The 55,988-nt window shown below is 56.9% G+C and carries 52 protein-coding genes and 4 tRNA genes (1 of these 56 running past the window's edge); 27 read left to right on the top strand and 29 right to left on the bottom strand.

Going from position 1 to position 55,988, the window contains the following annotated elements; all coding sequences use genetic code 11:
• Positions 1-888, top strand: partial view of an NAD(P)H-dependent glycerol-3-phosphate dehydrogenase gene (locus QEP11_RS11860; protein WP_284336849.1) — the 3' portion only. Its footprint begins 129 nt before the window's first position; only the last 888 of its 1,017 coding nucleotides appear in the window; its start codon lies beyond the left edge, outside the window; the stop codon is at positions 886-888.
• A gap of 107 nt (positions 889-995) precedes the next feature.
• Here the strand turns inward: QEP11_RS11860 and lysA are convergent, their stop codons facing one another.
• Complete coding sequence (gene lysA, locus QEP11_RS11855) at positions 996-2,255, bottom strand: diaminopimelate decarboxylase (protein WP_284336848.1); 1,260 nt, start codon at positions 2,253-2,255, stop codon at positions 996-998.
• A gap of 140 nt (positions 2,256-2,395) precedes the next feature.
• Between lysA and QEP11_RS11850 the strand changes: the two genes are divergently transcribed.
• Positions 2,396-3,319, top strand: a complete 924-nt coding sequence (locus QEP11_RS11850; protein ID WP_284336847.1) for a LysR family transcriptional regulator — start codon at positions 2,396-2,398, stop codon at positions 3,317-3,319.
• On the top strand, positions 3,309-3,686 hold the full coding sequence (locus QEP11_RS11845) for a hypothetical protein (RefSeq protein ID WP_284336846.1): 378 nt from the start codon (positions 3,309-3,311) through the stop codon (positions 3,684-3,686). The genes QEP11_RS11850 and QEP11_RS11845 overlap by 11 nt, the downstream gene beginning before the upstream one ends.
• A gap of 105 nt (positions 3,687-3,791) precedes the next feature.
• Here QEP11_RS11845 and QEP11_RS11840 read toward each other — a convergent pair whose 3' ends face one another.
• Positions 3,792-4,445, bottom strand: coding sequence for a tRNA-uridine aminocarboxypropyltransferase (locus tag QEP11_RS11840; protein WP_284336845.1), 654 nt, complete (start codon positions 4,443-4,445; stop codon positions 3,792-3,794).
• Between the two features lie 135 nt (positions 4,446-4,580).
• Positions 4,581-6,050, bottom strand: a complete 1,470-nt coding sequence (locus tag QEP11_RS11835; RefSeq protein ID WP_284336844.1) for a sensor domain-containing diguanylate cyclase — start codon at positions 6,048-6,050, stop codon at positions 4,581-4,583.
• Positions 6,051-6,319: 269 nt separating this feature from the next.
• On the opposite strand from QEP11_RS11835, the gene QEP11_RS11830 reads away from it, so the two are divergent.
• Positions 6,320-8,119 (top strand): chorismate-binding protein, encoded by a 1,800-nt coding sequence (locus QEP11_RS11830; RefSeq protein ID WP_284336843.1) that lies wholly within the window; start codon positions 6,320-6,322, stop codon positions 8,117-8,119.
• Here the strand turns inward: QEP11_RS11830 and QEP11_RS11825 are convergent.
• Positions 8,116-8,334: a hypothetical protein gene (locus tag QEP11_RS11825; RefSeq protein ID WP_284336842.1), complete on the bottom strand. Its 219-nt coding sequence runs from the start codon at positions 8,332-8,334 to the stop codon at positions 8,116-8,118. The genes QEP11_RS11830 and QEP11_RS11825 overlap by 4 nt on opposite strands.
• Between QEP11_RS11825 and QEP11_RS11820 the strand changes: the two genes are divergently transcribed.
• Positions 8,333-8,773, top strand: coding sequence for a CBS domain-containing protein (locus QEP11_RS11820; RefSeq protein WP_284336841.1), 441 nt, complete (start codon positions 8,333-8,335; stop codon positions 8,771-8,773). The genes QEP11_RS11825 and QEP11_RS11820 overlap by 2 nt on opposite strands.
• A gap of 85 nt (positions 8,774-8,858) precedes the next feature.
• On the opposite strand, the gene QEP11_RS11815 is transcribed toward QEP11_RS11820, so the two are convergent.
• From QEP11_RS11815 to QEP11_RS11785, 7 genes are all read right to left on the bottom strand, one after another.
• Positions 8,859-9,218, bottom strand: a complete 360-nt coding sequence (locus QEP11_RS11815) for a 5-carboxymethyl-2-hydroxymuconate Delta-isomerase (RefSeq protein ID WP_284336840.1) — start codon at positions 9,216-9,218, stop codon at positions 8,859-8,861.
• A gap of 35 nt (positions 9,219-9,253) precedes the next feature.
• Positions 9,254-10,477 carry an 8-amino-7-oxononanoate synthase gene (bioF, locus tag QEP11_RS11810; RefSeq protein WP_284336839.1) on the bottom strand — a complete coding sequence of 408 codons (1,224 nt, stop codon included), beginning with the start codon at positions 10,475-10,477 and terminating at the stop codon, positions 9,254-9,256.
• Entirely contained in the window at positions 10,465-11,148 is a 684-nt protein-coding gene (bioD, locus tag QEP11_RS11805) for a dethiobiotin synthase (RefSeq protein ID WP_284336838.1), read from the bottom strand. The genes bioF and bioD overlap by 13 nt, the downstream gene beginning before the upstream one ends.
• A gap of 18 nt (positions 11,149-11,166) precedes the next feature.
• Positions 11,167-12,507, bottom strand: coding sequence for an adenosylmethionine--8-amino-7-oxononanoate transaminase (gene bioA / locus QEP11_RS11800; RefSeq protein WP_284336837.1), 1,341 nt, complete (start codon positions 12,505-12,507; stop codon positions 11,167-11,169).
• 131 nt (positions 12,508-12,638) lie between these two features.
• Positions 12,639-13,685 carry a biotin synthase BioB gene (bioB, locus tag QEP11_RS11795; RefSeq protein WP_284336836.1) on the bottom strand — a complete coding sequence of 349 codons (1,047 nt, stop codon included), beginning with the start codon at positions 13,683-13,685 and terminating at the stop codon, positions 12,639-12,641.
• A gap of 532 nt (positions 13,686-14,217) precedes the next feature.
• Positions 14,218-15,069, bottom strand: a complete 852-nt coding sequence (locus QEP11_RS11790; RefSeq protein ID WP_284337029.1) for a segregation and condensation protein A — start codon at positions 15,067-15,069, stop codon at positions 14,218-14,220.
• Positions 15,070-15,212: 143 nt separating this feature from the next.
• Complete coding sequence (locus tag QEP11_RS11785) at positions 15,213-15,416, bottom strand: DUF3460 family protein (RefSeq protein WP_284336835.1); 204 nt, start codon at positions 15,414-15,416, stop codon at positions 15,213-15,215.
• Between the two features lie 46 nt (positions 15,417-15,462).
• Between QEP11_RS11785 and bamE the strand changes: the two genes are divergently transcribed.
• From bamE to QEP11_RS11770, 3 genes are all read left to right on the top strand, one after another.
• Positions 15,463-15,966 carry an outer membrane protein assembly factor BamE domain-containing protein gene (gene bamE / locus QEP11_RS11780; protein ID WP_284336834.1) on the top strand — a complete coding sequence of 168 codons (504 nt, stop codon included), beginning with the start codon at positions 15,463-15,465 and terminating at the stop codon, positions 15,964-15,966.
• 209 nt (positions 15,967-16,175) lie between these two features.
• The gene (locus tag QEP11_RS11775) at positions 16,176-16,850 is read left to right on the top strand and encodes a YitT family protein (RefSeq protein WP_284336833.1); all 675 of its coding nucleotides are present in this window, start codon (positions 16,176-16,178) and stop codon (positions 16,848-16,850) included.
• A 436-nt stretch (positions 16,851-17,286) separates the two neighbouring features.
• The gene (locus QEP11_RS11770) at positions 17,287-19,533 is read left to right on the top strand and encodes a beta-glucosidase (RefSeq protein WP_284336832.1); all 2,247 of its coding nucleotides are present in this window, start codon (positions 17,287-17,289) and stop codon (positions 19,531-19,533) included.
• Between the two features lie 122 nt (positions 19,534-19,655).
• Here the strand turns inward: QEP11_RS11770 and soxZ are convergent, their stop codons facing one another.
• From soxZ to QEP11_RS11720, 10 genes are all read right to left on the bottom strand, one after another.
• Positions 19,656-19,985, bottom strand: a complete 330-nt coding sequence (gene soxZ, locus QEP11_RS11765; protein WP_284337028.1) for a thiosulfate oxidation carrier complex protein SoxZ — start codon at positions 19,983-19,985, stop codon at positions 19,656-19,658.
• An 18-nt stretch (positions 19,986-20,003) separates the two neighbouring features.
• Positions 20,004-20,507 carry a thiosulfate oxidation carrier protein SoxY gene (locus tag QEP11_RS11760; RefSeq protein WP_284336831.1) on the bottom strand — a complete coding sequence of 168 codons (504 nt, stop codon included), beginning with the start codon at positions 20,505-20,507 and terminating at the stop codon, positions 20,004-20,006.
• A gap of 6 nt (positions 20,508-20,513) precedes the next feature.
• The gene (locus QEP11_RS11755; protein WP_284336830.1) at positions 20,514-21,857 is read right to left on the bottom strand and encodes an FAD-dependent oxidoreductase; all 1,344 of its coding nucleotides are present in this window, start codon (positions 21,855-21,857) and stop codon (positions 20,514-20,516) included.
• Positions 21,858-22,263: 406 nt separating this feature from the next.
• Positions 22,264-23,307 (bottom strand): YeeE/YedE family protein, encoded by a 1,044-nt coding sequence (locus QEP11_RS11750; protein ID WP_284336829.1) that lies wholly within the window; start codon positions 23,305-23,307, stop codon positions 22,264-22,266.
• A 211-nt stretch (positions 23,308-23,518) separates the two neighbouring features.
• Complete coding sequence (locus tag QEP11_RS11745; RefSeq protein WP_284336828.1) at positions 23,519-24,796, bottom strand: NAD(P)/FAD-dependent oxidoreductase; 1,278 nt, start codon at positions 24,794-24,796, stop codon at positions 23,519-23,521.
• Positions 24,793-25,146, bottom strand: a complete 354-nt coding sequence (locus tag QEP11_RS11740; RefSeq protein ID WP_284336827.1) for a c-type cytochrome — start codon at positions 25,144-25,146, stop codon at positions 24,793-24,795. The genes QEP11_RS11745 and QEP11_RS11740 overlap by 4 nt, the downstream gene beginning before the upstream one ends.
• A 364-nt stretch (positions 25,147-25,510) precedes the next feature.
• The gene (locus tag QEP11_RS11735) at positions 25,511-25,819 is read right to left on the bottom strand and encodes a hypothetical protein (protein ID WP_284336826.1); all 309 of its coding nucleotides are present in this window, start codon (positions 25,817-25,819) and stop codon (positions 25,511-25,513) included.
• Positions 25,819-27,888 (bottom strand): methionine--tRNA ligase, encoded by a 2,070-nt coding sequence (metG, locus tag QEP11_RS11730; protein WP_284336825.1) that lies wholly within the window; start codon positions 27,886-27,888, stop codon positions 25,819-25,821. The genes QEP11_RS11735 and metG overlap by 1 nt, the downstream gene beginning before the upstream one ends.
• A 105-nt stretch (positions 27,889-27,993) precedes the next feature.
• On the bottom strand, positions 27,994-29,769 hold the full coding sequence (locus QEP11_RS11725; protein WP_284336824.1) for a bifunctional diguanylate cyclase/phosphodiesterase: 1,776 nt from the start codon (positions 29,767-29,769) through the stop codon (positions 27,994-27,996).
• 218 nt (positions 29,770-29,987) lie between these two features.
• Positions 29,988-30,572 (bottom strand): restriction endonuclease, encoded by a 585-nt coding sequence (locus QEP11_RS11720; protein WP_284336823.1) that lies wholly within the window; start codon positions 30,570-30,572, stop codon positions 29,988-29,990.
• Positions 30,573-30,707: 135 nt separating this feature from the next.
• On the opposite strand from QEP11_RS11720, the gene apbC reads away from it, so the two are divergent.
• Both apbC and QEP11_RS11710 read left to right on the top strand, forming a co-directional pair.
• Positions 30,708-31,802, top strand: a complete 1,095-nt coding sequence (gene apbC / locus QEP11_RS11715; RefSeq protein ID WP_284336822.1) for an iron-sulfur cluster carrier protein ApbC — start codon at positions 30,708-30,710, stop codon at positions 31,800-31,802.
• 215 nt (positions 31,803-32,017) lie between these two features.
• Complete coding sequence (locus QEP11_RS11710; protein WP_284337027.1) at positions 32,018-34,522, top strand: penicillin-binding protein 1A; 2,505 nt, start codon at positions 32,018-32,020, stop codon at positions 34,520-34,522.
• An 85-nt stretch (positions 34,523-34,607) separates the two neighbouring features.
• Here the strand turns inward: QEP11_RS11710 and QEP11_RS11705 are convergent, their stop codons facing one another.
• Positions 34,608-36,266: an L-lactate permease gene (locus QEP11_RS11705; protein ID WP_284336821.1), complete on the bottom strand. Its 1,659-nt coding sequence runs from the start codon at positions 36,264-36,266 to the stop codon at positions 34,608-34,610.
• A 202-nt stretch (positions 36,267-36,468) separates the two neighbouring features.
• Between QEP11_RS11705 and QEP11_RS11700 the strand changes: the two genes are divergently transcribed.
• The 7 genes from QEP11_RS11700 to QEP11_RS11670 all read left to right on the top strand — a co-directional run bounded on the left by QEP11_RS11700 (position 36,469) and on the right by QEP11_RS11670 (position 42,933).
• Positions 36,469-38,988, top strand: coding sequence for an ABC transporter permease (locus QEP11_RS11700; RefSeq protein ID WP_284336820.1), 2,520 nt, complete (start codon positions 36,469-36,471; stop codon positions 38,986-38,988).
• Positions 38,989-39,171: 183 nt separating this feature from the next.
• Positions 39,172-39,555, top strand: a complete 384-nt coding sequence (locus tag QEP11_RS11695) for a TraR/DksA family transcriptional regulator (RefSeq protein WP_284336819.1) — start codon at positions 39,172-39,174, stop codon at positions 39,553-39,555.
• A gap of 93 nt (positions 39,556-39,648) precedes the next feature.
• On the top strand, positions 39,649-40,053 hold the full coding sequence (locus tag QEP11_RS11690) for a group II truncated hemoglobin (RefSeq protein ID WP_284336818.1): 405 nt from the start codon (positions 39,649-39,651) through the stop codon (positions 40,051-40,053).
• Positions 40,054-40,112: 59 nt separating this feature from the next.
• A complete protein-coding gene (locus QEP11_RS11685) occupies positions 40,113-40,706 on the top strand; it encodes a LemA family protein (RefSeq protein WP_284336817.1) in 594 nt (197 codons plus the stop codon).
• 23 nt (positions 40,707-40,729) lie between these two features.
• A complete protein-coding gene (locus QEP11_RS11680) occupies positions 40,730-41,719 on the top strand; it encodes a M48 family metalloprotease (protein WP_284336816.1) in 990 nt (329 codons plus the stop codon).
• Between the two features lie 52 nt (positions 41,720-41,771).
• Entirely contained in the window at positions 41,772-42,470 is a 699-nt protein-coding gene (locus QEP11_RS11675; RefSeq protein ID WP_284336815.1) for a Crp/Fnr family transcriptional regulator, read from the top strand.
• A 139-nt stretch (positions 42,471-42,609) separates the two neighbouring features.
• The gene (locus tag QEP11_RS11670; RefSeq protein ID WP_284336814.1) at positions 42,610-42,933 is read left to right on the top strand and encodes a DUF4148 domain-containing protein; all 324 of its coding nucleotides are present in this window, start codon (positions 42,610-42,612) and stop codon (positions 42,931-42,933) included.
• Positions 42,934-43,194: 261 nt separating this feature from the next.
• On the opposite strand, the gene QEP11_RS11665 is transcribed toward QEP11_RS11670, so the two are convergent.
• Together QEP11_RS11665 and radC are read right to left on the bottom strand one after the other, a co-directional pair.
• Positions 43,195-43,857, bottom strand: a complete 663-nt coding sequence (locus tag QEP11_RS11665) for a Smr/MutS family protein (RefSeq protein WP_284336813.1) — start codon at positions 43,855-43,857, stop codon at positions 43,195-43,197.
• Positions 43,854-44,528, bottom strand: a complete 675-nt coding sequence (radC, locus tag QEP11_RS11660; protein WP_284336812.1) for a RadC family protein — start codon at positions 44,526-44,528, stop codon at positions 43,854-43,856. The genes QEP11_RS11665 and radC overlap by 4 nt, the downstream gene beginning before the upstream one ends.
• A 90-nt stretch (positions 44,529-44,618) precedes the next feature.
• Between radC and QEP11_RS11655 the strand changes: the two genes are divergently transcribed.
• Together QEP11_RS11655 and ispH are read left to right on the top strand one after the other, a co-directional pair.
• Complete coding sequence (locus QEP11_RS11655; protein WP_284336811.1) at positions 44,619-45,095, top strand: FKBP-type peptidyl-prolyl cis-trans isomerase; 477 nt, start codon at positions 44,619-44,621, stop codon at positions 45,093-45,095.
• Position 45,096: 1 nt separating this feature from the next.
• Positions 45,097-46,089: a 4-hydroxy-3-methylbut-2-enyl diphosphate reductase gene (gene ispH, locus QEP11_RS11650; protein ID WP_284337026.1), complete on the top strand. Its 993-nt coding sequence runs from the start codon at positions 45,097-45,099 to the stop codon at positions 46,087-46,089.
• A gap of 84 nt (positions 46,090-46,173) precedes the next feature.
• Here the strand turns inward: ispH and QEP11_RS11645 are convergent, their stop codons facing one another.
• Complete coding sequence (locus QEP11_RS11645) at positions 46,174-46,836, bottom strand: CBS domain-containing protein (RefSeq protein ID WP_284336810.1); 663 nt, start codon at positions 46,834-46,836, stop codon at positions 46,174-46,176.
• 145 nt (positions 46,837-46,981) lie between these two features.
• On the opposite strand from QEP11_RS11645, the gene serS reads away from it, so the two are divergent.
• The 6 genes from serS to greB all read left to right on the top strand — a co-directional run bounded on the left by serS (position 46,982) and on the right by greB (position 49,604).
• On the top strand, positions 46,982-48,298 hold the full coding sequence (gene serS / locus QEP11_RS11640; RefSeq protein ID WP_284336809.1) for a serine--tRNA ligase: 1,317 nt from the start codon (positions 46,982-46,984) through the stop codon (positions 48,296-48,298).
• 61 nt (positions 48,299-48,359) lie between these two features.
• A tRNA-Ser gene (locus QEP11_RS11635) sits at positions 48,360-48,450 on the top strand.
• Positions 48,451-48,452: 2 nt separating this feature from the next.
• Positions 48,453-48,529 (top strand) — tRNA-Arg (locus tag QEP11_RS11630).
• Between the two features lie 129 nt (positions 48,530-48,658).
• Positions 48,659-48,735, top strand: a tRNA-Arg gene (locus QEP11_RS11625).
• A 136-nt stretch (positions 48,736-48,871) separates the two neighbouring features.
• Positions 48,872-48,948, top strand: a tRNA-Arg gene (locus QEP11_RS11620).
• Between the two features lie 92 nt (positions 48,949-49,040).
• Positions 49,041-49,604: a transcription elongation factor GreB gene (gene greB, locus QEP11_RS11615; RefSeq protein ID WP_284336808.1), complete on the top strand. Its 564-nt coding sequence runs from the start codon at positions 49,041-49,043 to the stop codon at positions 49,602-49,604.
• Between the two features lie 137 nt (positions 49,605-49,741).
• Here greB and QEP11_RS11610 read toward each other — a convergent pair whose 3' ends face one another.
• The 4 genes from QEP11_RS11610 to QEP11_RS11595 form a co-directional block, all read right to left on the bottom strand.
• Entirely contained in the window at positions 49,742-52,006 is a 2,265-nt protein-coding gene (locus tag QEP11_RS11610; RefSeq protein ID WP_413788720.1) for a RelA/SpoT family protein, read from the bottom strand.
• A gap of 111 nt (positions 52,007-52,117) precedes the next feature.
• Positions 52,118-52,321, bottom strand: a complete 204-nt coding sequence (rpoZ, locus tag QEP11_RS11605) for a DNA-directed RNA polymerase subunit omega (protein ID WP_219162602.1) — start codon at positions 52,319-52,321, stop codon at positions 52,118-52,120.
• A gap of 19 nt (positions 52,322-52,340) precedes the next feature.
• Complete coding sequence (gmk, locus tag QEP11_RS11600) at positions 52,341-52,961, bottom strand: guanylate kinase (RefSeq protein WP_284336807.1); 621 nt, start codon at positions 52,959-52,961, stop codon at positions 52,341-52,343.
• Between the two features lie 71 nt (positions 52,962-53,032).
• Positions 53,033-53,926 carry a YicC/YloC family endoribonuclease gene (locus QEP11_RS11595; RefSeq protein WP_284337024.1) on the bottom strand — a complete coding sequence of 298 codons (894 nt, stop codon included), beginning with the start codon at positions 53,924-53,926 and terminating at the stop codon, positions 53,033-53,035.
• A 90-nt stretch (positions 53,927-54,016) separates the two neighbouring features.
• Between QEP11_RS11595 and QEP11_RS11590 the strand changes: the two genes are divergently transcribed.
• Entirely contained in the window at positions 54,017-55,030 is a 1,014-nt protein-coding gene (locus QEP11_RS11590; RefSeq protein ID WP_284336806.1) for a serine/threonine protein kinase, read from the top strand.
• Positions 55,027-55,947: a PP2C family protein-serine/threonine phosphatase gene (locus QEP11_RS11585; RefSeq protein ID WP_284336805.1), complete on the top strand. Its 921-nt coding sequence runs from the start codon at positions 55,027-55,029 to the stop codon at positions 55,945-55,947. Before QEP11_RS11590 ends, QEP11_RS11585 begins: the two co-directional genes overlap by 4 nt.
• The last annotated feature ends 41 nt before the right edge of the window (positions 55,948-55,988 follow it).

Genomic DNA, 55,988 nt, shown 5'->3' with positions numbered 1-55,988 from the left:
TTGCGCAGCAATGTGCGTTACCTGCCAGGAATGGATTTCCCTAGCTCTTTGCAAGTCAGCGCGGCACCGTTGGTGCAAGCGGTACAGGGAATGGATCTGATCATCATTGCGACGCCAATGTCGGCGTTGCGCAGCACCCTGCAAGCGGTGGTTGATGCGCGAGTGCAGGTGCCCGTAGCCTGGCTGTGCAAGGGATTCGAAGCAGTCCCAACTGGTCAGGCTGGTGTTGGCCTGATGCCACATGAGGTGTGCGCGCAAGTGGCACCACAACTGGCCAGCGGTGCTTTGAGCGGGCCCAGTTTTGCGCAGGAAGTGGCCAAAGGTCAGCCAACCTTGCTCGTGGCAGCCAGCCAATATGCCGCTGTACGCCAGGCTTTGCTGCAAGCCTTTCACAATGGAACACTACGCTTGTATGCCAACGAAGACATTGTGGGTGTGGAGGTAGGGGGGGCTGTCAAAAACGTGATGGCGATTGCAGCCGGCTTGTGCGACGGCCTGGATCTGGGGCTCAATGCGCGTGCGGCCCTGCTGACGCGGGGGCTGGCGGAAATGACGCGTCTGGGTGTGGCGCTGGGCGCCAAGGCCGAGACATTCATGGGGTTGAGCGGTCTCGGTGACTTGATGCTTACGGCAACAGGCGATCTCTCACGCAACCGCAAAGTCGGTTTGCTGCTGGCGCAAGGCATGACACTGGCCCAGGCCGTGACTTCATTGGGGCATGTGGCCGAAGGGGTGTACAGCGCTCGCACCGTTGTACAGCGTGCACGTGCAGTTGGCGTGGAAATGCCGATTGCTGCCACAGTGGTGGATTTGCTGGATGGTCACATTACGCCGCAAGCGGCTGTGCAACGACTGATGGCGCGTGATCCCAAGCAAGAGGGCGTCTGAGTTTGGGAGCTTGCAGTCTCTAGTGTCAGTGCCTTCAATGGTGATGCGAAAAGGGAGCCCAAGGCTCCCTTTTGTTTGATGCATGAGGCGGATGCAAGCTCGCAAAATTACAGGCTCAGCTCCAGCTCAAGCAACTCCTCCACCGTCTGGCGACGGCGGATCAACTGTACCTTGTCGCCATCAACCAGCACTTCTGCGGCCAGTGGGCGGGTGTTGTAGTTGCTGGACATGGAGGAGCCGTAGGCACCCGTATCGTGAATGACCAGCAGGTCGCCCACCTGGGCATCTCCCAATGAGCGGGGTAATACAACGCCACCATCGCCTTGGGTGAAAACGTCGCCAGACTCACACAGCGGGCCAGCAACCACGCTGTCGCGCGCGCCATCGCCATGGTTGGGCAGTGCACCCACGCCACGGCGCTCAATGTGCATGCCGTGGTAGCTTCCGTACATGCTTGGGCGCATCAGTTCGTTGAAGCCAGTGTCCACCAAAATGAAGTGGTTGTTGCCAGCACCCTTGGTGGCCCGGACCGTACCCAGCAGCACGCCGGATTCAGCGACCAGGAAACGACCGGGCTCCAGCTCCAGTCCCAGCTTGTGGCCGACAATCGCCTCGGCTTGCTTGCGTGCTTCGTTCCACAGTCCAAAGTAGTGTTCTGTGTCGATGCGTGCATCACTATCGCGGTAAGGAATTGACAGACCACCACCAGCCGAAATGGCCAGCAGGTCATGGCCGTGGTCCTTGGCACGCTTGACCAAGGCCACCATGGCGCCGCACACCTCTTGCAAGTGGGCGTAATCGACGCCCGATCCAATGTGCATGTGAAGGCCCGCCAGATGCAGGCCATGCTGAGAGATAGCGTCCAGTGCAGCATTCAGGTCGGTATGCCAGATACCGTGCTTGCTGTGCTCGCCGCCGGTGTTGGTCTTGTTGCTGTGGCCGTGACCAAAGCCGGGGTTGATGCGCAGCCAGACGCTGTGGCCGGGCGATGCATGACCCAGCTGGTGCAGCATATCAATGGAACCTGCGTTCACAGGCACCTTGTACTCCACCACGGTGGCCAGTGTGGCTTCGTCCATGACATCTGCAGTAAAGACGATGTCGGAGGGTTCGCCTCCCGCCACATAACCGGCAGCCACTGCACGCAGTATCTCTCCACGGGAGACGGCATCCACTTTCACGCCTTGTTCGCGCATCAGTTTCAGGATGTGGATGTTGGAGCAGGCCTTTTGCGCAAAGCGAACGGTGTCAAACGCTTTGAGTTGTGCAATGCGCTCGCGAATAACCTGGGCGTTGTACACCCACAGTGGGGTGCCGTAGGTGTCGGCCAGGGACCACAGCTGTTTCGAAGAGAAAGTGCAAGACATAGCGTTTTTATGCATCACGACCAGGCGTTGGTATGCCGACCGTGTGAAAGGTTGATGACTGGAACTATCGTCCGAGATTTTTTTTATGCAGTCCAATGCTTGTTTGTGAGTAAGTTATTCATTTTGGATATGCTAAAGGCATGTCTGCATACAGCTTTGCGCCCAACCCCGACCGAATCACCCATAGGCACATTGAAGTGTTTCGCGCACTGATGCGCACCGGCAGTGCGACCGGGGCTGCGCAGATGCTGTTCACCTCACAGCCTACCGTGAGTCGAGAACTGGCACGTCTGGAGCAGCTGTTGGGCTATGCCTTGTTTGAGCGCAGCCAGAATCGCTTGCGTCCGAATGCGCGTGCCTTGCGCTTATGGGATGAGGTAGAGCGCAGCTGGGCGGGTCTGGATCGGGTGGTGGAGCATGCCATGGCTTTGGGGCAGTCACACCGGGCCAGCATCAGTGTGCTGTGCATGCCGGCATTGAGCCATGCCTTGCTGCCAGGGGCACTGGAACGTTTACAGCGCAGCCATGGCGAGGTAGCGGTGAGCGTGGCCACGCAAGATGGGCCGCTGCTGCATGAGTGGATGTCCGCCCAGCGTTTTGACTTGGGGCTGACGGAGTCAACAGAAGCGCCACCAGGTACGCGTATCTTGCATCTGGCTGCCTTGGATGAGGTGGCAGTGCTGCCCGCTTCGCATCCGTTGGCAGCCAAAGCGGTGCTTCAGCCTGAGGATTTTGAGGGGCAGGCGTTTATCAGCCTGGCGCCCGATGATGCCTATCGTGTGCAAATTGACGCTGTGTTCTCCAAAGCGAAGGTGCAGCGCAAAATGTTGCTGGAGACCATGAGTGCAGTGGCTGTGTGTGCCATGGTGCAGCATGGTCTGGGTGTGGCGATTGTCAACCCTATGACGGCTCATGCATGCGCCGGCGCTGACATGGTGGTCAGACCTTTGGGCTTTTCGATTCCGTTTCATGTGCATATGCTGCTGCCTATGCACCGTCCCGCAGTACCGGAAGTGGATTGGCTGGTGCAAGCTCTTGAACAGGAGGCGCAGCATGTACTTTGAGTTTTCCGATTCTGAAGTGGCCCAATGCACCTGGGAAGATGGACGTTTGCAACTGCGCTTTTCTGCAGCGCGGTTGATGGATAGTGATGATCCTCGTGCAGAAGCGGTGTGGGCGCCTGTGCTGCTGAGCGCTGAACAAGTAGAGCCTTGGGAGTCCTTGGAACCCGAAGCCTGCCTGGGGCGTATACGCCAGGGCTTTGTCTTGCACGCCAGCCAGCGTATTCAGAAGCTGCCAGTTCCTTGTGAGTTGCAAGGGGTGGTGACCATGGAGTTGGAATTTGCCCAAGGCAGTGTGGTGCATGTACGTTGCCATGCACTGTCGCTGCACCCGTTGCAAGGTGTAGCTGTGGGCACCTATCAGTGTTGATGCGCAGGCTGCATGCCTGACCGCGGACCGAGTATCAGGGGGGGCAGACGCAAAGTCCACCGATTGAAGACTGCAGGCAAGACACCATGCAAGGCTGTGCAGGTTTTAAGGTGCGTTGCCCAGCGCCTTCAAGTGCTGGTGCTGGGCCATCACATCATCAAAGCTGCGCATCAGCTTTTGCCAGGCGGGGTGTTGCTCTCCCCATTCTTGTAGCTGAGCCATTGCCTGCGCAGCCGCTTCAAAGCTGGACAGTTGCCCCGGGGCTTGCGCTTTGCGAATAGCATATCGGCAGCTGGGAGCTTCGTGTAGTGCCAGACGCGGTAGATGCTGCAAACCGGGGTTGAGATAAAGCATCTTTCTGCTTTTGCGCCATGTGCCATCAATAACGACCAGACGCAGCTTGGTGACTTGTTTGAGCCAATGACTGGGTAGTGCAGGTGGCTGCACGACTGGCAGCTGTGGGTCGGGCAAAGTGGCGGGGTACAGCAGCACCGGGCGTACTTCGGCATCCATTGCCTGACCCGGCCAAGGCGCATGCAGCAATTGCTGCAAATCTGCAGCTGTGAAAACTTCTCCTACTTCCAGGCGGCTGCCAAGCACGCACAGATGCAACAGCCTTGCGGTGTTTTTGGCGTGGCCTGCTTCCAGGGGGTGCTGCAGCACCAGCAACTGAACCTGGCTATCCACCTTTTGAATATTCGCGCACCAACATGCCCGCAGTGGGCGTAGGCATTGGCTGCAATGAGGGCGATTGGACACGAGAGGTAAGAGTGATAGCTTCGCATGTCATATTGACATGTGAATTCTTGATTTTCTTTCAGGCAGCCAGGGCTTGAGCTTCAGCTCGATTGCAGGCATATAGGTGCGAGGGCTTTAAAGGGATAGCACTCTCTTTTAGCCATTTGCCGTACGGCGGTCATAGCCACGCAATTGATAAAAGCGCATTTTGTCTGCATACATGTTCTGGTCAGCGCGATGGACCACAGTCTCTAGCAGAGTGTCCTCATGCCCGGTGGCGGTGCCCACGGCCATGTAAATGGTTTGTCCAGGGTAGAACTGATTGTTCAATTCGAGCAGTGACATGATGCGCTCTTTCATCACGTTGGCCGCATGCGCATCACTGCCGGGCATGAGTACTATGAATTCATCTCCCCCAATCCGTGCAGCGCAATCCGGAGCATCGACCGCCTTGCTCAAAACTTCACCGATGCGGCGCAGCATGGTGTCGCCTGCCGTGTGGCCGTGTTCATCGTTGATAGCCTTGAGGCCATTCATGTCAATGGCAATCACGGAAATTGGCCAAGGGCCTTTACGCGAGAGTCGATTCAACTCTTCGGTATAGAAGGCGCGATTGCGTAATTGTGTCAACACATCGTGCTTTCCGAGGTACTCCAGGTAGGCCTCGGCCTTTTTTCGGGCAGTGATGTCCACCAGCGAAAGCAGAACCAAGCCCCAGTCGTCGGCATGGCTGGTCATCACGGAAAGTTCGAGGTGAATGTGCAAAGCCTCTCCATTGAGGGCGTAGTTCACAACCTCGCGCTGTTGCACCAGCTTGCCATTCCAAAGGTCTTGTAGTTGCTCTGCAAAAGAAGCATACATTTCGCCTTGAAAAATTCTGGGAAGACCCAGGTTCAACTCGGCTTTGCTGCTGGCCCCGAACATGTCCAGCGTTTGCTGGTTCACGTCGATCACACGTATTTCTTGCATGCAGCGGGTGACGAATTCTGGGTGTACTTTCAAAAAGGTACGAAAGTCCGTGATGCCGCGTGAACGCACTTCATCGAGAAGACGCTTTACTTCCCGGAAATCCTCCACCCACAGCGACACAGGGGAATACTCAAACAAATCCCGGGCGTATTGCTCGCTCTCGCGCAGTTGCAAAGCGCTTTGTACCTCAGTGGTGATGTCCTGCAGGGATACCAGCACGCGGCTCCAACATGTTTCGAAACCGGGTAAAACGCGAGCATGGATCTGCACATCCATGCGCCGGCCTTGCAAATCGTAATTGACAGACCGGTTCTCGAAGCTTTGTTGTCCTTCCCACAGCGCCAACAGTTCGTGAATGCTGTGATGAAACATGTCACCGCGGAAAATTTCTGAGATCCGTGTTTGAAGTGTTTGTTGGTCAGGAGCCTTGAATAAATCCAGGGTGAACTGGTTGACACGCAGCACGCGAAAGGCTGAGCCACAACGTTGCAGGCGTGCGATATCGTCTTGGAGAAATGCTTTGAGATCGGTCACGCCTTCGGCGCGCCATTGGTCAAACAGCTGTTTGAGTTCACTGTAATCTTCCATCCACAGCGAAACTGGAGCGAGGTCGAACATGTCTTCAAAGTTCAATCCGCTTGGTAGCAAGTCAGTCATTGTGATCACCTTTAGCACAAACGCCTGCCATGTCCAGTGAGTGAGCACTTTGGCTGCGCGGGCGAAGCATAGCGGCATTCTTGTTGTTTTCAAGAAGCACAATGTGAAATTGCGTAGATTGCTCGGGCACAGTTGCGCAGAGCCTTGCGTTTGGTTAGTACTTTCGTACCAGAGTTTGGTATTTGCACTTGGTCCGCATGCTTGCTGGTGCGAGATTGACAGTGAGTGAGGCTGGAAAGCAGGTGCGAGCCGCTATTCTTGCGCCTAATATGAATACGCTTTTTCCTTTTTTTGCGCGATGTGATTTGGGGCAGCCTTTGGTTGAGGGAAGTGCGCGCTTGCAGCACAGCTTCAGCCATCCGGTCGAGGTGTTGCAAGCGCATGACGCATCCACACTGCAAAGTCTTTTGCAACAGGTAGAAAGCGCTGCTCGTAAGGGGGGCTGGTGTGTGGGAGGGCTGCGCTACGAGGCCGCGACGGCGCTGGATTCCAGATTGGTGACGAAGGATTCGCCAAGTGCCATTGCATGGTTTGCAGTGTACGAAGGTCCGCAGGACGCGTCGGTACAGCCTCTGGGTGCCGTGCACAAAGGAGTTCCGCTGACGTGGAAAAATTCTTTGCAGCAAAGCGCCTTTGTGCAAGGGATGAACAGCATCCATGCTGGTATCTCGGCTGGTGACTACTATCAGATCAACTACACCCAGCAGCTGCATGGCAGGGCCGAAAAGCCGATTGATGGTGCGGAGCTGTTTGCCGCGCTGCAAAAGGCGCAGCCGAATGGCTATGCTTTATTCATAGATATGGGTGATACCCAGATTGCCTCTGTATCGCCCGAGTTGTTCTTTGATTGGCATCAGCCTGAACAGGGAAGTGGCCAGATATTGACCCGCCCCATGAAAGGCACATCTGTTCGTGGTGCCAGTCCTGAGCAAGATGCCATGCAAGCGCAGCACTTGCAGACTTCGGCCAAAGAACGTGCTGAAAACGTGATGATTGTGGATCTGCTACGCAATGACTTGGGGCGGATTGCTGAGATGGGCTCGGTGCAAGTGCCGCAGCTGTTTCATGTGCAAGCTTTGCCTACGGTGTGGCAAATGACTTCTGATGTGCGTGCACAGTTACCGCATGGAACCGCGTTGCACCAGGTGTTCAAGGCCTTGTTTCCCTGTGGCTCAATCACTGGTGCGCCGAAGCGAGCCGCCATGCAAGCCATTGCTGATCTGGAGCTGGAGCCGCGCGGCTGGTATTGTGGTGCTCTGGGTGTGGTGCGCCCCGATGGCGCGGGCGGTATACGAGCCACGTTCAATGTGCCCATACGTACGCTGGTAGTGCAGGGCGATACACAGCAAGATTTGCGCTGCGGTATTGGTAGTGGAATTACCGCTGATGCCACTGCTGCTGGTGAATGGGCAGAGTGGCGTGCCAAGCGTGCATTTGTCGAGAGGGTGAGTATGGAGTTTGAAGTAATCACCACCATGGCTTTGGAGGAGGGGCACTTTCGCCATCTGTCACTGCATGTACAGCGTCTGCAGGAGGCAGCGTCACACTTTGGCTACCCCTGGAATGCACCGGCACTGGAGGAGACACTGCAGCATGTGTGTGACACTCATCCGGTGGGGCTGTGGCGGGTGCGAATCGCGCTCAGCCAACAGGGGCTGTTTAGCAGCCAGGTTGTGGTGTGTTCATCTTCCCCGCCGGTTGCCCTATTGAAATTGGCGTCTGGCCCATTGTCAGAAGCACGCAGTGAGTTTGTGCGCTTCAAGACCAGTCGCCGCAGTCATTACGAGCCGTTTGAGCCCAGAGAAGCACATATTTTTGACACAGTTTTGTGGAACGATGCGGGTGAGATCACCGAGGGCACGCGTGGCAATGTCATGGTGCTGCTTGATGGCCGATGGGTCACGCCTGCGTTGTCCTGTGGTTTGCTCAATGGTGTAGGACGACAAGTTGCCTTGTCAGAAGGCAGGGTGGTGGAGGGCGTGGTGCGTCTGGAGGATTTGGCGCGGGTGCAAAAGTGGGCGTTCGTGAACAGTTTGCGCGGATGGTTGCCTGGGCAGATGCTGGATTAGTCAAACGCATTTTGTGTTACGCAATGTCCGTCCGATGGCAGGAAATCAGCATCCTTGGTTTGATCTCTTGCGAACTTCATCCTTGGATGTTTGCTTGTAAGAAGGAAGATGGCGAAAGCTGTCACGGGGATTGGTACAAAGCCCGGTTGCATGGCCGTCATGCAGCGGCTGAAATAGGCGTTCATACAGACATCCACCACCGCGAGGTATTGCATGACTACAGTTGCTGAAATCCTGAAATCCAAGGCCGATCACCACATCTATGCAGTTGAACCTGGAGCGACCGTCTTCGAGGCCTTGCAGCTCATGGCTGAAAAAGGCATCGGCGCTTTGCTCATCAAGCAAGGGGCCAAGATTGTGGGCATCTTCACCGAACGTGATTACGCGCGCAAGATTGCCTTGATGGGGCGCGATTCTGCGCACACGCCGGTGTCTGAAGTGATGACAACTTCGGTGTTGTTTGTACAGTCCAGCCAGACGTCAGAGGAATGCATGCAGTTGATGACGGGCAAGCGCTTGCGGCATTTGCCAGTGGTCGATGAAGGGCAGTTGGTGGGCCTGGTGTCGATTGGAGACTTGGTCAAGGAAATCATTTCCGCGCAGCAATTCACCATCGCTCAGCTGGAGCATTACATCCACGGCGGCAATGCTTGAAAGTGAGGCGGACGAGCTGAGGCGCGGAGCATAGAAAAAGGCCATGGCGGTTTATCTCCATGGCCTTTGTGTTGGAAGAAAGTTTTTAAAGCTTGCCTTTGAAGTAGCAGGGCTTATCCATGTCCACAATGTCCACGCTCAGCTGAACTTCCAGCGTCTGTTGCGCAGGGATTTGCGCTCTGAGCACAGCGGCAATGCGGTCAGACAGTTCTTTTTTCACTTCAGGTGTACGGCCAGCCATCAAACGCAGCTCCACATGGGCAAAGGCACGGCCAGGGGTATTTAAACCAATGCGGTAATCGACCAGACGGGTGATTCGGGTCTTGACATCGGCTTCGTCACTCACCGTTGCGTGACCGCAGACAGCCGTATTCAGCGCTTCCATCAGTGCGCCTTCGTTGACGCCTTGCAGGTTGTTGGTGTATTCCACGTACATATGAGGCATAGCGGTCTCCTTGAGTTGGTGTCGGAAATTGCTGCTCATTGTGCCTTGAGCGAGGACATGAAATCGGCCAGGGACACCAAGGTATTCACCAGCACTGCCACATCGTCTTCCGTATGCGCTGCGGATAAGGCAATGCGCAGCCGTGCTGTACCTGCAGGAACGGTAGGCGGGCGAATGGCAGGAACCCAAATGCCCCGCTGGCGCAGAGCCTCCATCAGGTGCAAGGCTGCGGCATTGTCGCCAATGATCAGCGCCTGGATGGGAGTATCAGAGGGCAGGAGTTGCCAGCCGGTTCGTTGCAGCACAGGAACAAGGCCGGAGCGCAACTGGGCAATACGGGCTTGCAGCTGGCTGCGGTGGGCGTCAGCATGCTCCATGATGCCCACACTGGCTTGCAGAGTGCGTGCCAGCAAAGCAGGGGCCGCTGTGGCAAAGGTGTAGCTGCGTGTCGTCTGGAGCAGCCATTCAATCAAGTCATGGCTACCAGCTACAAATCCACCAGCAACGCCTGCAGCCTTGCTCAAGGTACTCATATAAAGCACGCGCGGACTGGTGCTGGCGCCCGTCAGCCCTGCTGCGGCCAAGCTGCCACGGCCTTGGGGTCCGCGCACGCCCAGACCGTGGGCATCGTCAATCATCAGCAAAGCGTCATAACGCTCACACAGGGATAGCAGTGTAAGGATGTCGGCGGTGTCGCCATCCATGCTGAATACCGCATCGCTGACGACAAGTTTGCGGTGGCAGGTGCTGGCGGCCAGCAATTGCTCCAGTGCATCCATGTCGGCATGCGGATAACGCCGGATGCTGGCGCGGGAGAGGCGGCAGCCATCAATCAGGCTGGCATGGTTCAGCGCATCGGAAAAAATGGCATCTCCCGCGCCAACCAAAGCGGGAATCACACTGGCATTGGTGGCAAATCCCGCATAGAAGTAGAGTGCGCGTGGCAGTTGCACATAGTTGGCCAGCACTGCTTCCAGCTGTGCATTGGCAGTGCTGTGCCCATTCACCATTGGAGAGCCGCCAGAGCCTACGCCAAACTCCAAGGCCGCAACGCGGGCAGCCTCTACCAAAGCGGGGTGCTGGCTTAGTCCCAGATAGTCGTTGCTGCAAAACTGCAGCATGGAAGTGCCGTTGACAGTGATGTGCGCGCCGCGTTCGGGCGCTACGGTACGGCGGGTGCGTAACAGGTGCTGATCTTGGAGGGCTTGCAATTGCCGAGGCAGATCCTGCAGCCATGAGTGAGGGCTCAATTTCTGCATTGCCATTCCCTGGGAAGTTGCACTTGTACGGCGCGGGCGTTGGGTTGAGCTTGCCAGGCAATATCTGCCAGCAGGGGGGCTCCCATGTGTTGGCGTAAATAGGCCATATTGGCTTCTGGCTCCAGCATTTCGGGGTCCACACGATTGGCAATCCAGCCTGCAAGAGACAAGCTGCTGGTACGTATGGCATCGGCGGTCAGTAGTGCATGACTGATGCAGCCCAGGCGAAGCCCAACCACCAAGACGACGGGCAGCTGCAGGGCGACGGCCAGGTCGGAGATGCGCAAGCCATCAGACAGAGGCACTTGCCAACCGCCAGCGCCCTCCACCACCACAGCATCCGCCAGAGCGGCAAGCTGCTGGTAAGCATCCAAGATGGGCTGTAGCTGGATGTTTACACCCGCCCGCTTGGCTGCGATATGAGGCGAAACGGGGTCAGGCAGGAGTATGGGGTTGTCCAGCGTTGCGGGCACAGTCAGGCTGCTGGCGGCGCGCAGGGCCAGACTGTCTTCATTGGCCCAACCGCCTTTGCCATCGGTGAGCGCTCCGGAGGCTACGGGCTTCATACCCACCACGCGTGGATGGTGCTGTGCCAGCGCGTGCAGCAAGGCGCAGCTGGACAGGGTTTTGCCAATGCCGGTGTCGGTGCCGGTCACAAAGCAAGCGATCATGTTTGAGTTCCCTGATGATTAGTGATGCGGTGCCGTCTGTGCAGCTTCTTGCTCCAGGCAGTCTTGCAGAGCAGCCTGAGCTTGGCTGGCCAGGTGTTGCACTTCTTGTGCATTCAGCACGTAGGGAGGCATGCAGTACAAGGTACGTCCTATAGGGCGCAGCAGCAGGCCACGTGCGCGAGCGGCGGCGTGGTAGCGCTGGGCAAAGTCCGCTAGCGTGGTATCAATGTCCCACGCCCACACCATGCCCAGGTGGCGTGCGTGGCGCACACGGGGGTGCTGATTCAAAGGTGCGAATGCCACGCTCAACTGCTTCGCCAAATGGCGGTTGGCTTGCAAGGCATCCAGTTGATCAAACAGCTCCAATGTAGCCAGTGCAGCGCGGCAGGCCAAAGGATTGCCCGTGTATGAGTGCGAATGCAGGAAAGCGCGTGCAGCATCGGTGCCGTAGAAGGCTTTGTACACTGTATTGGTCGTGAGAACGGCCGATAAGGGCAGGGTTCCGCCAGTCAGTCCTTTGGACAGGCAGATGAAGTCAGGCAGGATACCCGCTTGCTGGTGGGCAAACAGGCTGCCGGTACGGCCAAAGCCTGTGGCGATTTCATCGATCACCAGATGCACCTGATAGCGATCGCACAGAGCACGCGCCAAGCGCAGGTATGCGGGGTCGTACATCACCATGCCGGCGGCGCATTGAATCAGTGGTTCCAGCACCAGGGCAGCGGTCTTTTCATGGTGTTGTCCCAGCCACGCCTCCAGTGCATTCGCAGCACGGAGGGCTACATCGGCAGGTGTTTCATCGGGAAGTGCCTGGCGTGCATCGGGGCTGGGAACGGTGGCCGACACACGTACCAGTGGTGCATAAGCGTCGCGGAATAGCGGCACATCGGTGACGGACAAGGCACCCATGGTCTCGCCGTGATAGCCGCCGACCAAGCCTACAAAACGGTTTTTCTCAGGCTTGCCGATGTTGCGCCAGTAATGGGCGCTCATCTTGAGAGCCATTTCTGTGGCAGATGCCCCATCGCTGCCGTAGCTGGCATGGCCCAGGCCGGTGAGTTGAGCCAGTTTCTCGGACAGTTCCACCACTGCCGCATGGGTGCAGCCTGCCAGCATGACATGATCCAGCTGCTCTAGCTGTTCGTTCAGTGCCGCACGCATATGCGGATGGCTGTGACCAAACAGGTTGACCCACCAGGAGCTGATGGCGTCCAGATAGCGGTGGCCATCCGTGTCATACAACCACGGCCCTTGCGCTCTGTGTATGGAGAGCAGGGGTTCGCTCTCGTGCCGTTTCATGGGGGTGCAGGGATGCCAGACGGCAGCTAAGCTGCGAGTGGCCAGTGATGGCGTAGGCATAGCTAATCTCCTAGGCGCAGGTAGGGCCGAACCCGGCAGGGAGACCCTGATCGAAAGTGCGAAGCAATTCTTTGAAGGCTGCACGCGCTTTGCATGGTGGCTGAGCGAGTGCCTTGAAAAAGACGTGAAGCTCAGGCCGCTGTGCGAAGGCCCTGCAGTCCCAGTTTGCGTAGCAGCGTGGTGTCAGCTTCCACATCGGGATTGCCGGTGACCAGTAGCTTGTCGCCGTAGAAAATGGAATTGGCACCTGCCATGAAGCAAAGGGCTTGCACTGCTTCACCCAATTGCTGGCGGCCTGCCGACAGACGCACGCGGGCTTGAGGCATGGTGATGCGGGCTACTGCAATCACGCGCACAAAGTCCAGAGGGTCTACGGGATCACTATCAGCCAAGGGCGTACCGGGCACGCGCACCAGGCTGTTGATAGGTACGGACTCTGGGTAAGGCTGCATGTTTGCCAGTTGTGCGATCAAGCCTGCTCTGTGCACAGGGGTCTCACCCATGCCGATGATGCCTCCGCAGCACACGCTGATGCCTGCATTGCGCACCGCAGCGAGGGTGTCCAGGCGGTCTTGGTACTGGCGCGTGCTGACCACATCCTGGTAGTACTCGGGTGCGGTGTCGAGGTTATGGTTGTAGTAATCCAGTCCCGCGCTGCGCAGGGATTGCGCCTGGTGTGGCTGCAACATGCCCAGTGTGGCGCAGGTTTGCAGACCCAAACCTTTCACTGCAGCGATGAGTTCGTTCATCTTCTCGATATCGCGATCCTTGGGAGCGCGCCATGCAGCGCCCATGCAAAAGCGCGTGGCGCCAGCGTCCCTGGCTGCCTGTGCTGACCTTGTGACTTCCTGCACGCTCATCAACTTTTCGGCCTTCACTCCGGTGTCGAACTCTGCCGACTGTGGGCAGTAGCCGCAGTTTTCGGGGCAGCCTCCGGTTTTCACGGATAGCAATGTCGCCAGCTCAATCTCCCCTAGCGGCCAGTGCTGGCGATGCACGGTTTGTGCCTGGTACATCAGATCCATGAAAGGCATATCCAGCAAAGCCTGGATGGCTTCTGTGGACCAGCGCTGCGCTGTCGCTGCTTGTGTGGTGGTTGTGACAGATGGCCGGTGCAAGCGCACGGGCTGTGCGTTGTCCTTTTGCTCTGCGCTGTGTGTACAAGGTGGGTGAGACATGGCAATGAACTCCTCTTGGATCGGGGATGCCATTCATTGTCAGCACAAAAAAAATGCAGCGATAGGGCTGTAATGAAAATTCTTCTGTTGAAAGAAGATGTGGTTCATTGAGTTAACTTTGAATGCTAATTGGCAGACGTTTTTGGATTTTTATGGTGTTTTGTGCACGTGTTTAGGTATCTGTATTGAACATGCAGGCATTGGTCAGCAACTGCTGAGAGTGCTCATTTCCAAATCATGTGAATTTCAAGCAGTTGAAGGCAATTGAAAGCAAAATTGAGCAATAAATACGGTTGTTTCCTGTTTTTCAATCAAATATTTCATATTGCAAAAAGAGGTGTTTGCTGCTTTCTGCAAATATGTTGTTTTAAAGTTGACTGGAGTCAGGTGCTATTGCCTGCACCGCCGCCTTTAAGGGTGAACGCGTGGGAGCCAGGCCAAACAACGGCAGGGCATTCAGATCGGGAAGGGATGCTGTGGGTGTGCGCTGCAAGCTCACGCATACAGGGCGCAGCATGATGAGGTGTGTGGGCTAGTCGTGCTCGTAGAGCACGTCTTGCGCATCTTCTGCGGCTTCTTGGGGGGCCGAAGCGGGTCGATAAGCCAGTCGCACATAGATCGGCGCATAGGCTTCAGCCTGGGTGATCTCAATCAGTGTTTCCTTGCCCAGCTCTAACAAGGCAATAAAGGTGACGACCAGCACGGTGCTGCCTTTGCTGGGGTCAAAAATATTCTCAAACTCGACAAAGCGCTTGCCTTGCAGCTGCTTGAGGATCTGGCTCATGTACTCACGGACGCTGAGCTCTTCGCGGGTGATGCGGTGGTGCTGCACCAGCTTGGCGCGTTTGAGAATGTCACGCCAGGCGGCGTGCAGTTCGCTGGCCTCGACATCGGGAAAGCGGGGCTGCAGGCTTTGCTCGATATAGACCTGGGCCTTGAGGAAATCACGGCCGTATTGCGGCATCTCGTTGATTTGCTGGGCCGCCAGCTTCATCTTTTCATATTCGAGCAGGCGCCGAACCAGCTCGGCACGCGGGTCCTCTGCTTCTTCTTCGCCCTCTTTTTTCTTTGGCGGCAGCAGCATGCGCGACTTGATCTCGATAAGCATGGCTGCCATCAAGAGGTATTCCGCAGCCAGCTCGAGGTTGCGGCTGCGAATCTCATCCACATAGCGCAGGTATTGTTGCGTGACAGCCAGCATAGGGATGTCGAGGATGTTGAAGTTCTGCTTGCGGATCAGGTAGAGCAACAAGTCCAGCGGGCCTTCAAACGCTTCCAGGAACACTTCCAGCGCATCGGGTGGAATGTAGAGGTCGTTGGGGAGTTTGAATAACGGTTCACCATACAGACGCGCCAAAGCCACCTGATCCACCACATCGGGCATCAGTTGGTTTTGCTCCGAAGCAGCAGACGCTGGCAGCTCGGCTTGGGCAGACTCTGTGGTGCTTTCGCTCATGCAACTTGGAAAGAAGAGCGCCCGGCGCTTGTCAGGCAAGGGCCGGGCAGAGAAAACGCGCTAAAACGCTCTCAGTTATTAGTTTGGTAAACGTAGGGTTTTTGGGCGACACGGGCTTGGGCTGCTTCAGCCTGGGCTTCGTAGTTCACCGATTTGTCCCACAGCAGTGAGCGGCCAATCTGCTGCTGGGTTTCCAGCTGGGGTTTGTCCTTTTTCATCTGGTTGATGAAATCGGTGACATCGGAAGTGTAGTGGGGACGGGCAAAAATAGACATGGACTGGTAACCTCTCTAGTTTGACGATTCTACCGGGACACTGTCCATGAACCTACTGAACCGTGCCACAGCCACTGTGGCTGCAATTGCCACCAGTATTTTGGCTCTGGTGGGCTGTGATCAACAAAAAATCAATGGCCTGGAAGAAGGCCTGTCCACCGAGATAGATGTGCGCAAGGCTTTCGGTGAACCCGAAACGATTTGGCCCGAAGCGGATGGCTCGCGCACTTTCGAGTATCCCCGCCAGCCCATGGGGCACCGCAATTACATGATCACCATTGGCAGCGATGGTGTGATGACGGCGTTGCGCCAGGTCTTGACACCACATGTGTTTGAGCAAATCCAGCCTGGCATGACACAAGAGCAGGTGCGCCGCATCCTGGGCAAGCCTGCCAAGCGTGTAACCTACAACCTCAAGCAAGAGACTGATTGGGACTGGAACTGGATTGATCCCCCAAACCGCGAAATGGAATTTACGGTGACTTTTGGCGAGAACGGAACCGTCAAGAAGACGGCCAGTCGAGAAAAAATGCCCCAAGGTGACCGTTGAATTTGGGGCGTATTCACCGCTTTTGTATCGGGTAATGGTTTAATTGCTGCACTGCAGCAAAAAAGCCATGTCAGCGTAGAACATCCGCTGTGCGTTAGAGCGCATGCGCCATCTGCTCCTGTAGCAGGTGGCGCATTTTTTGCTTCATCTATTGCATTGATGTTGACGGCAAGGCCACAAGCATGCGCTGTCGAAAACCGGTATCCGCCATGAGCACCACCAGCCCCGAATCCGAGCTAGTTCACCCTGTTGCCAGCAGTCCGGCGCTGTCGTCAGCGGCGCCTGTCACCGTGGTCAAGCACGGCCCCTACGAGGACGCCCAAGCCTTGTTTTCAGGCTCATTGTTTGTGGGTATCACCATGATGATGTTTGCACAGGCGGGTTTGCTCACGGGCAGCACGGCAGGCCTGGCATTTGTGTTGCACTACGCCACGGGGCTCTCGTTTGGCGGCATTTACTTTGCGATCAATATTCCGTTTTACTGGTTTGCCTGGAAATACATTGGCAAAGAATTCACCATCAAAACCTTTTTGTCGGTAGCCCTGCTGTCTGTGGTGACCGAGCTGGGGCCTCGCCTGATTCATATCGATTATCTGCATCCCGCATTTGCCGCCATTGCCGGAGGCTTGCTCATGGGCACAGGCGTGCTGTTTCTGGCGCGTCACAAATCCAGCTTGGGCGGGGCAACCATTGTGTCGCTGTATGCGCAGGATAAATGGAGTATTCCTGCGGGCAAGGTGCAGATGGTGATTGACTGCATCGTGGTTGCTCTGGCGTTGTGGATTGTGCCTTTCGATCGCGTGGCCTGGTCAGTGTTTGCTGCGGTTGTGATGGGAGTGTTTCTGGCAGTCAGCCATCGCCCCGGACGCTATAACGGTAAATGATGCTGTGATGCTTGACGGACGCTGTGGTCAGCGCCGTTTTGCAAACAAGGCTTGCAGAGTCACGTGCCTGCAGGCCTTTTTTTTGGGTCTGTACACACTTGCAGGGTCGGCCAGCTGCATTGCAAAAACGAATGTTTTCCTGGTGATCGAGGCTTGCTGCACCAAAAGTGTGTCTTGACCGAAATGCGGGTATGGATGCTGGAGGCTATGCGCGCTGCGGCCACATATCACGGGGAGTAAGGTGGCCGAAAGCCAAGGCTTCAAGTGGTCGCATGTTCTGAGACTGCTCCAAGATGGCGCAGGGGCTGGTTACTTGCGATGACAGTAAGTAACATTCTCCGGGTTGCTGCTACAGAGACCAGGCGATGCGTTTTGAATTGCAACACGCGTGTCGTGACCAGTGTCGGCGCAATCCAAACAATGAACAGGAGGCAGCATGGCTGCGGAAAAAAAGATATCAACAGGGCGCTTGTTATGTGGCAGGGGGTGGGCCTTTGTGGCAGGCGCGACTCTGGCTGTTTCGCAGGTACAGGCGCAGCCTAGTCCAGAGAAAATTGCTGCAGCGCAAGCCAAGGCTCAGCAGGTGGAAGCGCAGATGACGGACGACGAGCGCTTTGGCCTGCTGCGTAGCCTGATGGTGCATGTGTTGGCAGAAGACTTCTCCCAGCAGCGCGATGCGCGCGTGCCCGCGCATGTGCCGCAGATTGCGGGCTGGGTGCAGGGTGTGCCACGTCTGGGCGTGCCTGATCTGTTAATGACCGATGCGGGACTGGGTATTACCAACCCTTCTGGTGGGCGCAAGGGTGATCAGGCCACGGCATTCCCTTCTGCGCTGGCCATGGCTGCCACCTTCAATCCCCAACTGGCCTATGACAGCGGCGTTATTCTGGGCAAAGAGGCCAAGGCGCGTGGCTTCAATGTGGTGCTGGGTGGAGGCATCAACCTGGCGCGTGATCCTCGGCATGGGCGCAATTTCGAGTATCTGGGGGAGGACCCGCTACTGGCGGCGGTGCTGGCTGCGGAAAGCGTCAAGGGCACGCAGGATCAGCAGGTGGTCAACATCCTCAAGCATGTATCGCTCAACAGCCAGGAAATCAACAAATGGGCGCTGGATGCGCGCATTGATCCTGCAGCACATCGCGAGTCAGATATGCTGGCCTTTCAAATGGGGATTGAACGCTCCAGCCCTGGTAGCCTGATGTGTGCCTATAACAAGGTGAACGGCGAATACGCTTGCGGCAGTGATGCATTGCTCAACCGCGATGTGAAGCAGGCCATGGGCTACAAGGGCTTCATCATGTCCGATTGGCGTGCCGTGTATGCCTGGGACTACGCGCTTAAGGGGCTGGATCAGCAAAGCGGTGCGCAGCTGGATGAAAAAGAGTGGTTTGGCGCCCCGTTGCGCGAGGCGTATGCACGTGGAGAACTGTCACGATCCCGCTTGAGCGATATGGTGCAGCGCATTTTGTTCGCGGTGTACCAGGTTGATGCTGACCAGTGGCAAGGCGCACAGCAGCAGCCTGATATGCAGGCACATCTGCAAAGTGCTATTGAAGTAGCACGCCAAGGCACTGTACTGCTGAAAAATGAAGGAGAGCTTTTGCCGCTGCGCCAGGATGTCAGGCGCATTGCCGTGATTGGTGGTTTTTCGCACTTGGGCATGCTCAGTGGTGGAGGGGGTTCCAGCCGCACGGAGCCGGTAGGTGGTCTTGCACTGGACATACCCCTTGGCGGCACCAATATGTTTGCTCCGCTACGCCGTTTGACCGTGGCAGGGCCTTCGCCTGCCAGTGAGTTGGCCAAGCATTTTCCGAAAGCTGAAATCCTGACCGATGCGGGTGAGTCACCTGCCGATGCTGCATTGCAGGCACGCAATGCAGATGTAGCGATTGTGTTTGCCTGGAAGTCAGAGAGCGAAAATCATGACCACGCCGATCTGAGCTTGCCCTGGGGACAGGCTGCAGTGATAGATGCCGTGACGCGGGCCAATCCCAACACCATCGTGGTTCTGCAAACGGGCAACGCGGTGGACTTGGCACCTTGGGGAGAGCGTGCCAGGGCGATTGTTCAATCGTGGTATTCCGGCAGTGCCGGTGGACGTGCAATTGCAGAAATTGTGGCGGGTCAGATCAACCCATCAGGCCGTCTGCCCATCACCTTCTACCGCTCGCTGGAGCAAACACCACATCCCACGTTGCCCGGACTGGGCACCCCCATACATACCCTGACGGCGATTCACTACCATGAAGGTGCTGAAGTGGGATATCGCTGGATGGCGCAAACAGGTCAACAGCCAGCTTATGCATTTGGTCATGGCCTGAGCTATACCCGCTTTGACTACAGCGGGCTGCGTTTGCAGCAAAGCGGTGACAAGGTGCAGGCCAGATTCACTGTGCGCAATACCGGGCGGCGTGCGGGCGCTGATGTGCCGCAGCTTTATCTGACGGATGCTGCAGGGCAGCAGCGCATGCGCATGCTGGGCTTTGAGCGTGTGCAGCTGCAACCCGGTGAAAGCCGCGAGGTACAACTGGACGTAGACCCACGATTGCTGGCGCGCTTTGACGGCGAAGCAGGGCAGTGGCGCATTGCGCAGGGTGTGCATGACATGGCTTTGGGGCGCTCGGCAGCCGATCTGGTGCTGCGGGCACAGCTTCCGCTGCAAGCTCGCCTGTTTGGCCGCTGAAGGCTGGGGCCTGGAGGTGACAGTTGGAGCACTTTCACTGGGCAGCGCAAAAAAAAGCCCCCGCAGACATGCTCGTCTGCGGGGGGCTCGATGGCAGCCAGCAGTAAGTGTGGGCGCAGCTTTCAGCCCACTGTGATTGTTTTGCTGGCGGTCAGGGTTTGGCCCTTGTCATCTTTCCACAGCATGCTCAGCTCTCCGCTTTGGCGCGCCTTGAAAGTGAACTCGATATAGGGGTTCTGAGAGATGGAGGTGCCCAGGTCCCAGCTGAAGATCCGCTTGCCAGCCATCGTGGCTTCAAAGTGATTCACGATGTGGCGTGGGCGGGGCTGGCCGGTGGCAGGATCGGTGCGCAGACCGGTTTCCATCACGTGTTCCATCTGGGCGCGTACGCGCAGGATATCACCGGCCTTCGGCTTTTCGTTGCTGACCCAAACGCGGGGTGGCTTGTTCATGCTCATTGATTGCTCCCCTTACATGCCGCAGCCGCTGGCTGCCACGGTTACTGCTTGCTTGGCCTGCAGAACCTGCCCGCTTTTCATGCGTGCCAGCACGTGCACGGTTTGAGATTGGCTCAGCCGGACGCGGATGGCCGCTTCGGCGGTGCCGGTATCTGCAGTGAAGTGGACACGGCAGGCCAGCGGAATGGGGTTGAGCTCGGCCACCACCATCATTTCCTCGCACCAGTCCTGCTCCGTGATCGGCAGCGTGACCTTGGCCTTCACGGGCACGGCGCTGGGGTTGTCAGCCAGCACGGGGATGTCCACCTGCAGGCCTTCGGTCTGTGGTGTGGCACTGCCAATGAATGACGCCATGGTTTTTTTGAATTCCACGGGGTTGGGGGCCAGAGGGCCAACCAGGCTGGGCTTGGCTGCGGGTTGCGCCAGCGCGTTGGGCAGGGCCAGGGCGGCACTGGCCGCCGCTGCGCCGGCTACCAGGCGGCGGCGTGTCAGGGAATGGGAAGGTGCTGGGTTCATGTCGTCTTAAATGCCAAGGAAGTCGCTGAACTTGGTGTTGATCCAGGCAAAGTCTTCCTTGACCAGGTCAGAGGTGCGTACGTCCATATCAATCTGGGTCTGGTGTACGTTGCCGGTGGTCACGTCGATTTCGTACTCGAACTTTACCGAGATTTCTTCCTGCGGATCACCATTGACCATCATGTAGCACAGGTTGTCGGGCAGCAGCGGGGTGACTTCCTTGCCGGCAGTACGCTGCGCAATGTTCTTGGCGACGATCTGGCCGATGTAGTTGGCTACGTGACCACTCTTGGGGTAGTGACCAAATTGCGGGGAGATGGCTCCCATCAAGTCACCCACGAAGTACACGCTGTCATCACTGTTGGCGGTGAAATAACGAGTGTCCATATCGGCCCAGCCTGTGGGCTTGCCTTCAGGGGTTTTGCCAATCAGGTCTGCCCACCACACCATTTCAGCGGCCTGGTGCGGAGGCATCAGGATGGCATCGTCAAACTTGAATTCGCCGGCAGCGGTCTTGATCCTCTTGTTGAAGGGGTCCACCTCCTGCACGCGCGCATTGGGCACGTGGGTGATGATATCGGGGTACAGCTCGTCAAATGCCTGCTTGTAGCCGACGCCAATGGGCGCAATCTTGGGCTTGGGGTCAAGAATCAGAATCTTGCCGGGGATCTTGTTTTTCTTGATGTGCCAGGCGATCAGGCAGGCGCGCTCGTAGGGCGAGGGCGGGCAGCGGTGAGGGGGTGGGGGCAGCGTCATCACCAGGGTGCCGCCCTTGAAGTTCTTCACCTTGCTCTTGAGCGCCAGCATCTCCTGGTTGGGAATGTAGGCGTTGGGGAAATGCTTGCGGGTGTAGTCGATGGCTTTCTGATCATTGCCAAACCAGGCTTCGTAGTCGTTACGGATACCGCCCGACAGGATCAGGTAGTCGTATTCAATCAGGCCGTGTGCAGTGCGCACCAGTTTTTTGTCGCGCTCAAAGCCGGTCACCTCGGTTTGCAGCAGGTGGTAGCCGTACTTGTTGGCGGGGTGCAGCATGTCGTGGTTGACGAAATCGGTGTTCACGATGTCGATCAGCCACTTGTTGCTCATCGGGCCAGACCAGAACGTGGGATTGCGCTCAAGCAGCACCACGTCCGAGTTGGGGATCAGCTCACGCAGATAGCGGGCAGCTGTCAGGCCGCCCCAGCCACCACCGCAAATCACAATGCGTGGGCCTTTGCCCTGACGGGGCAGAATGCGCGATTGCGGAGTCATGATGGTGGGTGCTGCCAGTGTGGCAATCGGTGCGGCAGCGGCCGCAGCACCCAGAGCCATGGCTGGCGGGGTCATCAGAAAGTGGCGACGTTGCATGGTGGAAACTTCCTCCTAGTCATTCATAAGAAGCCGCATGCACAGCGTCTGCTGGTGCGTGCGGCTGGCGTCAAGACCAGCGCTGACCTGCTAAATCCACTGCACAACTGGCAATGGCAATAAGTGCAAAGGGAAGCGAACATGCAGCGCCTGACTTCTCCGTGGAAGGGGATGCAAGGCGTGGTTGGCTCCTGACCGTGGCAGAAGCCACATCCGATGCAATCAACAAGAACTCAAAAGACGGCTTGAGCGTTGATGTCGGGCTTGGTGTGGTGACCAAGTCCGGACAAGGCATGGATGGGAAAAGAATCCCTCTTAGCCGACACGCGGCACAAGCAGAGCTGTCTGGGGCGGAATTCTAGGACAGAGCCTTGCCGCAAGAAACAACTTGATTGCTCTGTGCGGGTTAAGCCTGAGGCTTGAGCAACTTCAGGGCCAGGACGCTACCACCCACAATGCCAGCCACCGCAGGCCAGGTGGCCCATGCCAGCGTGCTGATGCCTGTCAGGCCCTGGCCGATGGAGCAGCCCGCAGCCAGCAAGCCACCAAAACCCATCAACCAGCCGCCGATGGCAGTCTTCGTCAAATGTGCAGGGCTGTCAAAGCTTTCCCAGCGTGCGGTGCGGGTGAACAAGGCCACCAGGAATGCGCCAGCCAGCACACCTAGCACCAGTGCGCATGCGGCAGCAAATTCCCTCCCTACGGCCACTTGCACGTAAAGCAGTGTTTCGGAGATCGGGGAAATAAAGCTCAGAGAGGTGTGCTTGGCTGGCTCAAACGGATCGACTTCAACGGTGGCTGCAATCCACCACCCCACAGCCACCAGAGCACCGATGACCAGCGCTGCTCCCAATTGGATGGGACTGCGGCGCAGCGCGGGCTGATACAAGGCATAAGCAGCCAGCAGTACAGCTGGAATAACGGCAAGCACCAGGTAAATGGCACTGCCTGACCAGCCGCTGCTTTGTAGGTACTGGTTGAGGGTGACGCTTTCCAGAGTGCTGGGTGCAAGCCCTTGAAACCATTGGCGCAGCGGAACCAGCACACCGGTAGAGCTGGCCTGGGCTCCCAAAGCGAGAAACACCACGGCAATCAGAGAGCGCAGATTACCGCCAGCCAGCAGAACCAGAGAGCGCGCACCGCAGGCGTTGGCCAGCACCATGCCCAGACCAAAGATGGCGCCGCCGATCATGACTCCGATGACAGAGAAGTTGGGGCGCACGATTTGGGCATTGCCCAGATCGACCACGCCTGCCAGCTGCAGAGCTTGCGATGCCAGCAGGGCTACGGCCACAGCCAATGCGAAAGCCTGCAAAGCCGGGGCGCTGCCGCGCTGCTCACTGTTGTCTAGTCCCATGCTTTGACGGATGCCGCGCAGCAAACAAAAACGTCCCAAGCGTGCGAACACGCCAAAGCCCAGACCCAAGAAAAATGTAGACCACAACAACATAGCTATCCCTTAAGCAGTCCGCATGCTAATGGCGCGATGCGGATATGCAAATGCCCCGCACTTGAAAAGTTGCGGGGCAAAAGTAGGCTGCTTGTCATGTTGCAACAACAGCCATTGTTGAAGCAGGCCTCTTTCACAGGCTCTGTCCCGCAAACAGGCGGGTACCTGTCTCACCGCCATGGCGCATGGAGAGAGAGTGTGATGCCTGCTATCAGCGATCCCAGATGTCCGTGCTGATGGCCTTGTACCAGGCTGCGCCGTATTCGGCTTCGGCCTTGCGGTAGCCTGCATCAGCATCAATGGGGCTGACACCACCAGAGCCGGGCACTTCAATCAGCTTGCCGCCATCGGTCTTGTAAACGCCTGCCACGGAGATACCGTAGTCTGCACCGATCAAGCTGTAGCAAGTGTTGGCAAAGGCCCCGGTGGCCGCAGGCTTGCCCAGCAATTCGGAGGCAATCGCAGCAGCAGCTACTTTGCCCTGGGTGTTGGCGGCAAAGCCGGATTTGGGCATGGGGGCTGCCTGGGTGGCATCGCCCAGCACATACACGTCCTTGACTTGTTGGGAAGCAAAGCTGTCGGTCTTGATGGGTACCCAGCCGCTGGCATCGGTCACGCCAGCGCGTTCGGCAATAAAGCCGGCCTTCTGCGGTGGAATGACGTTGAGCACATCGGCTTTGTGCTTGGTACCAAAAGTGGTTTCCACCTCAAGGTTCTTGGCATCCACGCGCACCACCTGGCCATCGTCAGACTGTTTGACCCACTCGATCATGTCTCCGTACAGGGCTTTGTAGCCTTGCAGGAACAAGCCTTGCTTGGAGAAGGCGTCCTTGTTGTCCAGCAACAGAATTTTCGATCTGGGTTTGTGCTGCTTGAAGTAGTGGGCCACCATGGCGGCACGCTCATAAGGCCCGGGTGGGCAGCGGAAGGGATTGGCCGGAATCACCATCACAAACTTGCCGCCGTCAGGCATGGCATCCAGCTGCTTTTTCAGCAACAGCGTCTGTGGGCCGGCTTTCCAGGCATGGGGTGCGAGTTCGGCGGCAGCTTCGTCATAGCCTTCCAGTGCACCCCAGCGCATGTCGATACCAGGGGACAGTACCAGTTTGTCGTAGTTCAGCGCCTGCCCGCTGGACAGCAGCACGCGTTTGCCTATGGTGTCTACATTGTCGGCTCGGGCGTGGATGACATCGATGCCTGCTTTGCGCAGTCCGTCGTAACTGTGTCCAATGCTGTCCCACGTGCGCAGGCCTGCCAGATAGAGGTTGGAGAAGGGGCAGGTGTAAAAGCGCTCCGCGGGTTCGACCAGCGTGACACGCACTTGTGGGGCACGGGCCTTGAGATAGCGCGCAGCCGTAGCGCCGCCAAAGCCGCCACCGACAATGACGACATGGGCAGCACCCGCCTGGGCGCGCACGATGGATGGCAAGGCCAGGGTTGCAGCACCTGCAACGGCACTACCTAAAACAGTACGGCGATTGAAAGTCATTGGTTGGCCTCCTTGCTGAACCACTGGGCGAGTGCTTGGATCTGGGCATCGTCATAGCCATTCATCAGGCGAGTCATGACGGTGGCATCTGTTGCTGTGCCCGCTTTGAATGCTTGCAAGCGGGCCAGCAGGTGGCGTTCATTGACACCGCGCAGGCTGGGAATGCCTCCGGTGCTGCGCCCGTCAGGGCCGTGGCAGTTGGCGCAGGTACCGGCAATCAGCGAAATATCTTGTACGGTGAGCCCCACAGCTGTAGAAGCCGGTGTGGACTGGGCCATGGCCCCAGGGGCGAGCAAGGCCGCAGCCAGCCATAGGGCGGGCCGCAGTGTACGTACGGGTGATAAGGGCATGCGTTCTCCTGACGGTCGCGTGCCGGTGTGCGGGTGTGGCGCTTTTCCGGCGGGTCATCGTGGGTGCTTGTTCTGGCGGCAGTCACGTGCCAGCACAGCAGATAGAGCGCCGGATTCTAGGGAGCAGGTTGCAACAGCTGGTTAGAAGCATCTGCACCATGCATATAAGCCGCATTTTTCAGCACGATGGTCAGTGTTCCTGGTCGTTGTGTGTTGCCCAGCAAAAGTAGTGAAAAATCAAAAAAAAGGAGCGCTCTAGCAATAATGCACGGTAGTCACAAATGAAAAAGCTTGGTGACATGTTCATGCCACCAAGCTTTGATTGCCTGTGATTACGATATGTTGGGCATCGCAAAAGGAGATGTTATTCTGATGAGCGGTGGCTGGTATCTGCTGCGCTGTCAAGTTGTGGGTAGCTTGTCTGCTCAGCGGCATCCATGTCTTTATCTTTGCCTTCTTCGTCCTCGTCGTCATCAGACATGGCATCGACTGCGGCACCCACGCCTTTGCCCACGATTTTGACCGTGCCTACAGCGGCATCCACTGCCAGGCCAGCCACAGAAGCGGCGGCGCCGACCACGGTGTAGGTGATGCAGCCGGTGAGCAACAGGCATGAGAATGTCCCTGCGGCAATCAGACGCAAAGGCAGGCTGGATATATAAGCGCTGCGCATCAGCCAATACGCATGCCGGGCTGGGCACCCGGGAAAGGCTCCAGCACATAGATGCCGGGTACTGCCTTTTCGTCGGCATGGCTGGCAGCCAGAACCATGCCTTCGGAGATACCGAATTTCATCTTGCGTGGTGCCAGATTGGCCACCAGCACCGTCAGCTTGCCTTCGAGTTGCTCTGGTGTGTACATGCTGGCAATGCCAGAGAACACATTGCGTGTCCTGCCTTCTCCAGCATCCAATGTCAGCTGCAGCAGCTTGGTGGAGCCTTCCACGGCCTTGCACTCGACGATCTTGGCGATGCGCAGGTCAATCTTGGCAAAGTCGTCAATCGTGATGGTGGGGGCAATTTCTTCGCCACCGGGTTTCACGGCTTCGGCCACGGGGGCGGCTGGGGGCTCAAACAGAGCGTCCAGCTGCTCGATCACCACACGCTGCATCAGGTGTTCGTATTTGCCAATGCTGTGGCCTGCACCCAGCAGGCTGTCGGCATCGGCAAATTGCAGGGCAGTCACGTTCAGGAAGGCTTCAACCTGTGTGGCCACAGCAGGCAGCAGGGGCTTGAGGTAGATGGTCAGCAGGCGGAAGGCTTCAATACAGGTGGAGCACACATCTTGCAGGCGTGCGTCCATGCCTTCCTGCCTGGCCAGCTCCCAGGGCTTGTTAGCGTCCACATAGCTGTTGACTTTATCGCACAACAGCATGATTTCACGCGCAGCACGGGCGGTATCGCGGTTTTCATAGGCAGCCACGATGGCATCCTTTTGCTCACGCAGTGCTGCCAGCAGCGTCTGTCCGTCTTCGGAGATTGTGCCCAGCTTGCCTTCAAAGCGCTTGGCAATAAAGCCTGCTGCACGGCTGGCGATGTTGACGTACTTGCCGATCAGGTCGGAGTTCACACGCAGCATGAAGTCTTCTGCGGTGAAGTCGATGTCTTCGTTCTTGCCATTGAGCTTGGCGCCGAGGTAGTAACGCAGCCACTCGGGGTTCATCTTCAGCGCAAGATACTTCAGCGGGTCCAGACCGGTGCCACGGCTCTTGCTCATCTTCTCGCCGTTGTTCACAGTGAGGAAGCCGTGCACGCAGATTTTGGTAGGCGTCTTGCGGCCACTGAACTTCAGCATGGCAGGCCAGAACAGCGTGTGGAAGGTCACGATGTCCTTGCCGATGAAGTGATACTGTTCCAGGTCGGGATTGGTCATGTAAGCGTCGAAATCTTCGCCGCGCTTGTTCAAAAGGTTCTTCAGCGAAGCCAGGTAGCCGACAGGCGCATCCAGCCACACATAGAAGTACTTGCCGGGTGCATCAGGAATCTCAATGCCGAAGTAGGGCGCGTCACGGCTGATGTCCCAATCGTCCAGTCCTTCGCTGGTGCTGCCATCGGGGTTGGTGCGCACGCCAAACCATTCCTTGACCTTGGCAGCCACTTCGGGCTGTACGTGCTTGCCGTTTTGCGTCCATTCCTTGAGGAACTCCACGGCACGTGGGTCCGACAGTTTGAAGAAGAAGTGCTCGGAGGAGCGCAGCTCAGGCTTGGCGCCGGACAAGGCTGAGAACGGGTTGATCAAATCAGTGGGCGCATACACGGCGCCGCAGGATTCGCAGTTATCGCCGTACTGATCCTTGGCGTGGCACTTGGGGCACTCGCCCTTGATGAAGCGGTCGGGCAGGAACATGTTCTTCTCAGGGTCAAAGAACTGTTCGATGGTGCGGGTCTCGATGAAGCCCGCGGCTTTAAGGTCGAGGTAGATTTGCTTGGACAGCTCGTGGTTCTCGGGGCTGTCGGTATTGCTCCAGTTGTCAAAAGCAATGTGAAAGCCGTCAAGGTACTGTTTGCGGCCAGCTGCAATGTCAGCCACGAACTGCTGAGGTGTCTTGCCCGCTTTTTCGGCAGCAATCATGATCGGCGCGCCGTGAGCATCGTCCGCACCCACGAAATTCACCTGGTTGCCCTGCATTCGCTGCGCACGCACCCAGGTGTCGGCCTGGATGTATTCCATGATGTGGCCGATGTGGAAGTTGCCGTTGGCATACGGCAGTGCGGTGGTAGCGAAAATCTTGCGTTGGGACATGAGGCTCTTCTCGTAAGCTATGGAAAGCAACCGTCCATTTTAAAGCGCTGGCCCAGCCAAGCAGCAAAAGCGGGTTTGCGTGCGTGTTTGCTATTGTTTTTGTGGCTATTCGCGCTGATATGAAAAAGGTTTCTTGCCTTTTTGCGCATACATCTGCTGATCGGCATGTTTGAGCAAGCCCTGCACGTCCTGTGCATCCTGCGGAAACAGTGCAATACCGATGCTGGCGCCAACAGATACTTGTGTGTCCTCTGGAATGCCGCGCAATGTGGTCAGCGGGGCGCTGATCAAAGCCTCGAGTTCGGTGCATACGTCTTGGGCTGCCCCCATGTTGTCCACTCCATGCAGGACCACCACAAACTCATCACCTCCCAGGCGTGCGACGAGGTCTTCGCCACCAAGGTGATGGCGCATGCGCTGTGCCACTTCTATCAATGCCAGATCGCCGTTGTCATGACCCCACCGGTCATTCAAAGGTTTGAAGTGGTTCAGGTCAATGAATAGCAGTGCAAATAGCGTTGGTGAAGGTGCCGTATGCGCTTGCACAATCCAGCTCCCCAGCATGTGCTGCAAAGCGCTGCGGTTGGCAACACCGGTCAGCCTATCGGTAAACAATGCGTGGCGCATGCTGTTGAAGTTGCGGGCCAGCTCTCCCACTTCATCATTGCGCTGAATTTCAAATGGTGTGCTGATGTCTCCATGGCCTACGCGCTGCAAGGTGTGGGAAAGGCTACGCAAGTCACCAGCAAGGCGACCAAAAAGATGCATGCCAATGAGCAACGCCAGCAGCAGGCTGAACGCGCCCACCAATATCACCCATTTCACGAGATGCACAACATCGGCCAGCAGGCTGGCGCGAGGCACGGCGACCGCAGCAATCCAGTCAAGGCCTGCTCGATCGTCTACGCGTACAAAAGCCACATGGTAGGACTGACCGTCGGTGTCGCAAATCTGCAAGTTGCTTACTTGCGATAAAGAACGCTTGTCTGCATTGTTGCTTGTGGTAGAGCTGGGGTTGAAGTAGCTGCGCGTTTGCAGATAGATGCTGTGCGCCAGCGAATTGCCGCTGGAATAAGTGGTGATGCGCTCTACACGTGCCTCATCTGCCAAACGCAGATTGCTCATGCCCGATATTGCAACAAGATCGCCACTGGGCTCCACCACAAACGCCAGCCCTTGCACGCTACGGCCAATTTCATCCACTACCGCGTTGAGAGCACGCAGGGGTACGTCTGTGGCTATCACGCCCTCAAAATTACCTTGGTCGTTGAGTATGCGGCGCGCGCGGGTCAGCACAAGGTCTTGGATGCCCAGGTCGATATACACCGAGCTCCAGCTCTGTTGCTCGTTGTGCAAGGCCAGTTGAAACCAAGGGCGATTGCGCGGATCAAACATGGTGCGTTCGGTGCGCAGAAACTGTTGCTCACCATCAATGCTTGCCAAGCTGTAATAGTGGCGGTGCTGGTCACTGCTGGTACGCACACGCAATTGTGCGCTACCGTCAGGCAGGCGCTTGAGACCAACACCTTGGCCACTTACATTACCGTAGTGCACATAATCGTTGGTGAGTGGGTGCAGCGAGGTGGCTGTCCACAAACGGTTGCGCAGTGCCTGCCAGTCGCGGCGGATGTCGGAGGGGGCAGTGGTGCCACTGGGGAATGCGGCTTCCAGTACTGCCGCAGAGCCGCTGACATGGTTCTCAATCTCCTGCTGCATGCGCTGCACCATCTCTGTGAGCCTGAGGTCAGAGAGTCGAGTGACCGCTTGCGCACCAGCCCAGTACACCATAACGCTGATGACGGCAATCAATAGTGTGATGAGTGCAGCGTAAGGCAGCAGCAAACTCAACTTCAAAGAGCGCAATGGCGACAAGGCATGCATGGGAAGGCTGGTGAAGATGTGATCTTCGAAGCTAGGCTTTTTATGCCGCGGCTACCTTGATGCTTGTCAGTTTGTGTAGCCCCTCGGAGGCCTCCAGCCAAAACCGCCCATGCAAAATGCAATATGTACCAGCGTGCATGGAGGCATGCACCACTGAGCGTGCGAGCCATGGATGCATGGCAGGCGCACATTTGTGTCTAAGAAGTACTTTTCATCCTTTAAGGCTGCTTCATCAAGGGCTTTTGAAGCAGTGTGGCCAAGGTGAGACCACTGAGTACGGCGATATGCTGGGCATCCGCGAAGCGCTGAGCCGTGTCTTGCAACGGTGCAATACAGACATACGCACATTCATCGGCGTTTTGCGCTTGCATGGCCTGATGTAGTGCTCGCAAAGGCTCGACACCATGGGTGCTGGCCTTCCAGCGTTTGGCACAAACCAGCGTGGTTTTGCCGTTGCGGCGCAGTACAAAGTCCACGGCTGCATCTTTGCCGCGTGCTACTTCATAGCCTTCCACCTGCCAGGCACGCTCAAGATGATTGGCGAATTCACCCCAGTTTTTGCTGGCGGCATCTTCAAGCAATGCCTGTTGCTGCAAAGGCGTGGGTTGGTCGTACTGGCGCACAAAGGCCACAAAGCCCAAAGCCCAGAACGGCAGTGATCCCAGGATCGCCACTATCTTGTAGGGCTGGGGTACCAGCGCGGCAGCCAGCAGTGCCCAGCCTGCGCCGACGAGGAAGCTGATCCACCAGCGCGAGCGAAGCAGGATGGCAAACAGGGAATTTTCGGCCATTTTGAATTTCATGGCGGAGATCTTTCACAGGGGAAACAAGACGTATGGACGCCTCAGAAGACAAGAACCCGCACCCGACATGGGTTGATGGGCTTCGATAGACTAGATGTCTTATTTTCTCAGACCCTGCTACAAGTAAAAAGTCACATGTCCCTCACCGAACAAGGCCTCTTGGCCGCGCTGGCTAGCGTTATCGATCCTCACACCGGCACCGATTTTGTGAGCACTCGCTCCGTGCGCAACGTACAACTGAGCGGTGGAGATGTGGCATTCGATGTGGAGCTGGGCTATCCGGCCAAGAGCATCATCCCCGAGCTGCGCAAGCAACTGATTGCCGCAGCCAAGACCGTGGCCGGTGTGGAGAATGTCTCGGCCAATGTCTACACCAAGGTGCAGTCACACGCGGTGCAGCGTGGCGTGCAACTGCTGCCGGGCGTGAAGAACATCATTGCAGTGGCTTCTGGCAAGGGCGGTGTGGGCAAGTCCACGACCACGGCCAATCTGGCGCTGGCGCTGGCTGCTGAAGGCGCTCGCGTGGGTGTGCTGGATGCCGATATCTACGGCCCCAGTGTGCCCATGATGTTTGGTGTGAGTGGCAAGCCCGAGAGTACCGATGGCAAGACCATGGAGCCGCTGGAGAACTACGGCGTGCAACTGATGTCCATTGGCCTGCTGTTGAACAACCCCAACGAAGCCATGATCTGGCGCGGTCCCATGGCAACCCAGGCGCTGGAGCAAATGCTGCGCTCGACCAACTGGAAAGACCTGGACTATCTGGTGATCGATCTGCCCCCAGGAACTGGTGACATTCAGCTGACACTGAGCCAGAAGGTGCCGATGACAGGCTCCGTGATCGTGACCACGCCTCAGGACATTGCCTTGCTGGATGCGCGCAAGGGCATCAAGATGTTTGAAAAAGTTGGAGTGCCGATTTTGGGTCTGGTGGAAAACATGGCCATGCACGTGTGCAGCAACTGCGGCCACGTGGAGCATATTTTTGGACAGGATGGTGGCAAGAAGCTGGCGCAGGAGTGGAATATGGACTTCCTGGGCTCGCTGCCTCTGTCCATGCAAATTCGTGAGCAAGCGGACAGTGGCAAGCCTACCGTGGTGGCAGCACCAGACAGTGAAGCCGCGCAGATCTATAAAAAGCTGGCGCGCGATGTGGCAGTGAAGATTGCGCAGAAGGCCAAGGACTTCTCGGCCAAGTTTCCTACCATCACCATCAGCAAGAACACCTGAGGTTGGGGCGTGTTGCATAGCACGCTCAAACCCTGCTTAAAACTTAGGCAAAGTGCCCCGGTTACGCCGGGGCGTTTTTTTTGCGGCATGCTGTGCGACTTCTGTGTTGTGCAGTGCCCGTGCCACTGCCTTTGATCGTGCAAGAACAAGAGCCTGAAAATCGTCCCAACACGCAGCGTTTCTCGCGCCAGGCATGGCGCCAGCGACTGCAATCCATGCAACAGCAAGCCCGTGCAGGCGGACACAAGTTTCGCACTGTGTTGCTCAATGCTCCCCATTTGCAAACCCTGTGGCTGCGTATCGCTCCAGCGTGGCAGCGCGTGCGCGCATGGCGCTGGCAATGGCTGGTGGCACTACCAACGGCTGGATTGCTGTATGTGTTGCTGCTGGTTCCATTCACACCCAGCATCAGTGATATTCGCAAGGCCAAGCTGGAGCAGCCTGCCCAGGTGCTCTCTGCAGATGGCAAGGAACTGGCGGTGTTCAAGCGCAGCAACCGCCAATGGGTCACGCTGGATCAGGTGGCTCCAGCAGTCATCAAAGGGTTGATAGCGACCGAAGATCACCGCTTTTATGAGCACCATGGCATGGATTGGTGGCGCACAGCGGGTGCGGTCGTCCATACCTTGCGGGGAGATATGCAAGGAGGCTCTACGTTGACGCAGCAGTTGGCGCGCAATCTGTACCCGGAAGAGATTGGCCGTGCTGCCAGCTTGAATCGCAAGCTCAAAGAGGCGATCACTGCGTTCAAGATCGAGGCGCTTTACAGCAAAGACGAAATTCTGGAGACCTATCTCAATATGGTGCCCTTTCTCTACAACGCCTGGGGCATAGAGATGGCGGCGCGCACTTACTTTGACAAGCCCGCCGCCAAGCTTTCCGTGATAGAGGCTGCCACCTTGGTCGGTATGCTCAAAGGCACGAGCTACTACAACCCGGTTCGCAATCCCGAGCGTGCGGTGGCACGCCGCAATACGGTGCTGTCGCAGATGGTGAAGCGCGACGTGCTCTCGCAGGCCGAGTTTGAGCGGCTCAAACAACGCCCTCTGAGGCTGAACTTCGAGCGCCAGGAAGTGCCGACAGGCATTGCGCCGCACTTCACCCAGCAGGTTCGCAAGTGGCTGATCGACTGGGCGGACAGCGAAGGCTACAACATCTACACCGACGGACTGGTGGTGCACACCACGCTGGATGCGCGCATGCAAGCAGTGGCGAACCAGGCAGTTCGCAGTCATACCCAGTCGCTGCAGCGCATTGCCAATACCAATTGGGGAAAAAGCGATGGCTGGCATGCCGACAGCCCCTTGGTGCAAAGCCTGGTCAAAGAGAGCAAGGCCTATGCTGCATTGCGTGAGAAGGGGCAAAGCGCAAAGGAGTCCCTGCAATCCCTGCTTGCTGACAAAGCATTCATGCAGCAGCTGCGCCAGGAAAAGACGCGACTGGAGGCTGGTTTTGTAGCCATGGAACCAGAGACTGCCGCCATCCGTGCATGGGTGGGGAGCCGTGACTTTGCCCTCGATGCCTTTGACCATGTGCAGCAGGCGCGCCGGCAACCAGGCTCCACTTTCAAACCGTTCGTCTATGGCGCAGCCTTGCAAGAAGGCTTGTCTGCAGACGATGAGCGTGTGGATGAAGCCGTCGAGATCACACTGTCTGGTGGTGAGGTCTGGCGACCAACCGATGCCGGCCCTCCATCAGGCAAGTCCATGTCGTTGCGTGATGCGCTGGCATATTCCAAAAACACCGTCACGGCGCAGTTGATGGAAGAGATAGGGCCAGACAAGGTGGCGCGATTGGCTCGCAACCTGGGGGTGCGCGGCAGCCGTTTGGATGCTGTGCCTGCCTTGGCACTGGGCGCCAGCCCCGTCACCCTGCTGGAGATGACCAATGCTTACGGCAGCTTGGTGCGTGCCGGGCAGTACCGCTCACCCTGGATGATTACGCGTATTGAAGACCGCAATGGCAAGCTGCTGGCAGAGTTTGCGCCTTATGCTCCAGAGAGGGCCATGAGCGCGCAAGACAGCTATGCCCTGGTCGATATGTTGCGTGGTGTGGTGGACAAAGGCACGGGACGCAGTCTTCGTCAGCGCTTTGGCATCAAAGATGATGTGGCGGGTAAAACGGGCACGACCCAGAACAATGCCGATGGCTGGTTTATCTTGATGCACTCCAAGTTGGTGGCAGGTGCCTGGGCAGGCTTTAACGATCCCCGTATTACCCTGCGCAGCGACTACTGGGGCCAGGGCGCGCGCAGTGCGCTGCCCATGGTGGGTGATTTCACTGCGCAGGTGCTGCGCCGCAAGGACATGGATCGCCATGCGCATTTTGCAGAGCCAGAAACCTCGCAATGGTGGGCTGACTTACGAAATGGTGTGCGTGAACAGCTTGATACATGGTGGGGTGACGCGCAGCCCGCAGAATCAGACGCACGACCTGTGCAGACTCCCAAAACATTGCCACCGCAACCAGTACCGCCAGCAGTGCCAGCACCTGCGCCGGTCATTCCTATCGAACGGCAGGAGGAGGAAGTGATTGAGGAATCCGTGCCTGCATTGCCTGCACCTTCAGTGCCCTTGGACGCTCCACCGGCCGCCTTGAATGGGGATGCTTTGGATCAGTGGATGGATAACTGGTCTGAGTCGGATGCTGAACCTGCTGCTGTGACGGACTACGAGCGCGTGCCGCCTGCTGTTCTTGGGCGACCTCTCGAGACACCTTGACTCAAGCACCGGTCACAATGAAAAAGCCGCCAGTTCTGAGCAAGAACTGGCGGCTTTTTTGCGGCAACCTATGTTCGCTGGGACGTTAATTCACCATCAGGTGGAATGGCCAGACATACGCTTGCAGTGTGACGTACAGGCCCATCAGGCAAGCCAGCGCAATGGAGTGGAAGAATACATAACGCAGGATGTCGCCTTCATGGTTGAACCAGCGGGTAGCAGTTGAAGCCACGACGATGGACTGCGCATCGATCATCTTGCCCATCACGCCGCCCGAGCTGTTGGCTGCGCCCATCAGATTGGGCGAAAGCCCCAGCTGTTCTGCGGCCACTTTCTGCATGCCACCGAAGAGCACGTTGGACGCGGTGTCCGAACCTGTCAGCGCCACACCCAGCCAGCCCATCAAGGTGCCAAAGAAGGGGTAGAACATGCCGGTATTGGCAAAAGCCAGACCCAGGGTGGTGTCGCTGCCGGAGTAGCGTGACAGCGTGCCCAGCGCCAGCATCAGCACAATAGTCATCAGTGAGTAGCGCACCAACCACAGTGTCTTGAAAAAGGTGGTGACGATTCTGACCACGTTGTACTTCATGACGAAGGCGCTGACGATGGCCGACAGCAGGATGCCCGTGCCGGTGGCCGACAGAAGATTGAGTGTGTAGACAGCACCCTCCCTGGTGGGCGTAGGGACCACGGGAGGCATTTTCTCAATCATGTTATGTAGCCCATCCATGGGGAAGGCTGGTGCAAAAATTCCGTTCAGGAATGCCTTGAAAGATGGCAACCCCCAGAGGAAGACAAACACCGACAGGATGATCCAGGGTGTCCATGCAGCAATCAGTGCCGATCGGCTGTGTTTGACCACGGGCTGCGCAGGTTTGACTTCCGAGGCGCTCACATCCTTGCCGCGCAACGATGCTGATGTCCAGATCTTCTTGGGTTGCCAAACGCGCAAAAAGGCCACCAAGCAGACCATGGAGACCAAGGCTGCAATGATGTCCACCAGTTCTGGGCCTATGAAGTTGGAGACCAGGTACTGTGGAATGGCAAAAGACAGGCCGGTCACCAAAATGGCTGGCCAGATTTCCATCATGCCCTTGCGCCCTGCAAATGCCCAGATCATCCAGAAAGGAACCAGCACGGAGAAGAAGGGAAGCTGGCGACCAATCATGGCGGTGACTTCCATCAGGTCATAACCATGAACTTTTGCCAGTGTGATCACCGGTGTTCCCAGCGCACCAAATGCAACAGGGGCGGTGTTGGCAATCAATGACAAGCCAGAGGCAGCCAGTGGCGAAAAGCCCAAGCCAATCAAGATTGCCGCAGTGACTGCCACGGGCGTGCCAAAGCCTGCGGCACCTTCAAAAAAGGCGCCGAAGGAAAAGGCAATCAGCAGCAACTGTATGCGACGGTCCTGGGTGATGCCTGACAGAGAATCCTGCAGCACCTTGAAGCTGCCGTTTTGTTCGGTCAGTTGGTGCAAGAAGATGATGTTCAGCACGATCCAGCCGATCGGCAGCAAACCTGTGAGGCCACCGAACAGGGCTGCACGACCTGCCATTTCAGCGGGCATGCTGTAAACAAAGATGGCGATCAGCAAGGCCGCAATCAGGCCTGCTCCTGCTGCAAGGTGGGCCTTCATGTGCAAAAAGCCCAACCCTACCAACATGACGACGACCGGGATGGCCGCAAGCAATGTGGAAACCCACATGCTGTTCATGGGGTCATAGATCTGTTGCCAAACCATGGTGGCAGTCTCCTCGTGAATTATTGAAGTGCTGTGAAACGCAGCAATGGTGGTGACAGGCGTGAATTAGGCAAAAGGGGTTAACCCGAGGGAGCGCCTTGAGGGAAAAAATATCAAATGAATTGAAAACGTTTTCAGGACTGGAGCTGAGCGCACAGGGAGTTGGCAATCTGGGTGATTGGCATCGGTTAATGTGTGCGCTATGACGATAAGTTTTTTACAACTGGGTTGGCGCACTTTGCTGCGCGACGCACGCGCGGGGGAGTTGCGTTTGCTGTGGGTGGCAGTGACCTTGGCTGTCGCAGCGTTGTCATCGGTGGCATTTTTTGCCAACCGCCTGGAGGGTGGTCTTGAGCGTGATGCGCGCCAGCTATTGGGTGGCGATGTAGTCATTGCCAGCAACGATGGGCAGTTGCAAGAGTTTGCGGCGCAGGCACAGCAAGCTGGGCTGCGGCATGTCACCACCATGGTTTTTCCAACCATGGGGCGAGCCTCGGAAGAACGCGGGGGGCAGGCAAGACTGGTAGCACTGAAAGTCGTGGAAGACGGTTATCCCTTGCGCGGCAAGCTGCGCGTTACTGATCATGTTGAGCAAGAAGATTCCCTCACGGATCAAGTCCCTAAAGCCGGAGAAGCATGGGTGGACGCTGCGCTGCTGGCAGGTTTGGGGCTATCGGTCGGTGATAGCTTGTTGCTGGGGGATGCCAGCTTGCGTATTGGCAAGCTGATCACGGCAGAGCCGGACCGTGGCGCTGGCTTTATGAGTTTTGCCCCCCGCGTGATGATCAACCGCCAAAACCTGGATGAGACGGGGTTGGTGCAGCCCGCCAGCCGTATCACCTGGCGTCTTGCGGTGGCGGGAGAAGACGCACAGGCTGTTGCACGTTATGAAACGTGGGCCAAAACGCAGGTGGGCGAAAACGGGCGAGGAGGCCGCCGTGTGGAAACGCTGGACAGCGGCAGCCCTGAAATGCGGCGCACATTGGAGCGAGGTGAGAAGTTTCTAAGCTTGGTGGCATTGTTGGCAGCGCTGTTGTCTGCCGTAGCTGTTGCACTGGCAGCCCGCGCTTTTGCGCAGCGTCATCTGGATACTGCGGCCATGTTGCGCGTACTGGGTTTGGGGCAACGCACGATTGCGGCAGCCTATGTGCTGGAGTTCGCGCTAGTGGGCGTGCTGGCCAGTTTGCTGGGTGTGGCTTTAGGGTGGGCGGTGCACCATGGTTTTGTCTGGCTGCTATCTGGTTTGGTGGCTGAAGGTCTGCCTGCTCCCAATTTGTGGCCTATGGGTTTTGGTGTGGGTATGGGCATGACACTGCTTTTGGCTTTCGGTCTGCCGCCTGTGCTTCAGCTGGCCCAGGTGCCACCGCTACGCGTGCTGCGCCGCGATGTCGGGGCACTCAGACCTGTCTCTGCGGGAGTATTGCTGGTGGGTGTGCTGGGCTTTGCCGCTTTGCTAATGGCAGTGAGCCGTGATGCTGCCTTGGGAGGTATTGCGGTGGGTGGGTTTGCGCTGGCTGCCTTGGTGTTTGCAGGCATGGCATGGTTGGCCGTCAAGTTGCTGCGTCGCCTGGTTTCGGAGCGAACCGCTCCGCGCTGGATGATTTTGGCAACGCGTCAGCTGGCGGCGCGTCCTGGTTATGCAGTGGTACAGGTCAGCAGCTTGGCCGTGGGCCTGCTGGCCCTGGTGCTGCTGGTACTGCTGCGCACCGATCTGGTAAGTAGTTGGAGGCAGGCCACTCCGTCTGATGCGGCCAACCGCTTTGTCATCAACATCATGCCGGATCAAGCGGATGCATTTCAGGCAAATTTGCGAGCAGCGGGCGTGTTGCAATACGACTGGTATCCGATGATTCGTGGGCGGTTGGTGGAGGTCAATGGCCGCAGCATCAGCCCTGATGACTATGAGGATGGGCGCGCCAAGCGTATGGTGGACCGTGAGTTCAATTTGTCCAACTCCTCCACCCTGCCGGACAAGAACCGCGTGGTTGCCGGTCAATGGCAAGCGGGGGAGGCGGATGGCGCGAGTGTGGAGGAGGGGATTGCGAAAACCCTGAACCTCAAACTCGGAGATGCGCTGGTATTCGATGTGGGAGGCATTCGCCACAGCGCGCGCCTGACGAGTTTGCGCAAGGTGGACTGGGGCAGCATGCGCGCCAATTTCTTCATTCTCTTTCCAGTAGATGATTTGCCCGACGTGCCTGCTACCTATATGGCGGCCTATCGCGCACCGCAGCAAGCAGATTTTGACAATGCCCTGCTGCGCCAGTTTCCGAATGTGACGAATGTTGACATGGACAGCACCATCGCTCAGGTTCAGCGTGTGCTGGATCAGGTCATTCGAGCCGTGGAGTTTTTGTTTGCCTTCACTTTGGCTGCTGGTCTAGTGGTGTTGTTTGCTGCCGTGACCGCGACACGCGAAGAGCGTGCACGCGAGTACGCCATCATGCGCGCCATAGGGGCTCAAAGCAGCTTGCTGCGGCAGGTGCAACGTGCCGAGCTGGTGGGAGTGGGCCTGCTGGCGGGTTTCTTGGCCAGCGCAGTCGCCATGGTAGTGGGCTGGGCCTTGGCGCGCTGGGTGTTCGAGTTTACGTGGACAGCACCCTGGTGGGTCCCCTGCGCAGGCGGTGTGGTGGGCGCGGCTTTGGCATGGGGTGCAGGCTGGTGGGGCTTGCGTGAAGTCTTGCAGCGTCCGGTGATGGACAGCTTGCGGGCAGTCGAGTGACAGGGGCCAGGCGCAAAGAGAAGGTCTCTCATTTGCCATGCACATAGACGTATGCATGGCGCATGAGGAGTGTTCAAGCAATGGTCAAGCCATCTGCTCGAAAGATTGCGTTAACGCAGGATGACGCACTTATGCGCGGCGTTCCCATTGCCAGTACCGCCTGACTGGCGCATGCTTAAACATATGAGCACATTGAATACGAAAGATCTCAAAGCCCTGCAAGACAGCTTGCTTCAGCGTGAACAGCAATTGTTGCGCGAGATTGAGCGAGCGGCAGATGAGCAAGAGCAGCATGCCGAAGACACAGAAGATTTGCCGCGTGAGCCTGACGCGAACCAAAGTCGTGACAGCTCGGATCGTGAAGTCCGTCATGCGGAGGAAATGCGCGACCAGCAAGAGTTGCGAGATGTGCGTGCGGCGCTGCAGCGTGTTGCGGATGGCAGCTATGGTGAATGCGTGGATTGCGGCAAAGATATTGCATTGGCGCGTTTGCAGGTGTTTCCATCGGCCAAGCGCTGCATTCAATGTCAAACCCAGCACGAGGCTCACAAGCAGCGGCGCGCTTAACCCTGGCGTGGCGACCTTCGTGCCGCTGCTGGCACACTTGCAGTTTTCGTTTTCAGCCTGCGCATGCCGCAGGCTTTTGTCTTGAAGCTTGTCATGCAGATTGAAGAAAAGCCCCCTTTCGACACACCCTTTGAATGGATTGGGGGTGAAGAGCCTGTACGTCTTTTGGTTGACCGTTTTTATGACCTGATGGATCTGGAGCCCAGCTACACCGAATTGCGTGCAGCCCATGGCAGCACGCTGGAAGATGCGCGCCAGAAGCTGTTCTGGTTTTTATGCGGTTGGTTGGGGGGACCAGATTACTTTGTAGAGCGCTTTGGCCACCCGCGTCTGCGCATGCGCCATATGCCTTTCTCCATCGGCATCCTGGAGCGAGATCAATGGGTGGCTTGCATGGATCAGGCCATGCTGGAAACCCAGGTGCCTGATGCTTTGCGAGTGCGTTTGCACAACAGTTTTATGCAGACAGCAGACTGGATGCGCAACAAAGGCGTTTGAGGGTTAGCCCGTGGTGCCTTAGTATCCCTTCAACAATTCGAAGTCAGGAGGGTGTGCACATGGGAACAGTTGGTTTCATCTTGGTCGCAGTTTTGTTGGTTTTGGCGTTGTGGGCCGCTGCGGTCTACAACCGTCTTCGCCTGTTGCGCAACCGTGTGGAAAACGCGTGGTCGCAAATAGATGTGCAGCTCAAACGCCGCTATGACCTGATTCCCAATTTGGTGGAAGTGGCTCGCGGCTATATGCAGCACGAAGCCAGCACATTGCAGGCAGTGGCCAAGGCCCGCAATCAGGCTGTGCAGGCCAGTGATGCGTTGCGGGGGCATGCACGCAGTGATGCAGAGCTGGGGGCCTTCACTGCAGCCGAGCAATTGTTGGGTGGCAGTCTGGGCAGACTCATGATGGTGGCGGAAGCCTATCCTGAGCTCAAGGCCGATGCGCAAATGCAAAGCCTGAGCGAAGAAATTGCCAGCACTGAAAACCGTATCGGCTTTGCACGGCAGGCGTACAACGATCAGGTGATGGAGTTCAATGACAAAGTCAGCCAGTTCCCCGATCTGATTCTGGCCCGCCTGCTTGGCTTCATGCACCAAACCATGCTGCAGTCCACAAGTTCGGAGCAAGAGCGGATCGCTCCGCAAGTGCGTTTCTAAATAGATAGACGGACAAGGTTCCCATGCGGTTTTGGCACTGGCAGGCTGATGCACGGCGTACGACACGCTGGTTGTTGCTGCTGTTCATGCTGTGCGTTTTGGCTTCTTTGGCAGCTGTGCATGGCGGGCTGACCTTGGCGTGGTTGCTGCTGCTTGCACGTTTTGACTATCCCAAAGGCTTTGTGGCCGTTAACGTTGGCGTGACTTTGTTCCTGATCTTGGGGGGCTGGTGGCTGACGTATGAGCAGCTCAGCGAAGGGGGCCGCAAACTGGCACAACGCATTGGCGCACGAAAGGCAAGGCCTGGCAGTTCGTTGGCGGAGCAACAACTGTGCAACATCGTGCACGAGATGTGCTTGGCTGCCCAGATGCGGCCACCGCAGGTGGTGGTGCTGGCACGTGCTGATGCCATCAATGCGTTTGCAGCGGGATGGACGCCCGACGATGCCGTGATTGCTGTCACTCAAGGGGCGCTGGACTATCTGAGCCGCGATGAGATGCAGGGTCTGGTGGCGCATGAACTCTCGCACCTGAAAGAGGGTGACACGCTGCTGAATATGCGCTTGGCAGGCATGGTGAGTGGTCTGGAGCTGGTTTACAACTTTGGCCAGGAATTGCGCGAGCGCAGCGCTTTGGGCTTGTGGTTTGGCTCGGCCATCATGGCCGCTGGCTTCGTGGGCTGGCTGAGCGGGCGTTTGCTCAAGGCAGCGGTCTCGCGCCAGCGCGAGTTCTTGGCAGATGCTCGTGCTGTGCAGTGGACGCGCAGCCAAGACGCCTTGGGAGGTGTTTTACGCAAGGTGATGACGCAGCGGCAGACCGCGCAGCAGTATCTGGGAGGCTGGCGGGCGGATCGGCGCAGCCACACAGGGTTGGACCACCCGCTGGTTCAGCATATGTTGCTGGCGGAAACGCCGGAAAGTGGCAAGCTGGAGCACTGGCTGGATGCGCATCCTCCGCTGGAGGAGCGTGTGGCACGCATTTATGGTCGCCCTATGCGTGGCCTGCCACTGTAATGTGGCTCTATCTGCCCATCATTTGTTGTGTCATAGCATCTAAGATTTGAAAATGCCCGCTTCTCCGGTTCCTCCTTCCTGGCAACTGCTACGTGCCGTACCTGCGTTTTCGCATCTGGATAGCGAACGCTTGCGCTGGCTGGCCAAGCAGCTGCGCTGGTGTCCCATGGAAGCAGGTCAGGCCGTGGATCAGCCATTCAACGGCGCATGCGTGCATGTGCTGCTGGCAGGGCAGTTGCAGGTTTTGTGCACCAATGTGCAGGGCAAGGAGCTATTGCTGGGTGAGCTGTTTCCTGGGCAGATGTTTGGCAATACCTGGCTCAGTGCCTCCATTCCTCAAGGCATGATGGTGGTGGCTACAGAGCACACGCTGTTGGCAGCGATGGACAAAGTGGCCACACAGGAGTGGCTGATGACCGACAGCACCATTGTGGCTGGGATTTTGAACAATGCCACTGACCTGCTGTGGCAGCTGGTGGGGCGTGTGGTGGAGATGGGTACGCTGAATGTGCGTAGCCGCTTGCACATGCGCTTGCTGGCCTTGGCGCAGCGTCAAGGCGTGCAGCACAACCAGGTAACCTTGACCCCCAGCCCAACCCAGGCGAGCTTGGCTGCGTATCTGGGTGCCAGTCGGGAGGAAGTGGCGCGGGAAATGTCACGTCTGGTGCGTCTGGGTTTGCTGCAAAGACAGGGGCGCAGCATTGTCTTGCTCAATGTGGATGGACTGATTGCGCTGGCCGATGCCCAGTAGTGGTTGGGAGTTCCACTTTGTCTTTACATCTGGAAAGTGAGAAAACGCACAGACGCATGGTGCGTTACTGGCAGAAACTCTAGCCCATGAAAAGCCGCCAAGGTGGTAGCTGTCTTCAGTCCAGTGAAGGAGTTTTTGAATGTCGCAACGATTGTGGGCTTGTGTGGCTCTGGTGCTGTGTGCCAGCCTCAATGCCCATGCGCAAACCACGGCCAGCCCGACGACCCAGAGCCCAGCCCCCGGCTTGACCCGCGCGCAAGTGCTGGAAGATCTCAAGCAGTGGCATGCGTCGGGCATGACGTATATTGCCCACCCCTCTGGCTATGGCGACTCACGTGAGAGTATGGAGTATCAGCGTTATCTGCAGCGCAGCAGCAATCCATCTGTTGCGACCAAGCAGGCTCAGCCTATGTCTGAGCCTGCTCAAACAGCGTCCTCACAGTCACCGGTACCACAGCCTTAAACAGACATACTGCGCAAAATTACAACCCGCAAGGGGTATTGGGTGTCGCACTCTTTGGCGTGAAGATTCAGGATGCACAGCGTTAAGCTGCTGAAAAAACACAACAAAAGCACCCGTCCGGGCAAGTCATGGTGGTGACTTGCCCTTTTTTTGTCTATGCATCACTGTGAACTGGGCCCGAACTTGTTCCCTCGGCTGAGTTGGCTACGCCAGCAAGGATATCAGTCACAAAGACTTGCTCGTTTTCAAGTTTTCAAGTTTTCAATACAGCTTTCGCTTGCCCGGCTGCAGCAAAACCACCAAGGCGCCCGCACCACCTTCTGCGGGGCGTGCTTGGACAAATGCCAAAACTTCTTTTTTCTGCACCAACCAACGCAGCACCTTGGCTTTGAGGACAGGAGCTTTTCCAGGCGAGCCCAAACCCTTGCCATGGACGACACGAACACAGCGCAACCCTGTACGGTGAGACAGGCGAATGAATTGGTCAAGTGCTTCGCGTGCTTCGTCGGAGCGCAAGCCGTGCAAATCCAACTGGCGCTGGATACTCCAGTGCCCACTGCGCAGCTTGCGTGTCACATCCAATCCGATGCCGGGGCGCCGAAAACTCAGTTGGTCATCCACATCCAGCAAGGTGCTGACATCAAACTCATCGCTCATGGCTTCGTGCAGCACACGTGCTTCATCGAGTTCGTGCTGAAGGCGCCGAGGGGCAGGGGGCGTTTGCTCAAACGAAAAACGATCTGTGCGCGGCAGCGGAGTGACGGCCCCAACAAAGTGGGTAAAAAGATTGCGCTCACGTTCGGCAGCAGCCACAGCTTCTTGGCGGGCTTTGTCCAGTGCTTCTTTACGCTCGCGCTGTGCTTTCAGTTCTTTTGAGATACTGGCCAGGGCATGCAGACCGTGGTGGCGAAATGCCTGGCTCATACCAAACCCTCCTCCGCCATGGAGTAGCTGGCACCTTGCGCAACGATGATGTGATCAAGTACCCGAACGTCGAGCAGCGCCAGTGCACTTTTGAGGTGGGCGGTCAGTCTGTTATCTGCCGAGCTGGGATGCACACTGCCACTGGGGTGATTGTGGGCAAGGATGACGCTGGCAGCATGGTGGTGCAGGGCGCGCAGGGCCACTTCCCTGGGGTAGACCGAGGTTTGACTCAATGAGCCCCGAAACATTTCTTCCATGGCAATCAAATGGTTCTGGCTGTCTAGAAACAGCACAGCAAATACTTCATGCAGGCGGTGACCTAACTGCAACTGCAGATAGTGTTTCACAGCTTCGGGGCTGGCAAACACTTCACGCTCACGTAATTGCTGTGCTGTGGCACGTTTTGCCAATTCCATCACTGCCAGCATTTCCGCACGCTTGGCAGGGCCGAGTCCCTTGATCTTCAGAAGATCCGGGATGTTGGCATTGAGCAGGCCTGCGAGTCCCCCAAAGCTGTCCAGCAGTGACTGGGCCAGTTGCAGCACGCTGCAGCCGGTCATGCCGGTACGCAGCAAAATGGCCAGAAGCTCGGTATCAGACAGAGCGGTGGCACCGCGTGCCAGCAGCTTTTCGCGCGGCAAAGTATCGGCGGGTAAGTCTTTGAAAGCCATGGGTCTTGGTGCTGAAAATGGGATAAACAGACGCCAAGGGCGCGGGGGCATGCCCGGTTTTCTACAATGGGGCAGTTTATCGGGACTTCCATGACTAATACTGCGCCTTCGACCACGACTCCTGTGCCCACTGTACAAGCGGGCTCTTTTCTGACTCTGCACTACCGTCTGGCAGGCCCAGCTGGTGATGTGATCAACACTTTCAATGAAAAACCCGGCACTTTGTCGATTGGGACGGGTGAACTGTCGCCTGCTATCGAAGACATGCTGATTGGCATGCCTGAAGGCACGCATACCACTTTGGAGCTGCCTGCTGGAGCTGCCTTTGGTGATCGCAATCCTGATATGCAGCAGTGGGTGGCACGCAAGCTGCTCAATGAACTGGGTGATCCGCATGAGCAGTACGCTGCGGGCGATGTGGTGCAGTTTCCTACACCTGACGGCTTGGGCAGCTATGCTGGCTCGGTGGTGCAGGTGCGTGAAGATGGCGCAGTGCTGTTTGACTTCAGCCACCCTTTGGCCGGTCAGCCAGTGACGTTTGAAGTCAAGATCATTGGGGTGCTCTGAAGTGGTGGACTCCAAGGAAATCCTGCTGGCAGAGCCACGGGGCTTTTGTGCTGGCGTGGATCGCGCCATTGAAATCGTGGAGCGTGCGCTGGCCAAGTTTGGCCGTCCCATCTATGTGCGCCACGAGATCGTGCACAACACCTTTGTGGTTAACGACCTCAAGGACAAAGGTGCCATCTTCATTGAAGAGCTCTCGGATGTGCCTCCTGGTGCGACCTTGGTATTCAGTGCCCATGGTGTGAGCAAGGCGGTTCAGGAAGAGGCCAAGGCGCGGGGCTTTTCCATTTTTGATGCTACCTGTCCCTTGGTCACCAAGGTGCACATTGAGGTGGCCAAACTGGCCAAAGAGGGCTATGAATTCATCATGATTGGCCACAAAGGCCATCCAGAGGTCGAGGGCACCATGGGCCAGTTGTCCGAAGGCATTCACTTGGTGGAAGACGAAGACGACGTTGCCAAGGTGCAACCCAAGCAGACCGAGTTGCTGGCTGTGGTGACTCAGACAACGCTGAGCGTGGATGATGCGGCAGGCATCAAGGCGGCCATCAAGGCCCGCTTTCCACATGTGCGTGAGCCCAAGCAGCAAGACATTTGCTACGCCACGCAAAATCGTCAGGATGCGGTGAAGATTTTGGCACCGCAGGTGGATGTGGTTATTGTGGTGGGTAGCCCCACCAGCTCCAACAGCAACCGTCTGCGTGAACTGGCTGCCCGTCTGGGAACGCCAGCCTACATGGTGGACAACGCTGACGAGCTACGCCCTGAGTGGTTTGATCATGCGGGCCGCGTGGGCCTGACGGCGGGGGCTTCTGCACCGGAAGTGCTGGTCAACGGCGTGATTGATCGCATCAAAGCATTGGGCGCAGTTTCGGTGCGCAAAATGGATGGCGTGGAGGAAACCATGAAGTTCCCGTTACCCAAGGGCCTGAAGATGATGGACCCTGCCACAGGCTTGGAAATTGAGGTTCGCAAAGCACCGGAAACCGGGGCTTGAGATCTTTTATGCTTCCCAGAACGGCCAGTGCAGCAAGCGTTGGCCGTTTTCTTTTGGGGGCTGAGCCATTGTCCGTTGCGGTATTTAGCTCCACAAATCAAGCGGTGGATCGCTGGCAACGGCGCGCAAAATATCAGTTCGGCTGATAAAGCCCACTAGGTGTCCTTCGGCATCCGCGACCGGTAGTCCAGGCAGACCAGTTTCCAGCAGCACATGGGTAACGCCGCGCAATTCAGTGTCTTCGGAGACAGCAGGAACCGGACTTACCATTACTTCGCTGACCAAACGTCGCGCCATGGCAACAGTCTCACGGACAGCCCCAGGTTCCGGCAGCAAAGCTTGTGGAGCCATATCGGTACGCAATAGCAAACCCACAACATGGCCCTGCGTGCTGACAACAGGAGCCTGGGCAATTTTTTTCCTGGCGAAAATTTTCCATGCCTGTTCAACGCTGATGCTGTCCTGAACGGTGATAGCACCGTGTGTCATGACATCACGCACCACATAGAGCTGGCGGCGCTCTTCTTTCGGACCTTGCTCTGTGCCCAGGTAGGCGGATACAGCACCTTTCGCACGTGGGGAAAGCGCTGGCTTGGGATTGCGTATTTGGGCCTGCTGCGCTTCAACGCCCGAAGCCCCTGCCTGCAGTCCGCTGGGGCGCTGCACACCTCGCACCGATGTGATGTGGCTCAAACGATCTGCGCCCCCGTGGTACATGGGGCCGTTGATGCCAAAGACATAGAACATATGCAGGTCTCCTGGAATGCGCGTGCGAAGGATCTTTATTTATCTATCGGCAGCAAAGGCTGCAACTGAACTGCAACTGCCGCACAATGATGGATAGATTGCGGTGCCAACTGTTGTTATCGCCCGTCCCATTAAAATTGCAACCATGCTAGACATCCTTCTTCTCCGTAAAGACCTCGATTCCGCCATTGCGCGTTTGGAAACCCGTAAAAAGCCCCAGGCGTTTTTGAACGTCGATGCATTCCAGGCGCTTGAATCTGAGCGCAAGACCCTGCAGACTCGTACGGAGGAGCTGCAAGCCCAGCGTAACCAGCTGTCCAAGCAAATCGGTATGCTGATGGGCAAAGGCGACAAAGAAGGGGCCGAATCAGCCAAGTCACAAGTTGCTGCATTCAAAGTCGAGCTGGAGAGTTCTGACGCTCGTCTGGAGCAAATCAAGGCCGAGCTGGAAGCCATGCTGCAAGCGGTGCCCAATCTGCCGCACGAAAGCGTGCCAGTGGGAGCGGGTGAAGAAGACAATGTGGTGGTGCGTACCTGGGGCACGCCCAAAAAATTTGACTTTGAAGTCAAGGACCATGTGGACGTGGGTGCGCCCTTGGGCCTGGACTTTGACATGGGTGTCAAGCTCTCAGGATCGCGCTTTACCGTGATGAAAGGTGGCATTGCTCGCATGCATCGTGCATTGGCGCAGTTCATGCTGGATGTGCAAACCGGCGAGCACGGCTATACCGAGTGCTATGTTCCCTATGCAGTGAATGCGGACTCCCTCAAAGGCACAGGCCAGTTGCCCAAGTTTGAAGGAGATCTGTTCGCGGCCAAAAAGGGCGGTCAAGAAGGTGAGCCTGTGCCGGACAACCAGGCGCTGTACCTGATTCCTACCTCTGAAGTGCCATTGACGAACTTCATGCGTGATGTAGTGGTGCAGGAGTCCGAGCTGCCCATCAAGCTGACAGCACATACGCCCTGCTTCCGTTCAGAGGCGGGCAGCTATGGACGGGACACGCGCGGCATGATTCGCCAGCACCAGTTCGACAAGGTTGAGATGGTGCAGATCGTGCACCCTGAAAAGAGCTACGAAGTGCTGGAAGAGATGACAGGCCATGCGGAAGCCATTCTGCAAAAACTGGGCTTGCCTTACCGCGTGATGAGTCTGTGCACCGGTGATATGGGCTTTGGTGCCACCAAGACTTATGACTTGGAAGTATGGCTACCTGGTCAGGAGAAGTATCGTGAGATCAGCTCTGTCTCCAACTGTGAAGCTTTCCAGGCTCGCCGCATGCAGGCACGCTTCAAGAATGCCAAGGGCAAGAATGAATTGGTTCACACCCTGAACGGCTCAGGCCTGGCCGTGGGGCGTTGCCTGGTTGCCGTGCTGGAGAACTATCAGCAAGCCGATGGCTCTGTCATCGTCCCTGAGGTACTTCGTCCTTATATGGGCGGCGTGGAACGCCTGCAGGCCTAAAAATCTGCTGCTTGCAAAAGCGGTGGCCAAAACACTGCTACAATAGCTGCTTCGACACGCAGGAGAGGTGGCAGAGTGGTCGAATGTACCTGACTCGAAATCAGGCGTACGTGAATAACGTACCGTGGGTTCGAATCCCACCCTCTCCGCCAATGCGGCTGTAGCTCAGCTGGATAGAGTACTTGGCTACGAACCAAGGGGTCGTGGGTTCGATTCCTGCCAGCCGCACCAGATTGAAGCCCTAGAATGAAAGTTCTGGGGCTTTTCTCTTTTTATGAAAGCCTTGTTTTCTGCTTTGCTGGAAAAAAGGTGAATTCAAGTCATTGAATTCGATCAATAACTTAGGTTGTTGATGGCTTAGCGGCTGTAGCTCAGCTGGATAGAGTACTTGGCTACGAACCAAGGGGTCGTGGGTTCGATTCCTGCCAGCCGCACCAGATCCAAGCCTCAGAGATGAAAATCTCTGAGGCTTTTGTCTTTGTGAAGAGGTGAGTCTGATGTTTCGGGAAGATGAAAAAATCTTTTCACCTTTTGGATTTCAGGGTAATTACTTAATCTATAATCGATAGCTTAGCGGCTGTAGCTCAGCTGGATAGAGTACTTGGCTACGAACCAAGGGGTCGTGGGTTCGATTCCTGCCAGCCGCACCAATTTGAAGTCCTGATATCGCAAGGTATCAGGACTTTTTGGTTTGTGCGCGCTATGCGTAGGCTTGGCTTACTTTTGTGTGAAGATGGTGCCTATGAACAAGGCTTTCACCAAGGAAACTGACGGGCAGGATGATGACGACGATCTGCCCAGCCTGCCCCCAGTACCCAAAGGCAGCAAAAACTATATGACGCCTCATGGCTATCAGACCCTCAAGAATGAATTGCTGGACTTGATAGATAACGAGCGGCCCAAAATCGTCGAGATTGTGCACTGGGCAGCCAGCAATGGAGATCGCTCAGAGAATGGTGACTACTTGTATGGCAAGAAGCGGCTGCGTGAAATTGACCGCCGTATCCGTTTTCTGACAAAGCGCCTGGAAATAGCAGAGGTGGTCAACCCTGCAGTTCACTATGGCAGCGACCAGGTGTTTTTTGGCGCCACAGTCACCTATGCCGATGATGAAGGGGTGGAGCGCACAATTACCATCATGGGAATAGACGAAGCAGACAGCAGCAAAGCGCAAGTGAGCTGGATTGCACCAGTGGCGAGGGCACTGCTCAAGTCCAAGGTGGGTGACGAGGTGCCTTTGCCGACACCAGCAGGTGTGCGTATGCTGGAGGTGCTGGATGTGGAATATCCAGCGCCTCAGCCATAGGCACTGTGTGTGAAGGCGGGCGCCTTTTTGAGCGTGTGTTGAATCTGGCAACACGTACCACCTAACGGCAGTTGGGGAGCCATATGCAAAAAACGCAGCGAAGGAGCTGCGTTTATGGATTCAACCTTGAGGAGCAATCATTCCAGCGGCATGATGCGTGAGGCGCGCACCACCGTAGGAATGCGGCGCAGGCTGCGCAAAACGCCTTCGACCTGCTGCTGATCATGCACCGACACAATAAAGCGCAGCTCGGTGGTTTGCATGGCAGCTTCATCGTCCATTTCCAGGCGGCGGATGTCCACATTGGCATCGCTCAGCTCTGTGGCTATGCGGGCCAGCACACCCTTCTGGTTGTGAATGGTGATGCTGAGTCCGCTCTCATACAGCTTTTGATTGCTCTCATCAGCCCACTCCACGGGAACGAAACGTTCACTGTCGGTGGCTTGTAGTCGCTTGGCGTTGATGCATAGTGCGTTATGAACGTGCAAGCCGTCTCCGCGGCCCAGGTAGGCTACCACTGCATCGCCTGGAACAGGGCGGCAGCAGGATGCGTAGCGCACGGATGCGTTGTTGTTGCCATCCAGTGCTACTGTGCTGTAGCTGCGCTGGTCGGTGCTGGAAAAGCGCTCTTGGCTCAATAGCACGGCGTCAGGACGCAGTCCCTTGCTGGAAAGCTCGGCCATAAAGTGGCGGGCTACCCAACCAGCGGCTTGGCGGCCCATGCCGATGTCCGTCAGCAAATCTTCGCGGCTCTTGCTGTTGGCCTTGTTGAGCACAGCAGTCCATAGGGCCTGGTTGCTATCGTCATTGCTGGGAATGGCGGCAATGCCTTCTTCCCGCAGCGCCTGGGTAAGCAAGGTTTCTCCTAGCGTCATGGACTCGCTGTGTGCAGCCGTCTTGAGATAGTTGCGAATCTTGGAGCGTGCTCGGCCAGTTTTAACAAAGCCCAGCCAAACGGGATTGGGAGTGGCGTTGTCATCGGTGATGATTTGCACCACGTCGCCACTCTTGAGTTGGGTGCGCAGCGAAGTGGGCTGACCGTTGATCAGTGCGGAAACGGTGTGATGGCCAATGTTGCTGTGGATGGCGTACGCAAAGTCCACCACTGTGGCACCACGCGGCATGGCCATGATCTTGCTCTTGGGCGTAAAGACATAAATGGAGTCCGGGAAGAGATCCACCTTCACGTTATCCCAGAATTCGGTGGCATCGTTGGTTTCGGTCTGGATATCCAGAAGCGACTGCAACCACTTGGTGTTCAGCGCTTCTGGCTTGCCCTGCGATTTGTATAGCCAGTGAGCCGCAATACCCGCTTCAGCCACGATATGCATGGGTTCGGTGCGAATCTGAAACTCGATGTTTACGCCCGAGGGTCCTACCAGCATGGTGTGTAGCGATTGATAGCCGTTGGCCTTGGCCATCGCAATGTGATCTTTGAACTTCCCGGGCACCGGTTTGTACATCTGGTGCAAGATGCCCAGGGCGGTATAGCAGTCTGTGATGGTGGGAACGATGATGCGAAAACCGTAGATGTCGGTCACCTGCGCAAAAGTCAGGTGGTGGCGAATCATCTTTTGGTAGAGCGAGTACAGCGTGCTTTCACGACCGGCCAGGCGTGCGGGCATCTTGACGCGGTCAAATTCGGCTGCAATTTCGTTTTGCACGCGCAACACCAAATCATGGCGGCGCGCTCGGGATTTGGTAATTGCCTTTTCCAATGTGGCATAGCGCCAGGGCTTTTGGTAATGAAAAGACAGATCCTGCAGCTCGCGGTAGGTCTGATTCAGACCCAGACGGTGCGCAATGGGCGCGTAGATGTCCAGCGTTTCCGAGGCAATGCGACCCCACTTGCTGCGTGGCATGTCGCCCATGGTGCGCATATTGTGGGTGCGGTCGGCCAGTTTGATCAGAATGACGCGTACGTCCTTGGCCATGGCCAGAAGCATTTTTCTGAAGGACTCGGCCTGGGTTTCCTCACGCGTGTTGAAGTGGAGCTTGTCCAGTTTGGTCAGCCCATCCACCAAATCAGCTACCACGGGCCCGAAGCGTTCAATCAGGTCAGCTTTGGTGATGCCACAGTCTTCCATGGCGTCGTGCAACAAGGCGGCCATGAGAGCAGGGGCATCGAGTTTCCAGTGCGCACAGATCGTGGTGACGGCAATCGGGTGAGTGATGTAAGGGTCACCGCTGCTGCGCCATTGGTTGGTGTGCGCTTTGTCGGCATAAAGCCACGCCTGGCGCACAAGCTCGATATCTGCCGGAGACAGGTAGGTAAGGTACTCGAGCATGCGCTCAAAGTGCGTGGCTGAAACGCGAGACGCAGCTTCCAGACGTGCGTCAAGGCTCACGTCTGGCGAAGTTCGGGGAGAGTCGTCTGTTTTGGAGTTAAAGGCCGCGTTCATACCCTAAATGTATCGCGGGAAAGGCGCTGTGCGCATTGTAAAAAAAAAGCACCGCGATACGGTGCTTCTATTGTCTGCCGAGTGAGGGCAGATTCTGAACATTGTCAGGGCTTAACCTGGAACTTTTTTCAGCATTTCCAGGCCCACTTTGCCTTCTGCGATTTCACGCAGTGCGGTTACGGCAGGCTTGTTCTGGCATTCCACCTTGGGGGTGTGGCCCTGGCTCAGCATGCGTGCGCGGTAAGTGGCGGCCAGCACAAGCTGGAAGCGGTTAGGGATTTGCTCCAGGCAATCTTCAACAGTGATGCGTGCCATCTCGGTACTCCGGGGGAATTCAGGAAAGGTTGAGCGATTCAAATACATCACAGCGCAAGCGGCGCTGCGACACATACTTCAGACGCTGGGCGTGGATGATAGCCTTCAGGTCAAACAGTGCGCTCTCAAATAACTCGTTGATTATAACGAAGTCGAATTTTCCGACCTGCGCCATCTCTTCTTCGGCATTTTTCATGCGCAGCTCGATGACTTCTGGTGCGTCTTCGCCACGGTTTTCCAGGCGAGCGCGCAACTCTTCCCAGCTCGGAGGAAGGATAAAGATCAGCACGGCCTGGGGAAATGCCTCACGCACCTGAAGTGCGCCTTGGTAGTCAATTTCCAGCAACACGTCCTCGCCATTGGCCAGACGGTCATGGATTCCTTTTTTGGACGTACCGTAGCGCTTGCCATGCACATTCGCCCATTCCACAAAGGCATTGTTGGCCACCATGGCATCGAATTCTTGCTCTGAAGCGAAGAAGTATTCACGGCCATGTTTTTCTTGGCCGCGGGGAGGGCGGGTGGTGTGCGAGACGGAAGGGTAGACACGCGCATCAAAAGAGCGCAGGGCCTTGACCAGGCTGGACTTACCGGCTCCGCTGGGAGCTGCGACAACAAATAGGTTTCCAGGATGTTCCATAAGAAAAAACGCGGATGTCTGTGACACCCTTGCAAAAAGGGCGCTTGCGCGCCCTGTGGTTTTAACGGTGGTTATTCAATGTTTTGGACTTGCTCGCGCATTTGCTCAATGAGCACCTTCATGTCCACGCTGATGCGTGTCAGGTCCAGGGCCGCCGATTTCGAACCCAATGTATTTGCTTCGCGGTGCATTTCCTGAATCAGGAAATCCAGACGCTTGCCGATTTCACCGCCCTTTTTGAGCAGGCGCTCTACTTCGTCCAAGTGCGAGTTCAGACGTGTAATTTCTTCTGCCACATCAATGCGGATGGCAAAAGCGGTAGCTTCTGACAGGGCGCGCTCACGGGCAGCTTCAGGGGCCACCTGGCCTTCGGTCAAGCCCATGGCTTCTTGCCAGCGCTCCAAAAAACGCTGGCGTTGCTGTTCAACCAATTGCGGAACCAAAGGCACGGCTTGCGCGGCCAGCTCACGCAACTGCTGCAAGCGGTCTTTGAGCATTTCGGCCAGGCGCTTGCCTTCGCGAGCGCGGGCATCGATCAGTTCTGTCACTGCGTTCTCGGCCAGGTTGGGCACGATCTCTTGCCAATCCACTTGCACGGCATTGCCACTGCCAGCCAGACGCAGCGCGTCAGAGACGGTCAATGCTTTGGCGTCGGGCAGCCAGGCTTGCACCAGATCTTGCACGGACTGCATGCGTTGCAGCAGTGCCGGTGTAGGCTGGGGCAGGGAGGCCGAAGCATCCACATCAATGGCTGCGCGCACTTCAACCTTGCCTCGTTTGAGGCGTTGGGTCAGCAGCGTGCGCAACGCAGGCTCCTGGCTGCGCAGCTCATCAGGCAGGCGGAACGTGAGGTCCAGGAAACGGCTGTTGACTGCGCGGATTTCAAGCCCCAAACGCACGTTTTGTGCAGAGGCGTTGTCCTCAGTAGACGCCGGTGCGTGCTGCACACTGGCGTATCCGGTCATGCTGTAAACTGGCATTGGACATATCTTTGGTTACTTGCAATTGGGTGATTATCCAGTTTCCGCTCCGACCTTGAGGTTTACCTGCACAAAATGTCTTCCCGGATCAAGCCAGCTTCCCTGCCTCCCGATACCTTAATTGGCGGCTATCGCATAGTGCGCAAGCTGGCGTCAGGTGGGTTTGGCATTGTGTATCTAGCCAAAGACGAGCAAGGGCAAGAGGTTGCTATCAAAGAATATTTGCCTGCTGCACTGGCCACGCGCGGTCCTGGTGAGCTGGTTCCCAAAGTCGCGCAAGAAAAAGTCTCTCTGTATCGACTGGGGCTGAAAAGTTTTTTTGAAGAAGGTCGTGCACTGACGCAAATTTCCCACGCCTCGGTAGTCAGTGTGCTCAATTTCTTCCGTGAAAACGAGACTGTTTACATGGTGATGAACTTTCTGCGTGGGGCGTCCCTGCAGGAGTACATCGTGCTTGCACGCGGAAAGAAACGCGCCAAGGTACTGCGTGAATCCACCATTCGTGCGTTGTTTGACGAGGTGCTGCTGGGCCTGCGCATCGTGCACCAGCACAAGATGTTGCACCTGGATATCAAGCCAGCCAATATTTTTATCACGGACGAGGATCGTGCCGTCATGATTGACTTTGGTGCGGCGCGTGAGGTTCTGAACAAGGAAGGCAACTTTGTTCGTCCCATGTATACCCCTGGCTTTGCCGCTCCCGAAATGTACAAGCGCAATGCCAATATGGGGCCTTGGACTGATATTTATGCGGTAGGCGCATGCATGTTTGCCTGCATGACAGGGCAGCCCCCTGCCGATGTACCCAGCAGGCGTGACAAAGATCGTCTGGGTGTCGCGTTGGCCCGTCTGCGTGGCGTGTATTCAGACAATTTGCTGGAGCTGGTGCAATGGTCCACGGAGCTGGATCCCATGGCCCGTCCACAATCGGTTTTTGCCTTTCACAAGGCCTTGAGCAATGAGCCGGAGCGCAGCTATACGCCACTGAGCGTGTCAGAGAAAATCCGCTTGCAACTGGACGCCTTGATTGGAGAGGGGCGTAAGAGCCTGACACCTACAGATACCTCGGTTCGCGTGAAAGCTCCATGAAGTTTTCCATATTTCAACTCAGTCGCCGTGGTGGCCGAGCCGTCAATGAAGACCGCATGGGCTACTGCTACACACGGGAAGCTGCACTTTTCTTGCTGGCCGACGGAATGGGCGGACATGCGGAAGGTGAGGTAGCAGCACAGTTGGTACTGCAAAGTATTGCTGCGCAATTTCAGCGAGAAGCTCAGCCAGCCTTGAAAGATCCTTCTGAGTTTCTTAGCCGCGCGGTAATGACGGCCCACCAGCGCATCCAGCGTTACGCCAAACTGCAGCGTATGCCGGACTCACCGCGTACTACGGTGGTGGTTGCAGTTATTCAGCAAGGACAGGTCACTTGGCTGCATTGCGGCGACTCCCGCCTGTATTGGGTGCGTGATGGGCAGTTGCTGGCTCGTACGAGAGATCATTCTTATATGGAGATGGAGCGCAGCGCGGTCACTCCGATTCGCTTGGCGCACAAATTGTTGAATCGCAATGTGCTCTTCACCTGCCTGGGTGCAGCGGGCAAGCCTATTTTCGATTTGAGTGGTCCTCATGTGCTGCATAGCGGAGACCGCCTGCTTCTGTGTTCGGATGGTTTGTGGGGAGTTCTCAAAGAACCCGCGCTATTGCATGGTTTGTCTGTGCAGCCTGTGAATGAAGCAATACCCGCTTTGGTGGAGTCTGCTCTGCAAATCGCCGGGGACAAAAGTGACAATGTGACGGCTTTGGCGCTGGAGTGGGAAATGTCGGCTCCTGCGAGCAGCGAATACGATATCAGCACCCATTCAGCTTCCCTGAGCGAATTGTTTGCTTCCACGATCCAGTCTTCCCATGACCTGGAAACCCTGGACGATCCACTGGACGAAGAAGAAATCGAGCGCAATATTGCCGAAATCAACGCGGCGATCCGGCGTACCGCTGCCAGCAAAACGTGATGGTGCACTGCACCAGCCTACATGGGCTTGTTGTTTGGAGC

Source organism: Comamonas halotolerans (assembly GCF_030162935.1).
Lineage (GTDB): Bacteria > Pseudomonadota > Gammaproteobacteria > Burkholderiales > Burkholderiaceae_C > Comamonas > Comamonas halotolerans.
Note: the sequence above shows the minus strand (reverse complement) of the source record. Positions and strands in the feature narration are given on the sequence as shown.

Excerpts from the sequence above, each read along its gene's own strand:
- QEP11_RS11760 (WP_284336831.1), bottom strand. The coding sequence starts at position 20,507 with ATGAACCCAGCACCTTCCCATTCCCTGACACGCCGCCGCCTGGTAGCC.
- lysA (WP_284336848.1), bottom strand. The coding sequence starts at position 2,255 with ATGTCTTGCACTTTCTCTTCGAAACAGCTGTGGTCCCTGGCCGACACC.
- metG (WP_284336825.1), bottom strand. The coding sequence starts at position 27,888 with ATGTCCCAACGCAAGATTTTCGCTACCACCGCACTGCCGTATGCCAAC.
- bioF (WP_284336839.1), bottom strand. The coding sequence starts at position 10,477 with ATGCAGAAATTGAGCCCTCACTCATGGCTGCAGGATCTGCCTCGGCAA.
- QEP11_RS11740 (WP_284336827.1), bottom strand. The coding sequence starts at position 25,146 with ATGCCCTTATCACCCGTACGTACACTGCGGCCCGCCCTATGGCTGGCT.
- QEP11_RS11720 (WP_284336823.1), bottom strand. The coding sequence starts at position 30,572 with ATGAAATTCAAAATGGCCGAAAATTCCCTGTTTGCCATCCTGCTTCGC.
- soxZ (WP_284337028.1), bottom strand. The coding sequence starts at position 19,985 with ATGAACAAGCCACCCCGCGTTTGGGTCAGCAACGAAAAGCCGAAGGCC.
- QEP11_RS11745 (WP_284336828.1), bottom strand. The coding sequence starts at position 24,796 with ATGACTTTCAATCGCCGTACTGTTTTAGGTAGTGCCGTTGCAGGTGCT.
- bioB (WP_284336836.1), bottom strand. The coding sequence starts at position 13,685 with ATGTCTCACCCACCTTGTACACACAGCGCAGAGCAAAAGGACAACGCA.
- QEP11_RS11610 (WP_413788720.1), bottom strand. The coding sequence starts at position 52,006 with ATGAACGCGGCCTTTAACTCCAAAACAGACGACTCTCCCCGAACTTCG.
- QEP11_RS11670 (WP_284336814.1), top strand. The coding sequence starts at position 42,610 with ATGTCGCAACGATTGTGGGCTTGTGTGGCTCTGGTGCTGTGTGCCAGC.
- rpoZ (WP_219162602.1), bottom strand. The coding sequence starts at position 52,321 with ATGGCACGCATCACTGTTGAAGATTGCCTGGAGCAAATCCCTAACCGC.
- QEP11_RS11820 (WP_284336841.1), top strand. The coding sequence starts at position 8,333 with ATGACTACAGTTGCTGAAATCCTGAAATCCAAGGCCGATCACCACATC.
- QEP11_RS11725 (WP_284336824.1), bottom strand. The coding sequence starts at position 29,769 with ATGCATGCCTTGTCGCCATTGCGCTCTTTGAAGTTGAGTTTGCTGCTG.
- bioD (WP_284336838.1), bottom strand. The coding sequence starts at position 11,148 with ATGATCGCTTGCTTTGTGACCGGCACCGACACCGGCATTGGCAAAACC.
- QEP11_RS11835 (WP_284336844.1), bottom strand. The coding sequence starts at position 6,050 with ATGACTGACTTGCTACCAAGCGGATTGAACTTTGAAGACATGTTCGAC.
- QEP11_RS11680 (WP_284336816.1), top strand. The coding sequence starts at position 40,730 with ATGCGGTTTTGGCACTGGCAGGCTGATGCACGGCGTACGACACGCTGG.
- QEP11_RS11755 (WP_284336830.1), bottom strand. The coding sequence starts at position 21,857 with ATGCAACGTCGCCACTTTCTGATGACCCCGCCAGCCATGGCTCTGGGT.
- QEP11_RS11845 (WP_284336846.1), top strand. The coding sequence starts at position 3,309 with ATGTACTTTGAGTTTTCCGATTCTGAAGTGGCCCAATGCACCTGGGAA.
- QEP11_RS11830 (WP_284336843.1), top strand. The coding sequence starts at position 6,320 with ATGAATACGCTTTTTCCTTTTTTTGCGCGATGTGATTTGGGGCAGCCT.
- QEP11_RS11700 (WP_284336820.1), top strand. The coding sequence starts at position 36,469 with ATGACGATAAGTTTTTTACAACTGGGTTGGCGCACTTTGCTGCGCGAC.
- QEP11_RS11690 (WP_284336818.1), top strand. The coding sequence starts at position 39,649 with ATGCAGATTGAAGAAAAGCCCCCTTTCGACACACCCTTTGAATGGATT.
- QEP11_RS11735 (WP_284336826.1), bottom strand. The coding sequence starts at position 25,819 with ATGCGCAGCGCTTATATATCCAGCCTGCCTTTGCGTCTGATTGCCGCA.
- QEP11_RS11655 (WP_284336811.1), top strand. The coding sequence starts at position 44,619 with ATGACTAATACTGCGCCTTCGACCACGACTCCTGTGCCCACTGTACAA.
- QEP11_RS11815 (WP_284336840.1), bottom strand. The coding sequence starts at position 9,218 with ATGCCTCATATGTACGTGGAATACACCAACAACCTGCAAGGCGTCAAC.
- QEP11_RS11585 (WP_284336805.1), top strand. The coding sequence starts at position 55,027 with ATGAAGTTTTCCATATTTCAACTCAGTCGCCGTGGTGGCCGAGCCGTC.
- bamE (WP_284336834.1), top strand. The coding sequence starts at position 15,463 with ATGAACCTACTGAACCGTGCCACAGCCACTGTGGCTGCAATTGCCACC.
- QEP11_RS11685 (WP_284336817.1), top strand. The coding sequence starts at position 40,113 with ATGGGAACAGTTGGTTTCATCTTGGTCGCAGTTTTGTTGGTTTTGGCG.
- gmk (WP_284336807.1), bottom strand. The coding sequence starts at position 52,961 with ATGGAACATCCTGGAAACCTATTTGTTGTCGCAGCTCCCAGCGGAGCC.
- QEP11_RS11675 (WP_284336815.1), top strand. The coding sequence starts at position 41,772 with ATGCCCGCTTCTCCGGTTCCTCCTTCCTGGCAACTGCTACGTGCCGTA.
- apbC (WP_284336822.1), top strand. The coding sequence starts at position 30,708 with ATGTCCCTCACCGAACAAGGCCTCTTGGCCGCGCTGGCTAGCGTTATC.
- QEP11_RS11790 (WP_284337029.1), bottom strand. The coding sequence starts at position 15,069 with ATGCCCGATGTGGTGGATCAGGTGGCTTTGGCGCGTCTGTATGGTGAA.
- QEP11_RS11750 (WP_284336829.1), bottom strand. The coding sequence starts at position 23,307 with ATGTTGTTGTGGTCTACATTTTTCTTGGGTCTGGGCTTTGGCGTGTTC.
- QEP11_RS11645 (WP_284336810.1), bottom strand. The coding sequence starts at position 46,836 with ATGTTCTATGTCTTTGGCATCAACGGCCCCATGTACCACGGGGGCGCA.
- serS (WP_284336809.1), top strand. The coding sequence starts at position 46,982 with ATGCTAGACATCCTTCTTCTCCGTAAAGACCTCGATTCCGCCATTGCG.
- QEP11_RS11665 (WP_284336813.1), bottom strand. The coding sequence starts at position 43,857 with ATGAGCCAGGCATTTCGCCACCACGGTCTGCATGCCCTGGCCAGTATC.
- QEP11_RS11705 (WP_284336821.1), bottom strand. The coding sequence starts at position 36,266 with ATGGTTTGGCAACAGATCTATGACCCCATGAACAGCATGTGGGTTTCC.
- greB (WP_284336808.1), top strand. The coding sequence starts at position 49,041 with ATGAACAAGGCTTTCACCAAGGAAACTGACGGGCAGGATGATGACGAC.
- QEP11_RS11825 (WP_284336842.1), bottom strand. The coding sequence starts at position 8,334 with ATGCAATACCTCGCGGTGGTGGATGTCTGTATGAACGCCTATTTCAGC.
- radC (WP_284336812.1), bottom strand. The coding sequence starts at position 44,528 with ATGGCTTTCAAAGACTTACCCGCCGATACTTTGCCGCGCGAAAAGCTG.
- QEP11_RS11590 (WP_284336806.1), top strand. The coding sequence starts at position 54,017 with ATGTCTTCCCGGATCAAGCCAGCTTCCCTGCCTCCCGATACCTTAATT.
- QEP11_RS11695 (WP_284336819.1), top strand. The coding sequence starts at position 39,172 with ATGAGCACATTGAATACGAAAGATCTCAAAGCCCTGCAAGACAGCTTG.
- QEP11_RS11595 (WP_284337024.1), bottom strand. The coding sequence starts at position 53,926 with ATGACCGGATACGCCAGTGTGCAGCACGCACCGGCGTCTACTGAGGAC.
- QEP11_RS11770 (WP_284336832.1), top strand. The coding sequence starts at position 17,287 with ATGGCTGCGGAAAAAAAGATATCAACAGGGCGCTTGTTATGTGGCAGG.
- QEP11_RS11775 (WP_284336833.1), top strand. The coding sequence starts at position 16,176 with ATGAGCACCACCAGCCCCGAATCCGAGCTAGTTCACCCTGTTGCCAGC.
- QEP11_RS11710 (WP_284337027.1), top strand. The coding sequence starts at position 32,018 with ATGCAACAGCAAGCCCGTGCAGGCGGACACAAGTTTCGCACTGTGTTG.
- bioA (WP_284336837.1), bottom strand. The coding sequence starts at position 12,507 with ATGCCTACGCCATCACTGGCCACTCGCAGCTTAGCTGCCGTCTGGCAT.
- QEP11_RS11850 (WP_284336847.1), top strand. The coding sequence starts at position 2,396 with ATGTCTGCATACAGCTTTGCGCCCAACCCCGACCGAATCACCCATAGG.
- QEP11_RS11785 (WP_284336835.1), bottom strand. The coding sequence starts at position 15,416 with ATGTCTATTTTTGCCCGTCCCCACTACACTTCCGATGTCACCGATTTC.